The sequence below is a fragment of the Paramagnetospirillum kuznetsovii genome (assembly GCF_003284725.1).
Lineage (GTDB): Bacteria > Pseudomonadota > Alphaproteobacteria > Rhodospirillales > Magnetospirillaceae > Phaeospirillum > Phaeospirillum kuznetsovii.
Genome location: NZ_PGTO01000006.1, coordinates 55,702 through 110,859 on the forward strand (window position 1 = coordinate 55,702; position 55,158 = coordinate 110,859).

Consider the following 55,158-nt stretch of genomic DNA (forward strand, 5'->3'; position numbering starts at 1 on the left):
ACCAGCTTGCCGCGCTGGCGCGCCGCCATCTTGGCCCATTCCTTCTGGGCCGCCTTGGCCGAGGCGACGGCGTCCATGACGTCTTCCCTGGTGCCGAAGGCGGCGGTGGCCACGACCTCGCCGGTGGCCGGATTGTCCACGTCGAAGGTCTTGCCTGACCTGGCGGCGACGAACTTGCCGCCGATGAGATGCTTTGCCGAAAGGGTCTTGGCCAGCTTGAAGGGATCGAGCTCGGGGGTCAGGGTCATGATGGTCAGGCTCTCTTGTCTTGGATGACGATGCCGTCGTTGGGAAGGCTGCCGGGGGCGTGGAACGCCACCTCGGCCTTCAGCTTGCACAGGGACTGGAAACTGTCGCGGATGGCGGCGGCCAGGGCCGGATCGGAAGACGCACATTCCACGTTCAAGGTGATCAGGTCGGCTTCGCCCGCCTTGTCTACCACCAGGCGGGCACGGAGAACTTCCGGATGACGCTTGGCCACGTCGGCCACCTGACGGGGATGGACGAACATGCCCTTGATCTTGGTGGTCTGGTCGGCGCGGCCCATCCAGCCCTTCAGGCGCATATTGGTGCGGCCGCAGGGGGAGGCGCCCTCCAGCGCCGCCGACAGATCGCCGGTGGCGAAGCGGATCAGGGGATAGTCGGCGTTGAAACTGGTGACCACCACCTCGCCCACCTCGCCGGGGGCGACGGGATCGCCGGTTCCCGGCCGCACGATCTCGACGATGACCGCCTCGTCCACCACCAGACCGGCGCGGGCGGCGGTCTCATAGGCGATCAGGCCCAGATCTGCGGTGGCGTAGCACTGGGTCGTCTCGACCCCCAGATCCTTCAAGCCCTGCCGCAGCGGCGGCAGCAAGGCCTCGCCCGAGACGCAGGCCTTGGTCAGCGAGGAATGGTCCAGGCCCATCTCCTCGGCCTTTTCCAGGATGATCTTGAGGAAGGACGGCGTGCCGCCATAGCAGGTGGGGCGCAGATCGGCGATGGCCTTGGCTTGGCTTTCGGTGTTGCCGACACCGGCCGGGAACACCGGGCAGCCCAGGGCGTGGGCGCCGGTCTCGAACATCACGCCGCCGGGGGTGAAGTGGTAGGAGAAGCAGTTGTGCATCAGCTCACCCCGGCGGAAACCGGCGGCGAACAGGGCGCGGGCGATACGCCACCAGTCATTGTCCCAGCCTTCCGGGTCGTAGATGGGGCCGGGCGAGGCGAAGACCCGGCGAAGCTCGCCCTTGGGCGTGGAAATCAGCGAGGCGAAGGGCGGGTCGGCCTGTTGCAGGTCGATCAGCTCGGACTTGCGCAGCACCGGCAGTTTCGCCAGGGCGGCGCGGTCGGTGACGGCGGCCGGGTCCACCTCGGCCAGCGAACGGCCGAACGCCCCGGCATCGGCCTTGGCCAGGGCGATCTGATCGGGCAGCGCCTCGAACAGGGCCGATTCCCGCTCGTCGGTGGAGCGGGTTTCCAGGGCGTCGTAGAATTCGGTCATCACAGCCACCGCTTCCGGCGCTTGTAGGATTTCAGGTTCTTGAAGGATTTGCGTTCCTTGTCGCCGCCCAGATAGAACTCCTTGACGTCCTCGTTGTTGACAAGGTCGTCCTTGGGTCCGTCCAGCACGATCTTACCGGATTCCATGATATAGCCGAATTCGGCGATCTTCAGCGCCATGCGGGCGTTCTGCTCCACCAGCAAGATGGTGACGCCGGTCTCGGCGCACAGCTTCTCGATGATGCCGAACACCTCCTTGACCAAAAGCGGCGACAGGCCCATGGAGGGCTCGTCCAGCAGGATCATCTTGGGCCGGGCCATCATGGCGCGGCCGATGGCCAGCATCTGCTGCTCGCCGCCCGACAGATAGCCGGCAAGGCCGGTGCGCTCCTTCAGGCGGGGGAAATAGTTGAACACCAGATCGATGTCGTTGCGGATGGCGGCGCCACCGTCCTTGCGGGTGAAGGCGCCCAGCCGCAGATTCTCGGTGACCGTCATGTCCTCGATGATGCGGCGGCCTTCCATGACCTGGAAGATGCCGCGCCGCACGATCTCTTCCGGGGCGCGGTTGGCGATGTCCTCGCCCATGAAGGTGATATTGCCGCGCGTGACCTCGCCGTCCTCGGTGCCCAGCAGGCCGGAAATGGCCTTCAGCGTGGTGGACTTGCCCGCGCCGTTGGGCCCCAGCAGGGTGACGATCTTGCCCTTGGGCACGTCCAGGCTGACGCCGCGCAGCACTAAGATGACGTCGTCGTAGACCACTTCGATATTGTTGACCGAGAGAAGGATCTCGGACGGGTCGAGCTTCAATGCGGGTTCGGCCATGTTCGGTTCCTGTCCGGAAAAAGCGGGCAGGATGCCCGCGCTCCATGTATCGCTTCGGAGCGCGGGCGTCCCGCCCGCAATCGCTTACCAGCCCAGCCATTCCTTGCGGCGGGGGATTTCGGCGGTATAGATCTGCTTCATGCCGATGTTTCCGCCCTTGGTGGAGGCCTGATAGACCTTGACGGCGGTGGTGCCGCGATGGTCCTCGGCGGTCCAGGTGGACGGCAGGCAGACGCCTTCCAGACCGGCGGGCACCCAATCCTTCTTGCCATACATGGCCTTCTTGATGTTGGGGCCGGTGATGCCGCCCGACTTGGCGGCGGCTTCCATGGCTTCCTTCATATAGTAGACCGAGCAGATGGCGCGGATGTAGTGCACCGGCCGGGCCTCGGCGCCGCTGGCGTCGGAGACCTTGGAGATGTCCTTGACCAGCTTCATGCCGGGCACGTCGTCGGCCCAGGTGGCGGCGCCGACCACCCAGGTCAGCTTGTCGGCGGCTTCGCCCGCGGTCTTCAGCGAGCCTTCGTCGGTTCCCCAGATATTGGCGAGGAACTGAACATTGACGCCCACCGTCTCGCACGACTTCAGCAAGGAGATGGTCGAGCCCGAGGTATTGGCTAGATAGGCGTAGTTCGCCCCGGATTCCTTCAGCGACAGGCACTGGGCCTTGAAGTCGCCGGGCTTGAGCGAATACTGGATTTCATTCAGCACGTCGAAGCCCAGTTCCTTGGCATAGGCGCCGCAGGCCTGCTTGGGCGAGTTGGGGTAGGGGTGGTTGTCGCCCATATGGACGAACTTGGCCTTGCCCGTTCCGCCCTTCTTCTTCCAGTCCTCGTGCGCCCACTGGACCAGACCGCGACAGCCGTCGGAATAGCTGGGGCCGTAGAAGAAGTTGTAGGGCGCGCCCTTCACCGAGGTCTTGCCCTGGGGATCGGTCAGATGGCCGGAATAGGAGGCCGAGAAATACGGGATCTCGTCCTTGGCCACGTTGGTGACCAAGGCTTCGGTGTCGCCGGTGCCCCAGCCCTGGATGGCGACCGCCTTCTCGGAACCGGTCAGCTTCTTGTAGGCGGCCATGGCGCGCGGCACTTCATAGGCGTAATCCACGGTCTCGAAGATGATCTTCTGACCATTGATGCCGCCATGGGCGTTGATGTAGTTCATGGCGTCGGCGATGCCCTGGCCATAGGGCTTGCCCACGGACGAGGTGGCGCCGGTGATGTCGGCGATGTGGCCGACCAGGATGCCGTCGGCGGCATTGGCGCCGCCGGTGGTTACGGCCAAGGCGGCCAGCGCCGCTCCGGTGAACAGAATCCGCTTCATTCGAGTGTTCCTCCCATGGGTTGATTCGCGATTTTGCGTATTGTTGTTTTTGGTTTTGTCAGTACGAGAACGGATACAGCTTCCAATAAGACTTGATCAGACGCCAGCGGTGAACGAGGCCGTCGGGCTCGAAAATCAAAAACAGCACGATGGCGAGGCCGATGGCCGCTTCCTTGATATAGGCCAGCGCGCTGGTCAGCGCCGGAATATCGCCGGTGAAATGCTTGATGGTGCTGACGGCGGCCTCGGTGCCCTCGGGCAGCAGGACCATGAAGGCGGTGCCCATCAGGGTGCCCATCACCGAGCCCATGCCGCCGATGATGATCATGCCGAGGAATTGGATGGACAGCAGGATGGTGAAGCCTTCCGCCGAGACGAAGCCCAGATAGTGGCCATAGAGCGCGCCGCCGACACCAGCGTAGAACGACGAGATGCCGAAGGACAGGATGCGGTACTTGGTCAGGTTGATGCCCATGACCTCGGCCGACAGGTAGTGGTCGCGCACGGCGACGAAGGCGCGGCCGTCGCGGGTGCGCAGCAGGTTGGCGCCCAGCAGATACATGACCAGGACGAAGAACAACACCACGTAGAAGAAGCCCTTGTCGCCGCCGATCTCATAGCCGAACACGTTGATGGGGTTCGCCTGGGCGCCGCTCGAGCCGCCGGTGAACCAGTTGGCCCGCGAGAAGAAGTCTTCCAGGATGAACTGCGAGGCGAAGGTGGCGATGGCCAGATACAGACCCTTCAGCCGCCCGGCGGGAATGCCGAACAGCAGGCCCAAAAGCGTGGTCAGCACACCGGCCAGCGGGATCGCGGCCAGCACCGGCACCCCGAAGCTGTTGTTCAGCCACGCCGAGGCGAAGGCGCCGAAGCCGAAGAAGGCGGCATGACCCAGGCTGATCTGACCGGTGGAGCCGACCAGGATGTTCAGCCCCAGGGCGGCGATGCCGTAATAGCCGATCTGGATCAACAGGGCCAAAAGGTAGTTGGACAAAACCAGCGGCGCCGCCAGGGCGACCGCGATGCCGAACAGGCACCAGTTCCGCGACGCGGGCGTCAGGAACAAGGTGGTGTCGGCCGCGTAGCTGGTCTTGAACTGGCCGCAGGGAATGAGGCTGCTACTGATCATGACGCGTCCCTTTTACCGTCGTGCGAATCACCCCGCCCCCAACCCCTCCCCATCAAGGGGAGGGGAGCTGGAGCGTCAAGCCCCTCCCCCCCGTGGGGAGGGGTTGGGGTGGGGGACAAAGGCGCAAACCGCATGATCACACCCTCTCGATCGTCTTGGTACCGAACAGGCCGTAGGGCTTGATCATCAGGATGATGACCAGCACGTAGAACGGCGCCACGGTGTAGAGATTGCCCAGGTGCAGGTACTGGCCGTCGGCGTATTCCGCCAGATTTTCCAACAGGCCGATGATCAGGCCGCCGATGATGGCGCCGACGATGGAATCCAGCCCGCCGACGATCACCGCCGGGAACACCTTGATGCCGAAGAAGGACAGGGCCGAGGACACGCCGTTGACCATGCCCACCACCACCCCGGCCAGGGCCGACACCATGGCCGAGATGGCCCAGGCCATGGCGAACACGTTCTTGACCGAGATGCCCAGGCTTTGCGCCACCTGCTGGTTGAAGGCGGTGGCCCGCATGGCGAGGCCCATGCGCGAATACTTAAAGAACCAGGCGAACAGTCCCATGATGACCACGGACACCACCAGGCTCATCAGATAGGCGGGCTGGACCTGCAGGCCCAGCACATTGACCGATTTCACCGGGAAGATTTCGGGAAAGGGCTGGGCCCAGACACCGAAGATGGACTTCATCACCGCCTGGAAGAAGATGGACAGGCCGATGGTGACCATGATCACCGAGATGACCGGCTCGCCGATCAGCGGGCGCAGCACCACCATCTGCAGCACGATGCCGAACACCAACATGAAGACGAAGGTCAGCGGGAAGGCGATCCAGAACGGCAGCGCCATGCTGGTGACCAGCCACCAGCAAGTCCAGGCGCCGATCAGCAGGAACTCGCCCTGGGCGAAGTTCACCACCTGGGTGGACTTGTAGATCAGCACGAAGCACATGGCGACGACGCCATACAGCGTGCCGACGATGACGCCGTTGACGATCAACTGGAACAGCAGATTGGATTCCATGGCGGCTTATCCTACTCGGTCCAAGGACGGTGCGGCGGCGCATCCCACCCCCGACCCCTCCCCATCAAGGGGAGGGGAGCGAGAGAATGGGGCCCCCTCCCCATCAAGGGGAGGGGAGCGAGAGAATGGGGCCCCCTCCCCATCAAGGGGAGGGGAGCGTTGGCGTCAAGCCCCTCCCCCTCGTGGGGAGGGGTTGGGGTGGGGGGCGACAGGTACTGCGCGCGTCTCATCGGCGGTCTCCTATTCGGCGGCCATCTGGGCGGCAGGCGGCGGCAGCAGGGTCACCACCTTCAAATCGGTCTTGATGCGGGACTTGGTGCCGTCCTGGAAGGTGATCAGCGCGTCCACCGGCACCATCTCGCGGTCGGCATAGACCGAATCGATGATGTCGCCGTATTTGTCGTTGATGACGCCGCGCCGGACCTTCCGCGTGCGGGTCAACTCGCCGTCATCGGCGTCCAGCTCCTTGTAGAGCAGCAGGAATTTGCGGATGCGCTGCGGCTCGGGCAGGGTCTGGTTGACCTTTTCCACCTCGGCGGTCAGCAGCTCGTAGACCGCCGCTTGCGCCGACAGGTTGGTGTAGTTGGTGAAGCTGATGGCCTTGCTCTCCGCCCATTTCGCCACGATGGAGAAGCGAATGCAGATGAGGGCCGACAGATAGGGCTTGGCGTCGCCCAGGATCACCGCCTCGGCGATGAAGGGCGAGAATTTCAGCTTGTTCTCGATGAATTGCGGCGAGAAGCGCACGGCGGCGGAAGTGGTCGCCAGATCCTTGATGCGGTCGATCACCACCAGATGGCCGTTCTCTTTCTTGATGTAACCGGCGTCGCCGGTCTTCAGCCAGTTGCCGTCGACGATGTCGGCAGTGCTGCTTTCCGGGCTCTTGTAATAGCCGGTGAACATGCCGTCGGTGGTGGCCACGATCTCGCCGACGCCATTGGCGTCCGGGTTGGCGATGCGCAACTGGGCGTCGTCGAAGGGAATGCCGACCGAATCGAAGTCGATGTCGCCCTCGCGATGCACCGTATAGGCCCCGGCCAGCTCGGTCTGGCCGTAGATCTGGCGCAGCGGCACCCCCATGGCCAGGAAGAAGCGGAAGGTATCCGGGCCGAGCGCCGCGCCGCCGGTGGCGGCCGAGCGCAGGAACGAGAATCCGATGCGGTCCCTCAGGGCGGAAAACAGGATGATGTCGGCCAGCTTGGAACGCTTCCCCGCGTCCAGCGCCTTCATGCCCAGCTTCATGCCCAGATTGAACATCCATTGCTTGAACTTGGTGGAATCCATCATGCGGGCGCGCATATCGGCGGCGATGCCTTCCCACATGCGGGGCGCCAGCAGGACGAAATTGGGGCCGATCTCGCGCATGTCGGCCATCATGGTTTCCGGCTCTTCGACGAAATTCACGATGTTGCGGCAGACCAGCGGCTGGGCCACGGCGTAGATCTGCTCCATGATCCAGGGCAGCGGCAGCACCGAGACGTAGTCATCGCCCGCTTCCTTTGGATCGGCCCGCAGATACGCGGCGGAATGGCGCAGGAAGGGACCGGCCTGCAGCATGGCCAGCTTAGGGTTCGAGGTGGTGCCGGAGGTGGTGCACAGAATAGCGACGTCGTCGCCCTTGCCCTTGGCCACCTCGTCCTCGAACAGGCCGGGCTTGGCCTGCAGCAGGTCTTCGGCCTTCAAGCGCAGATCAGTGGCTGAAATCAGCCTTTCGTCCCTGTATTTGCGCATGCCGCGCGGATCGAAATAGACGATGTATTTCAGGCAGGGAACCTCGGCGGAGATTTCCAGCAGCTTGTCCACCTGCTCCTCGTCCTCGGCCAGCACCGTGGTGGCGCCGGTATAGGTCAGCAGATAGGCCACCTCGGCATTCATGGAATCGTGATAGATGCCCATGGACATGGCGCCGATGGCATGGGCGGCAACCTCGCCCCAGATGCTTTCGGGCCGGTTCTTGCCCAGGATGGCGACCACGTCGCCCCGCTGCACGCCCAGCGCATGCAGGCCCAGCGCGATCATCTTCACCCGTTCCAGGTAATCGGCCCAGGTGAAGGCGTTCCAGATGCCGAACTCCTTCTCGCGCATGGCGGTGTCGTTCGGCCAGCGCGACGCGTTATGGATCAGCGCCTTGGGGAAGGTGTCGTGGGCGGCGGTATCGAGATGGCTGGTCACGCTGCGCTCTCCCCGGCGGCTTCCTCATCGTCGTCGATGCCCAGATAGGCGACCTTCACCCGCTCGTTGGCCATGACCTCGTCGGGCAGCCCCTCGGCGATCTTGCGGCCGAATTCCAGCACCATGACCCGCTGGGAGATGTCCATCACCACGCCCATGTCGTGCTCGATCATCACCACCGTCATGCCCCATTCCTCGTTGAGATCGACGATGTAGCGGGCCATGTCCTCCTTCTCTTCCAGGTTCATGCCCGCCATGGGCTCGTCCAGCAGGATGATGGAAGGCTCGACCGCCATGGCGCGGGCCAACTCCACCCGCTTGCGCAGACCATAGGGCAGGGTGCCCGCCACCGCTTTGCGGATATGGGCGATTTCCAGGAAATCGATGATGTCTTCCACCTTGCGGCGGTGTGCCAGTTCCTCGCGCCGCGCGCCGCTGCCCCAGTAGAGCGCGCCCGTCACGGCATTGTTGCGCAGCAGGTGATGGCGGCCGACCATGATGTTGTCCAATACGCTCATATGGCCGAACAGCGCCAGATTCTGGAAGGTGCGGCCCAGTCCCAGGGTGGCGCGCACATTGGGGGTCAGGTCGGTGACGTCGCGGCCGTTGAGCAGGACGCGCCCCGAGGTCGGGTGGTAGCGGCCCGAGATGCAGTTGAGCATGGAGGTCTTGCCAGCGCCGTTGGGGCCGATGATGGAGAACAGCTCACCTTTGTTGACCTCGAAGCTGACCTCGGTCAGGGCGCGCACGCCGCCGAAGCCCAACGACACGTCGCGTACTTGGAGTACGGGGCGCACCTCGAGCACCGGGCGGCCTTCGGCTTCCCGGCGCGCCACGGGCGCTGCGTTCTTATCTGCGGACATGATCCTGGCTCCCGGACCGGATCGGCATTGTCGGCCGACCATGAAGTTCCACCCTGGTTGGGCCCGCCTTGGTGGTGGGCTCCATCTTGAAAACGAGCATACGTTTTTTTAATCGCGGTGCAAGTCGCTTATTTCATTTCGCCTCAGACGTCGGCGGGCACCTCCGTGCCCTTGGCTTTCCTCGCTTTTGCCTTCGCTTCGCTTCCGGCAACGCTGCGGCGGCCTCAACGGCCTAGTCGCTGCGCTCCAGCTCACGCTTTTCCCCGCAACATGTGGATGATGCCGGAGAAATCGAGACCGGCATCGCCGCCGTTCACCATCATGGCGTAGAGCTGCGCCGCCTCGGCACCCAGCGGAATGGTCGCGCCCGCCACCTGGGCGGCTTCCACCGCCAGCTTCAGATCCTTCAGCATCATGGCGGCGGCGAAACCCGCCTTGTAATCGCGATTGGCGGGCGAGGTGGGGACGGGGCCCGGCACCGGACAATAGGTGGTCATGGACCAGTTCTGGCCCGACGACTTGGAGGCGATGTCGAACAGCTTCTGGTGATCCAGGCCCAGCTTCTCGGCCAGGGCGAAGGCCTCGCAGGTGCCGATCATGGAAATGCCCAGCAGCATGTTGTTGCAGATCTTGGCGGCCTGACCGTTGCCGGGGCCACCGGCATGGACGATGGTCTTGCCCATGATTTCAAGGAAGGGCTTGGCGCGTTCGAAGGCGGCGTCGGGGCCGCCGACCATGAAGGTCAGCGTTCCGGCCTCGGCGCCGCCGACGCCGCCCGATACCGGGGCATCGACGAAGGCGTGGCCGGATTTGGCCGCGTCCTCGCCCACCAGCCGGGCCGTCGCCACGTCGATGGTGGAGGAATCGATGAACAGGGTGCCCGGCTTGGCGGCGGCGAACAGACCGTCGTCGCCCAGCATCACCGATTTCACATGGGCTCCGGCGGGCAGCATGGTGACCACCACATCGACGCCCATGGCGGCCTCGCGGGCCGAGGATACCGCGTTGGCGCCCGCATCGGTGGCGGCCTTGCGCGCCGGTTCGGACAGATCGAAGGCCTTGACCGCGTGTCCGGCCTTCAAAAGGTTGCGCATCATCGGCGCACCCATATTGCCCAGACCGATGAAACCGACGCTCGCCATTGCTTTGCCTCCCTTAAGTTATTTTCGTTTCCACCCCACCCCCAGCCCCTCCCCATCAAGGGGAGGGGAGGATGGTTGTGGCCCCTCCCCATCGAGGGGAGGGGAGGATGGTCGTGGCCCCTCCCCATCAAGAGGAAGGGAGGTTGGTTCTAGCCCCTCCCCCTCGTGGGGAGGGGTTGGGGTGGGGGCTCTCGCCTAACCCGTCAGCGCCCGCCCGACGATCACCCGCATGATCTCGTTGGACCCTTCGAGAATCTGGTGGACCCGAAGGTCGCGCAGATAGCGTTCGATGGGATATTCCTTGATGTAGCCATAGCCGCCGTGCAGTTGCAGCGCCGCGTCCACCACGGCGAACCCCGTATCGGTGGCCATGCGCTTTGCCATGGCGCAATGAACAGTGGCCTCGGGCGAGGCGCGGTCCAGCGAATCGGCGGCGCGGTGGATCATCAGCCGGGCCGCGTGCAGTTCCGTCGCCATGTCGGCCAGTTTGAACTGGGTCGCCTGGAAGGACGCGATGGCTTGGCCGAACTGCTGGCGCTGCTTGGTGTAGTCGATGGCCAGGTCCAGGCAGCGCCGGGCTCCCCCTAAGGAACAGGCGCCGATATTGATGCGGCCGCCGTCCAGTCCCTTCATGGCGATCTTGAAGCCGTCGCCCTCGGCGCCGATGCGGTTGGCCACCGGCACCCGGCAATCCTCGAAGATGACCGAGGCGGTGGGTTGGCTCTTCCAGCCCAGCTTCTTCTCCTGCTTGCCGAAGGACAGGCCGGGGGTTCCGGCCTCCACCACCAGACAGGAAATCCCCTTGGGGCCGGGGCCGCCGGTGCGGACCATCACCACATAGACGTCCGAGCGGCCGCCACCGGAGATGAAGGCCTTGGTGCCGTTCAGCACATAATGCCCGCCAACGCGTTCGGCCCTGGTCCGCAAGCTGGCGGCGTCCGATCCCGCGTTGGGCTCGGTCAGGCAATAGCTGGCGAAGGTGGTCATGGCGGCCAGATCGGGCAGCCAGCGGCGCCGCTGCTCCTCGGTGCCGAAGGTGTCGATCATCCACGACGCCATGTTGTGGATGGAGATATAGGCGGCGGTGGACGGACAGGCGGCGGCCAGTTCCTCGAAGATCAGGGCGGCGTCGAGCCGCGACAATTGCGAGCCGCCCACATCCTCCTTCACATAGATTCCGGCGAAGCCCAATTCGGCGGCCTTGCGCAGGCAATCTTCCGGGAAGATGGAGTCCTCGTCCCAGGCCGCGGCATGGGGCGCCATCTCGCCCTGGGCGAAATCCTGCGCGGCGCGGCGAAAGGCTTCCTGATCCTCGGTGAGGCCGAAATTCATGAGTCGTCCATCCCTGATCCGAACTCTTCTGGTCCGGTTGTTTGCCGAAAAAGCGTAGCGATCATGATGATCGATGGCTAGGGAATTAGCACAGGGGATGCGAAAGGTCCATATCCTGTATACGTAAAAGGCAAAATTTGTGTGCAAGATGCCGAAGGGGCTTAGACATATTTCGGCAATTATGTATATTGATGCCGCCAGACATCCGGGATGCGGTGGGCGAGATGAGCGAACAGAAACGGCCTGCGACGAGGGCGGATGAAATCCGCCAAGTCATCGAGAAAGAGATTTTCCAGGGCAATCTGCGGCCCGGCACCCGCCTGGACGAGGAAAGCCTGGCCGCCCGCTTCGGTCTGTCGCGCACCCCGGTGCGCGAGGCCATCCTGCAACTGGTGTTCTCGGGGCTGGTGGTCAAGAAGCCGCGCCAGGGCGCGGTGGTGGCGCCGCTGGACCTGCATCGCATGGTGCAGATGTTCGAGGTGATGAGCGAGGTTGAGGGGCTGTGCGCCCGCTATGCCGCCCGCCGCATGTCGCCTGACGAAAAGACCAATCTGGCCGATCTGCACGGCAAGGCGGCCCGCATGTGCGAGGCCCGCGACCTCGACGAGTATTACGCCGTCAACCGCGCCTTCCACGACGCCATCTATGACGGCAGCCACAACGAGGTGCTCCAGGAAATGGCGCGCTCGCTGTTCGCCCGGCTAGCGCCCTATCGGCGCTATCAGTTGAACCACCCCCATCGGGTCGACGGCAGTTTCGCCGAACATGGCGAGGTGGTGGCCGCCATCGCCGCCGCCGATCCCGACCGCGCCCAAGCCGCCATGCGCAAGCATGTGACCATCCAGGCCGACATCTTCGCCGAGTTCGTGTCCATTATGTCGTAGCCTTGTATCCAGAAGATGCGGTTTCTGGATACAATGCACTGGCGCGATGGCTTTGGGTGTGCTATCGGCTGGAGCCAATCAATAACCTGCCGGGGAGACACCGCATGTTGGGCAATCTGTTCGAGCTGTTCCGCTCGCGCTTTCCCGCCGACCGGTCCCGTCCGTTCATTCAGGTTCCGGATGGCGCCACCTTGAGTTATGGCGATCTGGAAGCGATCTCGGCGCGCTTCGCCAATCTGCTGGTGTCGGTGGGGGTAAAGCCGGGCGACCGGGTGGCGGTGCAGGTGGACAAGTCGCCGGAAGCCGTCGCCCTGGTGGTGGCTTGTCTGCGTTCGGGGGCCATTCTGCTGCCGCTGAATACCGCCTATCAGTCCGACGAGCTGGAATACTTCCTGACCGACGCGGCGCCCGCCGCCGTGGTGTGCCAGCCCAGCCGCCTCGCCGAGTTGGAGGCGCTGGCGGCCAAGTCCGGCATCAAGACCTGCGTGCTGACCCTTGGCATGAAGGGCGACGGCAGCCTGATGGAGCGGTCCAAGGCGCAGGCCTCCGACATCGCCACCTCGACCCGTGGCGGCGACGATATCGCCGCCATCTTGTATTCCTCGGGCACCACCGGGCGGCCCAAGGGCGCCATGCTCAGCCACGACAATCTGGCCGCCAACGCGGCAACCCTGCACAAGCTTTGGGGCTTCCGGCCCGACGACGTGCTGCTGCACTGCCTGCCCATCTTCCATACCCATGGGCTGTTCGTCGCCATCAACTGCGTGCTGCTCAACGGCACGCCCATGATCTTCTGCCCCAAATTCGACGCGGAGCAGGCAATCGGGCTGCTGGCCAAGGCCACCGTGTTCATGGGGGTTCCCACCTTCTACACCCGTCTGGTGTCCAGCCCCAACCTGACGCCCGAGGCCTGCCGGAATATGCGGCTATTCATCTCGGGCTCGGCGCCGCTGCTGGAAGAGACCTTCAACACCTTCAAATCCATGACCGGCTTCACCATCCTGGAACGCTACGGCATGACCGAGGGCGGTATGTTCACCTCCAATCCGCTGGATGGCGAACGCCGGGCGGGCACGGTGGGCTTTCCGCTGCCCGATGTCGCGCTCCGCATCACCGGCGAGGACGGCAAGGTGCTGGCCCAGGGCGAGGTCGGCATCATCGAGGTCAAGGGGCCGAACATCTTCAAGGGCTATTGGAACATGCCGGAGAAGACCAAGGCCGACTTCACCGAGGACGGCTTCTTCAAGTCGGGCGATGTGGGCGTGGTGGACGCGCGGGGCTATGTCTCCATCGTCGGCCGCGCCAAGGATCTGATCATCTCGGGCGGCTACAACGTCTATCCCAAGGAGGTGGAGGACGCCATCGACCGCATGGAGGGCGTGGTGGAATCCGCCGTGGTGGGCATGCCCCATCCCGATTTCGGCGAGGCGGGCCTGGCCCTGGTGGTCACCCCGGCCCAGACCGCCCTGACCCCCGACGGCATCATCGCGGACCTGCGCGGTCGGCTGGCCAATTACAAGGTGCCCAAGCAGGTGGTGCTGGTGCGCGAACTGCCGCGCAACGCCATGGGCAAGGTGCAAAAGAACGTGCTGCGGGATTCCTACGCCGCCCAGTGGAAGGCGGGGATCTAGGTTTCCTTGTCTCGTCACCCCCGCGAAAGCGGGGGTCCATGTTGGCTACGGTCTCCGATCGCGTGGCGGAAGATTGAGCGGGTGGACAGATGGATTCCCGCTTTCGCGGGAATGACGATTGTGAGTGTGATTAGGGAAGGTGCCATGACCTCTGAGATTCATTTCGAACGGCTGGGCAATCTCGGCCAGATCGTGCTCGACCGGCCCAAGGCGCTGAACGCCCTGACGCTGGACCAGATCCATCTGATGCATCCGCAATTGGAAGCCTGGGCCAAGGACGACGGAATCGCCGCCGTGGTGATCGAGGGCGCGGGGGAAAAGGCATTCTGCGCCGGTGGCGACATCAAGCTGCTGCACGAGGCCTGCAAGGCCGGTGAATTGGAGTTCGTCGCCGCCTTCTACCGCGACGAATACCGCCTCAACCGCCGCATCAAGACAATGCCCAAGCCCTATATCGCCTTCATCGACGGCATCGTCATGGGCGGCGGCGTCGGGGTTTCGGTGCACGGCAAATACCGAATCGCCACCGAGCGCACCCTGTTCGCCATGCCGGAGACCGGCATCGGCTTCTTCCCCGATGTGGGCGGCAGCCATTTCCTGCCCCATCTGCCCGGTGCCATCGGCCAGTATCTCGGCCTGACCGGCACCCGGCTGAAGGCGGCCGATACGCTCCATGTGGGCGTCGCCACCCATTATGTGAACAGCGAGCGCATGCCCGCTTTGCGCGAGGCACTGTCGGAAGCCCGTGACGCAGCCGAGGTGGAGGCGATACTGAGCGGCTTCGCCTCCGATCCCGGCCCGGCGCCCCTGGACGACAAGCGTGCCCTGATCGACCGTTGCTTCGGCCAGGACAGTCTGGACGCGGTCTTCGCGGCGCTGGAAGCCGAATCCGATCCCTTCGCCGCCGAGACCTTGGCGGCGTTGCGCGCCAAGTCGCCCCATCTGGTGGCGGTCAGCTTCGAGATGATCAAGCGCGGGCGGACCATGGGCTTCGACGAGTGCATGCGCATGGAATTCCGCCTCGCCCTGGCCCTGGCGCCCGCCCACGACTTCGTCGAGGGCATCCGCGCCCTGCTGATCGACCGCGACAACGCCCCGAAATGGCGGGAGAGGGGAAGCGCCGCCGAGGTGCTGGCGGCTTTCGATGCGGTGCCGGGTTGTGGCGATTTGAGTTTCTAAGAGATCCCTCCATTTCCCGTCAATCCCGCGAAAGCGGGAATCCATGTCTCCGGCGATGATGAGGCTGCCGCCATGGACCCCCGCTTTCGCGGGGGTGACGAGCCAGCAGAAGGAAGCTGTCCCATGAACATTAAAGCATTGGCCGCCATCGTGACCGGCGGCGGCTCCGGGCTGGGCCAAGCCACCGCCCGCGCCCTGGCGGCCCAGGGCGCCAAGGTGGCGGTGTTCGACATCGACGCCGCCCGCGCCGAAGCGACCGCCAAGGAAATCGGCGGTGTCTTCGCGGCTTGCGACGTCACCGACGAGGCCTCCACCATCGCCGCCCTGGCGAAGGCGCGGGCCGCCCATGGCCCCGCCCGCATCGCGGTCAGCTGCGCCGGGGTTGTGACGCCGGGCAAGGTGGTGGGGCGCAAGGGGCCGATGCCGCTGGAAACCTTCGCCCGCGTCATCCAGGTCAATCTGGTGGGAACCTTCAACGTCATGCGCCTGGCCGCCGCCGACATGGCGGCGCTGGAGCCGCTGGACGGGGCTGAGCGCGGCGTCATCGTCAACACCGCCTCCATCGCCGCCTGGGACGGTCAGATCGGCCAATGCGCCTATGCCTCGTCCAAGGGCGGCGTCGCCGCCCTGTCGCTGCCCGCCGCCCGCGAACTGGCGCCGCTGGGCATCCGGGTCATGGCGGTGGCCCCCGGCTATATGGAGACTCCCATGCTGGCGGGCATGCCCGAAGAGGTGATGGAAGGGCTGGTGGCCTCCACCTTGTTCCCGCACCGCCTGGGACGGCCGGAGGAATTCGCCAAGATGGTTCTGGCGATCATCGACAATCCCATGCTCAACGGCAGCGCCATCCGTCTGGATGGTGCCGTTCGGATGCCCGTGCAGTAGTGCTTAAACCGCTCGGCCGATGAGACGACTCTTGGGGAAAGCGGCCGGGACGGCCGCGCTCCATGAATGGCGCGCCGTTCGGAGCGCGGGCGTCTCGCCCGCCCGACAAAGGCAAAACCCGGTCTAGGATCTTGGGCCGCAGCGATGCGAGCGCAGCCGGTGGTGTTCCTCCTCGGCGGCGCAGCAAGCGCACAGCTTCGCCTTGGGATTGGCCCTGAGGCGTTCGGCCTCGATGGTGTCGGTGCAGGACCGGCAGACGCCGGTGGACGGGGGACCGGCCATGCGGCCCAGTACGGATTGCAAGGCGGCCTCGGTGAAAACCTGGGCCCGTTCAGCGGCATAATCGAGATCGTCCAAGCCAACCCTCCTCGTTTTGGTGGTGGGTGGGAGCTTGGCAGGCTTGGGCCAAAGGAAAAAATGAAGAGTTCGTTGCGGTCCGCCATTCTCTTGCCGCAATTGCCCGGAAAATAGGCCGTCACGTGATGGCGCGTTCCGCGTCATGGAACCTTCGCTTGCCGAAATCCTCCGCAAGCCTTATGTCAGCACCAACTTTAAATCAGGCGACGCACTTCCATGATCCCCGCTAAGGACGAATATTGTCATTGCCCCCATTGTAACCGGGAAACCCGCCACTCCATTATCCGCGAGCGGGTGCTCGCGCCGGTGCTGTGGTGCCTGTCTTGCTACCGCACCCGCGTGGGCTTTGATGTCCAACCCTCCGCTTCGGGCAAGCAGAGGCGAGCCGCGGAGTCCGAACGCGCAGGGCAGCCCTTCCGCATGGCGGGTTGAGGCGGGGCTTCGGTGGCACTACACTCGCGGTGCCGCCACCGCCCATGTTTCAGGATGCCAGCATATGAGCGACGTTGACGCGATCAAGGCCGAGGTGAAGAAGCTGAACGCCCAGGCGACCCAGGCCAAGATGGATCTGCACGACCTGTCCGAGGAACTGCCCATCGGCTGGGAGAAGATTCCCGAGGTGGCCAAGAACTGCCATGACCTCTACCAGCGCCTGACCGAGGCGCGCGGCCGCCTGAAGCAGGCTGGCGGCTAAAGGTCGATGCTTTCGATCTCCGAGGCTTCCATGGGCCAGGGAACGAAGACGCGGGCCACCCGGGCGAACCGCTCGGGCGCGTCGGTGGCCAGATAGCGGATGGCGCCCGGACCACGTCCGGGCGTCTTCAGCCGCCGCAAGGCCAACAGATCCTCGATCACCATGGCGGTGGTCGAGGCCGAATCCACCACCGCCACGTCGGGCCCCAGCAAGCGCCGGAATAGCGGCGCCAGGGCGGGGAAATGGGTGCAGCCCAGCAGCAGGCAATCGGCGGCCTCGGGCCCGCTGAACAGCGGTTCCAGATAGTGGCGGGCGATCTGCTCGGCGATGGGGCCGTCCACCAGGCCTTCTTCCACCATGGACACGAACAGCGGACAGGGCAACTGGGTGACCTGGGCGTTGGGGCGGGAATGCAGGATGGCGCGGGGATAGGTTCCGGCCTGGACGGTGCTTTCCGTCGCCACCACCACGATGCGGCCGCGGGCCGAGGCGGCGGCGGCGGCGGCGGCGCCCGGTTCCACCACCCCGATCACCGGCAGGCCGGGGAATTCGGCCCGTAGCGCATCCAGGGCATGGGCCGACGAGGTGTTGTCGGCCACCAGCAACGCCTTGATCCCGTAGGAGACCAAGCGGCGCGACGCCTCCAGGGCATAGGCGGCCACGGTCTGGGCGCTTTTGGTGCCGTAAGGCAGGCGGGCGGTGTCGCCCAGATAGATCAGCGATTCGGTGCCCAGGCGTTCACGCACCGCCTTCAGCACGGTCAGACCTCCGACGCCGGAGTCGAAAATTCCAATGGGCAGCGCCGCGATGTCGCTCATTACCTGATCCCTAAATGACCGAACTTGTTTTAGCCGTGTCCGCGAGGCGGGAGCAACCCATTAAACCGGGCGGGCGGGACGCCCGCGCTCCGCTGGGTTGGGAGCGCGGGCGTCTCGCTCGCGTTCCGCTGGGTTGGGAGCGCGGGCGTCCCGCCCGCAACCCATTAAACCACTGGAACGCTTTGCGCCTTCGTCGTAGGGTTCGTCGCTCAACGTATAAGGATGGGATCCAAGCCATGGCGCTGGAGCTGGACCGGGAAGTCCTGCTGCAATTGCAATTCGCCCCCTTGTTCACCGGGCTGGCGGAAAAGGACGTGCGCGGCCTGCTGGACGGCGCCGAGGTTCTCGTCCTCACTCACGAACATGATCTTTACCGGGAAGGCCAGCCGGTCGACCGCTTCTTCGTGGTCCTGGACGGCCATGTGGAATTGTCGCTGGAGGTGGATGGCCGCAAAAGCGTGGTGGAAGTGGCGCGCCGCCCCACCGTGCTGGGCGATGCCGCCATGTTCGGGTCGGGGCGCTATATCATGAGCGCCAGGGTGCTGACCCAGGCGCGACTGCTGGCGATCCCGGCGCAGGCTTTCCGGGCGCGCCTGGAAGAGCGCATGGACATCTTGCTGCACATGCTGACCACCATGTCGCTGCGGCTGCGCATGCTGGTCCGCCAGATCGCCGAGTTGAAGCTGAAAACCACCGCCCAGCGCCTGGGCAGTTTCCTGCTGACCATGACCGAGGCCGAGGACGGCCGGGTCGAGCTGCGCTTTCCCTACGACAAGCGTCTAGTGGCCGACCAGTTGGGCATGAAGCCGGAAAGTCTGTCGCGGGCGTTGGGCAAGCTGGCCCGGGTCGGCGTCGAGTCCCGGCCCGATAATCTGGTGGTTATCGCCGATGTGGAACGACTGCGCGATTTCTGCGCCGAAGACGAGGTCGGATGATCCCATGAGCGCGTTGACCCCCGCCGATTTCGCCGTCATCGCCCGCGCTCCGCTGCTGGCCGGTTTAAAGTCCGAGGAACTGGCGCTGCTGCTGGACGGCGCCCATGTGGCTTCCTACCCCGAGACGGAATTGCTGTTCAGCCAAGGCGACCGGGCGGATCGCTTCTTCGTGGTGATGGAAGGCCGCGTCAATCTGTTCGCCCTGACCGAGACCGGCGACCAGTCTATCATCGAGGTGTTCGATTCCGTCTGCACCTTCGCCGAGGCCGCCATCTTCTCGTCGGGCGTCTTTCCGTTGAACTGCGAGGTGTCGGCGGGTTCACGGCTGGCCCATGTCCCGGCCCAGCAGTTCTTGAAGCGCCTCGCCGACCGGCCCGCCATGGGGCTGACCCTGTTGTCGGGGCTGTCGCGCTGGCAGACACGGCTGATCCATGAAATCAGCGAATTGAAAAGCAAGTCGCCCAGCCAGCGGCTGGCGACCTTTCTGCTCGCCCTGGCGGCGAAGACGGCGGCGGACGGCAATTCCGACCGGGTGCGGCTGCCCATCACCAAGTCCGTTTTGGCCAGCCGAATCGGCATCGCGCCGGAAAGCCTGTCGCGGGCGCTGAATCGGTTGAAGACGGTGGGGGTCGAAACCCATGGTCGCGAGGTGGAAATCACCGATATCGAGGCGCTTCGCCGTCTCGTCCGCGAGGGCGGCGGCGAGTGAATTTCTTCGATTTGCATTACAAATAAGCAATCCGCCAAAGCTGCTTAACAAACGTCAAGGCGGCGGTTTTGCTGGACCGGCACGGTTGGGCCAAGCTTCCAGAAGGCATGTCATGGCCCATACCGAGCCGAAAGCAATCGACAGCACCCCCAGTGGCCCGCCGGAATGGCTGGCGCCCGCGTTGGATGTGGCGGCCATGGATGTGCGCGGCTTCCTGGCCGAGGGCGTCGATCCCTTCGCCGCCATCATGGAGGCCGCCGCCGGGATCGAGTTCGGCGGATTTCTGGTGATCGACGCGCCGTTCAATCCGTCGCCGCTGCGCCGGGTTCTGGCGGGTCGGGGGTTTTCCTCCTATGGCCGCAAACTGTCCGAGGGACATTGGCGGGTCTTCTTTCATCTGGACGGCGGAGCCGACTGGGAAAGCGGCGCCGATGTGAAGGTTTCGCCGGAAGGCGCCATGACCTGGCGCGAGGATGACGGCATCCATATCGACGTGCGCAAGCTGGCGCCGCCCAATCCCATGCTGGCGATCATCCGCCTGATCGAGACTCTGACCGGCAACGAGACCGTGGTGGTCCATCACGAGCGCGAGCCCCATTTCCTCGCCCCCGAATTGGCCGAGCGCGGCTGGCGTATCGCCAGGATCGCCAACGAGGTGGTGAATGTCCGCCTCTGGCTGGAGCGCGACGCCTGATGTTTCCCGGCAGTTTCATGATGGGGGCGAAGGACCGCCTGTTGCCGCCCTCGGTTCCCTACCGCTTTTTCGTGGCCGCCGTCGTCTTCCATCTGGCCGCGTGGTCGGTGCTGGCCTGGGCGGGGGCTGACGCGGGCCTCGGCTTCGTGGGCGGGCAGGGGCCGGTGCTGGCTGCTCTGCACCTCATCACCTTGGGGACTTTGGCGACGACCGCCATGGGCGCCGCCATCCAATTGTTGCCGGTGGCGACCCGTCGGCCGTTGGGGCCGGTTTGGGCCTGCAAGGCCATGTTCGTCGCGTATGTGCCGGGGGTAGCGGTGTTCGCCGCCGGTTTGGCGAGTGGAACCCTGGTTTTCCAGCATCTGGGCGCTGGGCTTTGCTCCATTGGTCTTGGCACTTTCGGCTGGCTGGTGGCGCGCAATCTGCGCAAGGTCGATGATCTGCCGGGTGTTACCCGCCATGCCTGGCTGGCGGTGGCCAGCTTGTTGCTGCTGGTGGGACTGGGTTTCGCCCTGGTGATCGATTTCACCAGGGGCATTCTGGCCGATCACGGCGGCATCGCCGCCGCCCATGCCGTCCTGGCCGCCTATGGCTTCATGGGGATGCTGGCCCTGGGATTCTCCTACGTGCTGATTCCCATGTTCATTCTGGGCTCGGCCGTTCCCGATGCGGTGGGGCGGCGCACCGCCCTGCTGTCGGCCATCGGTCTTGCCCTGGGCGCGGGAGGAGCGGCGTTCGGCCTGGGACCGCTGGCGGCGCTGGGGGCTTTGGCGGGGCTGGCGGCCACCTTCGTTTATCTGCGCGGCATGCGCGACACCCTGAAAAGCCGTATGAAAAAGCGGCTGGAGCCGTTCTTCCGCATGGTGTGGGTCGCCTGGGCCTTGCTGCCGCTCAGCCTGCTGGCTGCCCTGGCACCGGCCCTGGGGGCGCCGCTGGACCCGTGGGGAACCCTGTGGGGCTTCCTGCTGGTATTCGGCTGGCTGCTGTCCTTCGTCACCGCCATCTTGCAGCGGATCATGCCGTTCCTTGCCTCCATGCATTCCTCGGCCTTGGGCGGCAAGCCCGCCCTGCTGTCCCATCTGTCGCCCAAGCTGCCGGTGGATATTCACCTCGCCTGCCACGGGGCGGCACTGGTCCTGATCATTGCCGCCATCCTCGGCGGCTGGGTCTGGCCCATGCGCCTCGGCGTCCTGGCCGGTCTGGCCGGAGCGGTTTCCTTCGGCGTCTACACAATCGAGGTGTTGCGCCGCTATCTCTCCCATATGGCGGCCGCGGCCGCCGCCCATCACGAAGGATAAAGGTCCATGAACACCCAAACCGGCGCTCTGCTGCATCAGGCCCACATGACCACCATCGAGGCGTTGCAGTCGCTGGACGAGCTTCTGAGCGCCAATAAGAAGGCGCCAGCCATGGACGATCTGCTGGGGCGCAAGCTGAAGCAGTTGTCCCGGGTGCTGCGTTCCGAGGTGGAAAGCCATTTCGGCTTCGAGGAGAACCACCTGTTCAAGGTGTTCGTCGAGCAGGGCGAGACCGGCATCGTCACCATGCTGACCCACGAGCATCGCTCGATCCTGCCGCTGGCGCTGCAGGTGGCCGATCTGGCGGTGGCCGCCGCCGGGAGCGCCTTCACCGACGTCACCTGGACCGAATTCAAGGATGCTGGGGCCGAGCTGGTGGAACGGGAAATCTTCCACATCCAGAAGGAAGAGATGGGCCTGCTGGCCGCCATTTCCGCCCTGGTCGATCCCGAAACCGACGAGGCCCTGGCCGACACCTATCGCCGCGAAGTGGGGTGAGTCGGACGTTCGGAAACAACCCCTCTCCCCTGGCGGGAGAGGGTGGCCGCAAGGCCGGGTGAGGGGGCGCGTGTCGACGCGCCACATGATTCCTTATTCGCGCTTGCAGCGCATAAGTCCCCTCACCCCGGCCCTCTCCCACAAGGGGAGAGGGAGCTTCTCCTACTCGTCTTCGTCGATGGCCGAGGCGGGGAAGACGCTGACGCCCGATCCGTCGTCTTCCTCGATCAGGACGATGTCGCCCTCGATGCGGTCGTCACCCTCGGCGATATGATTGAAGTAGTGCCACAGGAACGCCACCGCGATGGTCTGGTCGATCTCGTCTTCCTCGTCCATCTCGTCTTCGTCCATGGCCGAGATGTCGCGCAGGATTTCCAGCGAGTCGTCGAACATCTCGGTCAGGTCCGGGCTGTCTTCCAGCACGTTCTTGATGATGTAGTCGTGCTCGGCGTCTTCCAGCTCGTATTTCCACTGGGCGGTGCCCGACTTGTAATAGACGGTGATCATCGGGCCTCTCCTTGACCGCATGGAGTTCGGCGGGACCATCGGCGATTTGCGCAAAAAAGGCAAGGGGGCGATTGCCGACTTGGCGCATGTCGCATCCTCGGTTAGACCTGTGGCACGGCATCCTTCGGAGAACTCCCCATGGCGGATAAGCAAGCCTGGATTTTGACCATCACCTGCCCCGACACGGTGGGCATCGTGGCGGCGGTTTCCGGATTTCTTTCGCAGCACGACTGCTTCATCACCGAGGCGGCCCAATACGGCGATCCGCTGTCGTCGCGATTCTTCATGCGCATCGTGTTCGGCCCCGGCGCCATGACGCCCGCCAAGGCCGAGTTCGAGAAGCTGTTCACCCAGGTGGCGGCCCGCTTCCAGATGATCTGGCGGCTGCACGATGCCAGCCGCAAGGCCCGGGTGGTGATCCTGGTGTCCAAGTTCGGCCATTGCCTCAACGACCTTTTGCACCGCTACCACACCGGTTCGCTGGGGGTGGAGATTCCGGCGGTGATCTCCAATCACCAGGACATGCGCTCCATCGTCGAATGGCACGGCATTCCCTACCACTACGTTGCGGTGGACAAGCACGACAAATCGGCCCAGGAGGCCCGGGTGCTGGACGTCATCGAGCGTGCCGACGCCGATCTGGTGGTGCTGGCCCGCTACATGCAGATTCTGTCGCAGGACATGTGCGCGCGGCTGCAGGGCAAGGCCATCAACATCCACCACTCGTTCCTGCCCAGCTTCAAGGGCGCCAAGCCCTATCATCAGGCCCATGCCCGCGGCGTGAAGATCATCGGCGCCACCGCCCATTACGTGACGCCGGACCTGGACGAAGGCCCCATCATCGAGCAAGGGGTCGAGCGGGTGGACCACACCCATACCCCCGAGGATCTGGTGGCCATCGGCCGCGACATCGAGAACGTGGTGCTGGCCCGCGCCGTGCGCTGGCACACCGAGCAGCGGGTGCTGCTCAACGGTTCCAAGACGGTGGTGTTCCGGTAGGGGGGGCGCGGAAAGGCTATTTTCTTATCGTCATTCCCGCGAAGGCGGGAATCCATGCGTCGGATCCCGATATCCCCTGCCATGACGTCGCCCTGCCGTACCATGGACCCCCGCTTTCGCGGGGGTGACGGTAAATAAAGGCAAGCCTTTCCGGGTCTTGGGCCTACTTGCCGAAGGTGACGGTGGCGAAGGCCTTCTGGATGCGCTCCTCGCCCCAGAAGGACGGTGCGGCCGGGGCGCCGCCCGCCGCATCGATGGAGGTTCCGGCGCCGGGTTCGTTCAGCTCGACGCTGCCCGCCCGATTGGTCACGATGATGCCGCCTTCCAGCAGCAGGATGGACATGGGGGCGTCCAGCGGACCGCCCCAGAACTTGGTGCCGCGAATGCCCACCGAGGCCAGCGGCGTCTTCACCAACAGGGGATGGTCGGGCAGCTTGCCCACCTTGCCGCTTTCCAGCAGGAACGAGCCCTGGGCCAGCGCCAGTTCCGCCTTGCCTTGCGACATGGCCGGGGCCCAGTCGAATTCGCTGACCACCATCTCGGCGCCGTCGCTCAGCGTCAGATCCATTCCATCGGCGAAGCGGACCTCCAGCCTTGCGCCGCCGCCGGTGCGCAGCCGATCGCCGCGCCGGATGGGATCGCCGACGGAAAGCGGCCTGCTGCCGGCCGCTTCCACCGCTTCCGCCTTGCCTTGGACGCGGGTGACGATGGCGGCGTTTTCCGCCAGAACCACGCGAGGAAAGGCGAGCAAGGCGACGATGACGAAGGCGAGGGCATGGCGGAGGCGCATTGTTCTCTCTCGTCCTGGTGGCGTGTTGTCGTCATTATCTCGGCGCGTCCTGCTTTCGGGTCAAGGAGTATCCCCATGCGGCCATGGATTTTGCTGGCGGGCATCAACGGAGCGCTGGCCATCGGGCTGGCAGCCTATGGCGCCCATGGCGTCGATGCCGCCGCCGTTCCACTGATGGAAAAGGCCAGTCTGTTTCAATTGATCCATGCCGCCGCGCTGGCGTCGCTGGATCGGTGGGATCGGCCTGGAACCGTATCGGCCCGCGCCGCCGGAATGCTGTGGGTCATCGGGGTGGCGCTGTTTTCCGGCTCTCTTTATGCCAAGGCCATGATGGTCCCGCTGCCGCTGCCCATGGTCACCCCGGCGGGGGGAGTCTCGTTGCTGCTGGGCTGGGTTGCGCTGGCGGCATCCGCAATCGGCAAACGAAGCGATCCCACGGTTTGACTTAAGCCAATGAATTGGTGATGATGCGTCTTGGATACACCCAAGAACATGGGTTGCCACGGCTTCGTCCGTGGAGAGAGTTTCGAGGAAAGAAATGGCAAAGTCGGTCCTGATCGTCGAAGACAACGACCTGAATATGAAGTTGTTCAATGACTTGCTTCAGGCGAACGGCTATACGACCCTGCAAACCAAGGATGGCCGCGAAGTCCTTGATATTGCGCGTAAGAATCGTCCAGACTTGATTCTGATGGACATCCAGCTCCCCGAGATTTCCGGCCTGGAAATCACCAAGATGCTGAAAGACGATGCCGATCTGAAGGGGATCCCCGTCATCGCGGTGACGGCTTTCGCCATGAAGGGCGACGAGGAAAAAATCCGCGAGGGTGGTTGCGAGGGCTATATCGCCAAGCCGATCTCGGTCTCCAACTTCCTGCAAACCGTTTCCCGCTTTCTTGCCTGAAGGCGGCTGAATGCGCACGGTCGGGTCTATCGGACTGGCCGTTATCGCGCTCACCGCGAGTCTGCTGTTCGCCGACCACGCCATCCTGGGCCGAGTGATTGCTGAATTGGACGAACGCCCCGCTGCGTCGCAGTCGCCGGGGCGTGTTTTGTCTCGCATCCAGGCGGATTTGGAGCGGGTGGCGGTGGGCAAGGCGCGGTGGCCCTTGCCGCCGGGGGCCATGCGCGATCCCTTGGAACGCCTGGTGGACGCCGAGGATGCCTTCCTGCGCGGTCGCATGCGGGAATTCGCCGATCATGCGAACGCCATCCGGGCCGAGGCCGGGGGCCGTCTGGCTCATCAGGATGAACTGGCCCGCGCCCAGCGCGACCGATCCGACCTGGACAAGGTCATGCTGCCCAGCGCCTATGCCGAGGCCTTGGCCGATCAGGCCCATGCGCCGCCGCTGCGGAGCTTGGTCCAGGCCATGCGTCTCGTGGACGCGGTTCTGGTTCTGGAAGCGGCCGAGGCGGTCCTTCGGCCCATGCGCTACGATCCGAGGGCGCGGCGCAATATCCGTCGGCTTACCATGGGCGACACGGTCTTGGACGATGTCTGGCTGCGCCTGCCTTGTCCCCTTGTGGCCGGGCGTAAGACGGCGTTCGAGCTTGTCGCGGCGGCTCTGGGTGATTTGGCGGGGCCTCTGCTGTCTTGCCCCGTGCCAGAGGCATCGGAGCGTGATTTCGCCTTGATGGAACGGCTGGTGAAGCGCCCGGGGGATTTCGCCGGGGCCGCGCTGACGCCGGTGACGTCGCCCCCCAATTGGGACCATCATCCGCCATCGCCGCCCTGGGATGCGGCCGCCGCCATCCGTTTCATGGACGTCAATCCGGACGGCGCCGAGCCGCCGCTGAGGCTGGCCGCCATGAACGGCGTGGCCGGCAAGCTGGACCTCGCCCTGTTCCTGCATGCCTTCCGCGACCCTTCCGCCGAGCGCAACGAGGATATTCGAACCCTGATGGCGTCGGTGGACCGGGCGTCCTTGGCCAAGGCGAGCCCCGCCATTCTGCGCTTTTCCGGCACGCCAACCGGCTATGACGGCTCCGACATGTCGTTGGTGCCCAGCATCCGTCTGGCCGCACTCGCTCGGGCCGCCGATGTGTCGGCGGGATCCCATGCCTACCCCTATGTCATTCCCTGTTCCGTGCTGGCACGCCATCCGGCTCTGCTGGCCTCCCGCGACGTGGTCGTTCAGCCCACCGAGGACGACGGGAAGGTCGACGTGACGCCGCCGGTTTCCGGCTGCCTCGTCGGTCGCGGCCGGATCACCGGATTCCCCGAGGCCGATCTGGCCGCCTTCCTGGACGCGACCTCCGCCGCCGATGGCGGCGGAAATTCGCCGCGTTATCCGGTGCGCTACCGGGACACCGGCAAGATGCACGACATCGTGTCGCAGCCGGGCGCCGTTCTATCCTGGCCCGAGCCGGTGCTTGACCAGCCTTACCAAACCTGGAGCTACGGCTCGCTGGGCGCCAAGGCGGTGGCTGATCGGCTGAATGGCTTATACCAGCGGTCCAGGACCGGCCTTGCCGCCTATTTCCAGGCCAGGGGACTGAGCGAGGCCGAGTCGGCCGATGCCGCCCGCAAGGCTCTGTTCTCCCTCGCCTACGGCTCCCAGTGCGGCAACGGGCCGCCGCCCAAGTCGCTGCGTCGTCTGATCATGGATGGGTCCGGGGTGGAGGCCATGGCCGAGGCCATGGCCGGTGTCTCCGCCGATGACCTGAAGCCCTTCGCCGAATGCGCCGCTTTCGCGCCCTTCGATCCGCTGCTGCATGTGGCGGTGGCCCATCCGGCGCTGCCGCTGTTGTGGGAGGTGGCGGGGGGCGTGACCGCGGAGACCGATCCCGAGGGACTTCGGTTCATGCGCGACGTCAACGCCCGCAATCATTTCGGCAAGACGGCGTTGATGGTGGCGGCACAGCTTGGACGATCCGACGCGGCCCAGTTCCTGCTGGATAAGGGGGCGCGGGTCAATGCCGATACATGGCAGACGGGCAAGGTCCGGACCCTGGCCCACGATTCGCGAACGGCGCTGATGTATGCCGCCTCGCAAGGTTCCGCCGCCACCATTCGATTGCTGGTGGAGGCCGGGGCCGATCGCTATCAGTCCGACACGACGGGGCGTCGGGCGATCCACTATCTGCTGGGGCAAGGGCCGCTTCCGCCCAATCCGTCGCTGACGCCGACCGAGCGGGCGGAAATGGCGCGCCTGCTTTTCTAGAAACCGGCTGCTGACTCCCCCGACGACCTCCGCTATTCTCCCGCGCCGATGTGAATAAAGGGTCTGCGGAATGTCGAGGAAAACGGTTTTGGCGGGGGCGGCGGCGCTGCTGGTGGCGACGGGCGCTGCGGCCTGGTGGCTGGGCAGCAACCTGCCTCAGACCGGCGGCGACGAGTTGTCGGCCCTGCCGGGCGACGGGCTCGTCACCTTCGCCCGCATCCAGACCGAGATGAACAGGGCCGCCGCGGGCCGGACCGCGCTGGCGGACGATCCCAATGCCGACCCCTTGGAAGCGGTGGCGCGAGCCTTGCGTGAATTCCTGTCCGGCAATACGGTCAAGGCGGCCAATCTGCTCGACGACGTGGAAACCGAGATCGAAAATCGGGTGCCCACCGATGATCAGGTTGCCGCCGACCCCCTGCTGGCGGAAAAAGAGGAATGGCTGGTCAGCTATTTCGAGCTGCTGCCGGAACCGCCATCGGGCAAGGGGATCAAGGCCGACGCCTACGTGTTCAACCGCCTCGCGGTGACCCTTCGCAAGGTGGACGCCATCCTGCTGGCCGAGACCCTGCCCACCCTCAAGGGGTACGATCTGGTGGCGCGCAAGGCGGAACCGGAGCCCTCGGTGTTCGGCGGCATGGTGCTGCGGTTTCCCTGCCGTCTGGTGGCCAGTCATCGGGCTTTGCTGGAGGAGACGTCACGGCTGATGGGGCCGCTGGCGGTGGCTCCGACCGACTGCCCGACGCCCAAGGGGCGCGAGTCCGACTTCAACCTGCTGGAACGCATCGCCCGCGATCCCGCCACCGCCCTGTTGGGGGTGGTTGACGGCAGCGCTCCCTTGCCCCGCGACCTGCGGACCAGCCTGATGACCGCCGCCGCCAAGGGCGGCGCGAACGATATCGCACGGGCCTTATCCGCCGGGGCCGATCCCCAGCGGGCGGATGCGCGCGGGCGGACGGCCTTGCACTACCTGCTGGGCAATTCCGCCATTTCCGGCCATGACCGTGGACAGGCCATCAAGCAGCTGTTTTGACCCCATGCTGATGATCAGCCCCCCTTGAACGGCCAGGTATTCCCACCCTTATCTAAGATACGGAGAAGAATAATCAGCCCAGGGAGGCCGCGATGATCGTCAAGACCATATTGAAGGCAAAGGCTCGTGGCGCGGGCGTCGTGACGATATCTCCCGATGCCTCGGTGGGCGAAGCGGCCAAATTGCTTGCCGAGCATCGCATCGGCGCCCTGATGGCCATGAATGGCGACAAGGTCGCGGGAATTCTGTCGGAGCGCGACATCGTGCGCGGCCTGTCCCAGGCCGTGGATGTCTGCTCCACCGCCAAGGTCCGCGATCTGATGACCGCCGAGGTCTTCGTCTGTCACGAGGACGATACCGTCGAGCGTTTGATGGAGATCATGACCGGCAAGCGCATTCGACATCTGCCCGTCATCGGCGCCGACGGCAAGGTCGCGGGAATCGTCACCATCGGCGACGTGGTCAAGTCGCGCCTGGACGAGACCAAGATGGAAGCGGAGTCGCTACGCGATTACGTGATGGCGGGGCGCTAGTGTATCCGTCGTGATCGCCAGTCGGAGCGCGGGCGTCTCGCCCGCCTTGGCGGCTACTCCACCACGATGTCGTGGGTGTATTCAAAGACGGCGCCCGCTTCGTCCCACCATGTCAGCTTGATCTTGCCGCTGGCCGAGGCCACCGCGAAGAAGCCGCTCAGCGGATTGGCCGAAACCGCCTGATGCCAGTCGGCGCTGATCACCGGTTCGTTGTTCCAGGTGCAGGTGAACTTGTTGACGATGCGGCGCGGGATGGATTTTCCGTCGGCATCCTTGCGCTGGCCGCTTTCCATGTCATGGCTGAGCTGGGCCTTGATCTCGATGATCTCGCCCTTCTTGGCCTTGGCGGGGATGCGCACCTTGACGCGGTCGGAGTTCGCCATCTCAGCCTCCACATCCGCCGAGGGTGACCTTGACTTCCTGCTTGTCCATCCAGACGGTGCCGTCGCTGGTCACCGCATAGGCGCGGACCACCTGGGTCTTGGCCAGCCGCATGCGGAAATTGACCTCGGCCCGGCCCGACCTGGGCGTCAGATACCACGACGCCACCACCGGATAGGGATTGCCCTCGGCCAGGATATGGATGGCCTTGACGTGATCGGCGGGTGTCATGGGGCTGTCGACCACCACGCCCACCGGCTCGTTGGCGCCGCTTTCGGCGGTTTCCTTGATCTTGAGGCGGACCTTGCCTTCCTTGGCGGTGAAGCGGCCCATCAACTGGCGGGCAAGCTCGTCGGTTTCCATGGAGTCGGCGCGGGCCGAAGCAAAGGGCGCCAAGGCGATGGCGGTGGCACCGGCCGCGCCGGCCGCCAGAATGCGACGACGACTAAGGGCTGCTTGCGTGCTCACCAAGGCCACTCCCCAGCTTGATTTTTTGTGTTGGGCAATGCTAGCGGAGGGCGGCTGCTTGACGCAACACTTATATAAAGGTTTGATGATATTAGGGGGCTGTGACGGGCTGAAACATTAGTGTAAGCTCATTAACAAAGAGGGAATCATGACCGCTGCCGGAAAATCCATGTCGCTGATCGTCACCAAGGGAAGCCTGGATTGGGCCTATCCCCCGTTCGTGCTGGCGACCACTGCGGCCAGCATGGGCCTCGACGTCACCATGTTCTTTACCTTCTACGGCCTGACCCTGCTGAAGAAGACGTTGGATTTGAAGGTCACGACCTTGGGGAATGCCGCCATGGAGATGCCCATGATGGGCATGCACATGGTCATGCCCAATCTGATGGGCGCCCTGCCCGGCATGGATGGCATGGCGACCTCCATGATGAAGGATCTGATCAAGAAGAAGGGCGTCGCCTCCATCGAGGAACTGCGCGAAGCGGCGGTGGAGGCCGAGGTGCGCATGATCGCCTGCCAGATGACCATGGACCTGTTCGAATACAAGCAAGCCGACCTGATCGACGGACTCGAGTTCGCGGGCGCGGCCACCTATATCGAAACCGCGACCAACTGCCATATCAATCTGTTCATTTGAGGGAGGATCATCCATGTCGAAGACCGTTCTGGACGTGAAGGGACTCAACTGCCCGCTGCCCATCCTGCGCGCCAAGAAAGCCATCAAGGATCTTGCCCCCGGCGGCATGCTGGAAGTGGTCGCCACCGATCCCGGCTCGGTGAAGGATTTCGACGCCTTCTGCCGCCAGACCGGCAACGTTCTGGTCAGCCAGAAGGAAGACGGCGGCGTCTACACGTTCGAGATCCAGAAGGGGGCCTGATCCCGCTTCCATGGCGCGGCCGGGACGGCCGCGCTCCGAATGCCGGGAGCGCGGGCATCCTGCCCGCTTTTCGCGTTACCGCAAGATCCGCATCAAGCCCCGCAGGCGGCCGATGGTTTCGGCATCCAGATGGCCGTCCACCTTCCAGGGCCTGAAATGGCGCTGGAAGGCGGTCAGCGCCGCCTTTGGGTCGTGGATGTCGTAGCCCACATGGGCAAGACCGGCCAGCACCACATGCTCGGGCGGCAGTTCCGTGGGCTCGCCGCAGGGCCAGACTCCGATGCCGTGGGTCTCTGCCAGCACCTGCCAGGGAAACAATTCGCCAGGATCCTGCTTGCGGGGCGGCGCGATGTCGGAATGTCCCACCACGTTGCGGGCGGGAATGGGATGCCGCCCGACAATGCCCTTGCTCAGGTCCACCAAGGCGGCGATCTGGGCATCCGGGAAGGCGCGATAGCCGAATTCATGGCCGGGATTGACCAACTCGATGCCGATGGAGCGGGAATTGATATCGGTTTCGCCCCGCCAGTGGGACGCCCCCGCATGCCATGCCCGTAGATCCTCGGACACCAGCGAGAACACCCGTCCATCCTCCTCGATCAGGTAATGGGCGCTGACCTTGGCCTCGGCGTCGCAGAGCCGCGCCAGGGCGGCCGGCCCGTCTGGCATGCCGGTGTAATGGATCACCAGCATGTCGACGATCGCCGAGCGGCGCGGCTCGAAATTGGGCGAGGGATGGGAGATCACGGTCATGTGGTCGTCCTGCCGGGCCAAAGTTGAATCACCGCCACTCCCGCCACCGTCAGGGCGCCGCCCAGCAGCTTGTGCCAGGTCAGCGGCTCGTCCAGCAGCAGCACGCCGCCCAGTAGCCCGACCGCCGGTCCCAGCAAGGTGAAGGGCACGATCCGGTTCAGCGAATGGCGCGCCACCAGCTTATACCACAACGTATAGGCAATGAGGGTCGAGCCGATGGTGGTATAGGCCAGACCGGCCCAGCCGGCGGCGGTGGTCGTCTGGATGCGGTTCCAGTGATCGGTCTCGAACGCGAACGAGATGGCCAGCAGCATGGGAAAGGAGAACAGCGCCACCCAGCCGTTGATGGCCAGGGGATCCACCGGCCCGATGCGCTTGATCATGACGTTGGAAATGGCCCAGGACAGGGCGCTGGCCGACATGATCACCAGCGGGACCGGACTATCGAGATGGGGCTCTCCCGCCAGGACGACGACGCCCGCGAAGGCCACCGTCATGCCGACCCCTCTCGCCCAGCCCAGGGCCTCGCGATAGGCGAGCCAGGCGATCACGGCGCTGAACGGGGTGGCCAGTTGGATGGCGATTCCGGCGCTGGCGGCATCCATGCCGTTGATGGCGGCGAACAGCAGGCCGAAATGGCCGATCCCCAGAACCACCGACAGGCCGAGGATGCCGCGCAACTGGTCCAGGCGGGGACGGAACAGCGGCGCCAGCACCAGGGCAACCAGGGCGAAGCGCATTCCGGTCAGCAGGAAGGGCGGAAGCGACAGGGTGGCCGCCTTGACCGCCACCACATTGCCGCCCCACAACAGCGATACCGCCAGGGCGGCCGTCCAGTCGGCGGGCGTGAAGCGGTTCACTTGCCCGCCGCCTCCTCGCGCTTGGCTTCCAGTTCCAGCCAGCGTTCCTCGGCGGCTTCCAATTCGGCACGGGCCACATCGACGCGGGCGGCGATCTTCTGGAATTTGGCGGGGTCGCGGGAATACAACGCCGGGTCGGCCAGATCCGCTTCCAGCTTGGCCAGTTCGGTCGCCAGGGCTTCCATGCGGGCGGGCAGCAGGTCCAACTCGCGCGCCTCGTTATAGGACAGCTTGGTGCGCGGGCTTTGCGGCTTGGGGTTGGCCTGGGGCTTGGGGGTTGGGCGCGGCGCCGCCTTGTCGTCCTTGACCGGCCGCTGGTCGAGATAGTCACTATAGCCGCCGACATATTCCATGACCTCGCCGTCGCCTTCCACCGCGATGACGCTGGTCACCAGCCGGTCGAGGAAGTCGCGGTCGTGACTGACCACCAGCAAGGTGCCGTCGTAATCGGCCAGCACTTCCTCCAGCAGGTCGAGCGTGTCCATGTCCAGATCGTTGGTGGGCTCGTCCAGGATCAGCAGGTTGGACGGCTTGGCCAGCAGCTTGGCCAGCAGCAGGCGGTTGCGCTCGCCGCCCGACAGCGCCTTGACCGGAGTGCGGGCCTGGGCTTCCGAGAACAGGAAGTCCTTCATGTAGCCCACCACATGCTGAGGCTTGCCGCGCACCCAGACATTGTCGCCGCGCCCGTCGGTCAGGGTGTCCCAGACGCTGCGCTCGGGGTCGAGGGCGGCGCGGCGCTGGTCGAAATAGGCGGCTTCCAGATTGGTGCCCAGCCGGATCGTGCCGGAATCCGGCTCCAACTCGCCGGTCAGCATCTTCAGCAGGGTGGTCTTGCCCGCCCCGTTGGGACCGATCAGCCCGACCCGGTCTCCGCGCAGCACGCGGGTGGAAAAGCCGTCGCAGATCATCTTGTCCGCGAACCGCTTGCCCACGTCCTTGGCCTCGATCACCAGACGGCCGGACAGATCGCCGGATTCGGCGGCCAGGGCCGCCTGGCGGCCGGTGGCCAGCACCGCCGACTTGGTCTCGGCGCGTTCCTTGCGCAGCGCTTGGAGCGAGCGCATGCGGCCCATATTGCGCTTGCGCCGCCCGGTGACGCCGCGCGACAGCCAATGCAGCTCCTGGCGCATATGGGTGTTCATGCGGGCCAGTTCGGCTTCCTCGGCGGCATAGACCTCTTCCTGCCAAGCGGGAAAGCGGGCAAAGCCCCATTCGGCGCGGCGGACCACGCCGCGTTCCAGCCACAGGGTCTGCTTGGAGACGGTTTCGAGAAAGCGGCGGTCGTGGCTGATCACCACCAGGGCGCCGCCATAGCTTTTCAGCCAGTCTTCCAGCCACAAGATGGTGGGCAGGTCGAGATGGTTGGTCGGCTCGTCCAGCAGCAGGGCGTCGGGCTGGCCCACCAGGGCGCGGGCCAGGGCGGCGCGGCGGCCTTCGCCGCCCGACAGGGCCACCGGGTCGCGGCTGCCGTCGACGCCGACCGCTTCCAGGACGGTATCCACCCTGAACAACTGGTCGCGCTCGTCGGGCGGCAGGCCTTCCGCCACATACGCGGCGACGGTGGGCGCGATGATGATGGGATCCTGGGGCAGCACCGCGATGCGGGCGCCGGGCTGGACGAAACGCTCGCCGGAATCCGGGGCGATCTCGCCCGCCAGAACCTTCAGCAGGGTGGACTTGCCCGAGCCGTTGCGGCCGACCAGGCAGGTCTTGTCGCCCTTGGCGATCCAGGTGGTGACGCCCTCGAACAGCGGTTTGCCGCCGAAGGTCAGCCGAACGTCTCTGAGGGCGAGGAGGGGAGGGGAAGCCATGAAGGATGGCTACACCGAGCGGGGCCGAGAGTCAAACCATGGACCCATCACGGGTTCGGAGATAAAGTCCGTGGCGAACCGTGTCGGGAGAGAGCGCCATGCCCTATGTCAGCCGTGATATCGCAGGCAAGGTGATCGGCCTTTCCGAGGATTCGGCCGATGGCGCTTCGGAAAACCTGCCCGCCAGCCATCCCGACGTACTGGACTTCCTGTTTCGCGATACCGCGGGCGACCGCGCCTCGTCGCGGTTCCTTGCCTCCGATCTCGGCTTCATCCGCGTGGTGGAGGATCTGGTGGCGGTGCTGATCGAAAAGCGGGTGATCACCTTCACCGACCTGCCCGCCCCGGCCCAGGACAAGCTGTTGGGCCGCCGCTCGTTGCGCTCCTACCTGTCGGACGTGTCCGGAGTCTTCGAGAACGGCGAGGGCAAGATCATCTGATATCCGTTTTCCGTCATTCCCGCGAAAGCGGGAATGACGATTATAGTGATGATCTTCCGGGATTTCTGTCGCACGCGTGGGCGCTTAACCCGCCCTTAAACTCGCGCCTGTTATGGAGAAAGGTCGTTCTTCGTTCGCGCGAGTGCTGATTCCGTGGTTTCGCCCATTTCCTATCTCAGCACGACCCAGATCTCCCACCTGACCACCACGGCGGTGCAGGGGCTGTCGTCCACTGACTTCGCCGCGCTGACCACCAATCAGGTGGGGGCCTTCACCGTCACCGCCATCGGGGCCATGACCGGCACCCAGTTGGCAACTCTGTCCACGACGCAGATGGCGGGGTTGACCACCAGCCAGATCGCCGCCCTCACCCCCGGGCAGATGAATTTCAGCGCCGCCCAGATGGCGGTGCTCAGCGTCGCCCAGTTGGACGCCGTGGGCGTGGCCGAGATTTCGGTGCTGAGCACCCAGCAGGTCAAGGGGCTGACCACCACCGAGCTTGCAGGCTTGACCGCCCCGCAACTGGCCACCTTCAGTTCCACCCAATTGGGGGCATTGACCGCGACCCAGGTGCCGGGATTGACCATCAGCCAGTTGGCGTCCCTGACCACCACGCAATTGGGCGGCATTGGCGCGGCGCAGGTCGGCTATTTGTCCACCTCCCAGCTCAATGGCTTGACCAGCACGGCGCTGGGCGCCCTGACCTCCACCCAGACCACCGGCCTGACCTCGACCCAATTGGCGGCCATCTCCGCCACCCAACTGGGCGGATTGACGGCGACCCAACTGTCGAGCGTGTCGGCGGCCGGCATCGCCAAGCTCAGCGTCACCAATCTGGCGGGTTTGACCACGACGCAAATGGGCGGCCTGACCAGGACGCAACTGGGAAGCCTGGCCACCACAGCCATTGCCGCCATGACCACCAGCCAGGTCGCGTCCTTGACCACCACGCAGCTTGGCGGCCTGAGTTCGACCCAGCTGGCCGCCATGACGTCGACGGAATTCGCGGCGCTGACCACCACCGATATCGGGGCGCTGACCACGTCGCAAATGGCCGGTCTGACCTTGACCGAGATGCTACAGATGACGGTGGGGCAAATCGCCACGCTGAGTTCGACCCAGTTCGCCGCCATGTCCACCACCACCTTGGCCGGGCTGACCTCCACGGGCATGAACCAGCTGACCACGACGCAATTGAGCGGCCTGTCCTCGACCCAGATCACCGCTCTGACGGCCACCGCCATGCAGGGGGCGAGCACCACCAAGCTGACCGCCTTGACCACGACCCAGATCGCCGGTCTGTCGGGCTCGGCACTGCCGAGCTTGACCACCACGCAGTTGGGAGCCTTGTCCTCGACCCAGATCGGCGCGGTGACCAGCAGCCAGATCAAGTCCCTGACCTCGTCGCAGGTGGCGGCACTGACCACCACCCAGATCACCGGCATCAGCACCACCGCCCTGGCCGCCATGACGACGACCCATCTGGCGGCGGCAAGTCCCACCCAAGTGGCGGCGCTGACCGGGGCGCAGATCGCCGTGCTGACCAGCGCCAACTTGGCTTCCATGAGCCTGACCCTGTTGGGCGGGCTGACCCCCACGCAGATGGGAGCCTTGACCACCACCCAGATGAAGGCCTTCACCGCCGCCGAGATGACGGCGCTATCAACCACCCAACTGGGCGGCCTGTCCTCGACGCAATTGGGGGTCTTGAGCAATCCACAAATTGCCGGGCTGACCACCACCCAGTTGTCGGCTCTGACCACCACCCAGGCCAAGGGGCTGACGACGACCCAGTTGGCGGGCCTGAGTTCGACGCAACTCGGCGGCCTGACCGCGACCCAGATCGGGGTATTGACCAACACCCAGATCGGCGGGATGACATCGACGCAACTGGCGGGGTTGAGCACCACCCAACTCGGTGGCCTGACCCAAACGCAACTGGGCGTCCTGACCGCGACCCAGGTCAAGGGTCTGACCGTCACCGAGCTGGCCGCCCTGACCACCACGCAATTGGGCGGCTTGGCGCCGACCCAGGCGGCGGCGCTGACCTCCACCCAGATCGGCGGATTGGACGCGACTACCCTGGGGGCTTTGACCACCACCCAGCTTGGCGGCTTGACCTCCACCGGCGTGGCCAGCCTGACCGTCGGCCAGATGGGGGCTTTGTCCTCGACTCAATTGGGCGGGTTGTCCACCACCGGGGCGGTGGGGCTAAGCTCCACCGATCTGGCGGCGCTGACCACCACCCAGTTGGGCGGATTGAGCATCGCGCAAATGGCGGTGCTGACGTCGAGCGCGGTGGCGGCCCTGAGTTCCACGCAGCTCGGAAGTTTGAGCACGACCCAGCTGGGCGGCCTGACCGCCACCCAGGGGGCGATCCTGACCGCGACCCAACTGGCAGGCCTGACCTCGACCCAACTGGGCGGCCTGAGTGCGGCGGCGCTGGGCGGCCTGACCAGCGTCGGCCTGCTGGCTCTGACCACCACCCAACTCGGCGGCCTGACCTCGACTCAAGTGGCTCGGCTGAGCACCACCGGCATCGCCGCCCTGCCTGCGATGCAGGTGGGAAGCCTGACCACCACCCAGGCCGCCGGACTGACCTCGACGCAGTTGGGGGCGCTTACGGTGACCGGTCTCGGCGGTTTGACCACGACCCAGTTGGGTGCATTGACCACCACCCAGCTCGGCGGCTTGAATTCCACCCAGCTTAAAGCCTTCACCACCACGCAGCTGGGCGGGTTGGCCGCCACGCAGATCGGCGGGCTGACCACCACTCAGGTGGGGTATCTGAGCACCACCGAACTGGCGGCGCTGACCACGACTCAGTTGGGCGGCCTCAGCTCCAAGCAGGTGGGCGGCTTGACCACGACCCAGTTGGCGGGGCTGACCACCACCACCCTTGCCGGGCTGGCCCCCACCCAGATTTCCGGGCTATCGGCGGCGGCGCTGACCTCCCTGACCACCACCTTGCTGGCGGGGCTGACCACCACCCAGGCGGCCAATCTGACCACCACCCAGATCAAGGCGTTCAGCGTCACCGGCATCGGCGCTCTGACCTCCACCCAGTTGGGAAGCCTGAGTCCGACCCAGCTCTCGGTCCTCTCGACGCCCCAACTCGCCGGACTGATGCCCTCCGGTCTGGCATCGCTGAGCACTACCCAGTTGGGCGGACTGACCTCGACCCAGCTCGGCGCCCTGACCTCGACGCAACTGGGCGGCTTGACCACCACCGGGCTTTCCGGCCTGTCGAACACCCAGATCAAGGGGATGAGTACCACGGCTCTGGCCGCCTTGGCGCCGACCCAACTGACCAGCCTGACCCCCACCCAGATCGGGGGAATGTCCACCGCCCAGGTCGCCGGTCTGTCCACCACCGTCCTGGCGGGGCTGACCACCACCCAGGTCGGCGGTCTGGCGGTGACCGAGCTGGCCAGCCTGGGCACCGCCCAGGTGGCGGGGCTGACCGCGACCCTGTTGGGGGCGCTGAGTTCGACCCAGATGTCCGGCTTCACCTCCACCGCCGTGGCGGCGCTGACGGCGACGCAGATGGGAGGCCTCAGCTCCACCCAGCTTCGCGGCATCGCGGCGGCCAGTATCGGCGGGCTGTCCACCACCTCGATCGCGGGGCTGAGCACCACCCAGTTGGGAGGCTTGACGGCCACCCAGTCCCTGGGCCTGACCACCACCCAGGTCAAGGCGCTGACGCCGACGCAAATGTCCGGTTTGACGGCGACCCAGGTCGCCAGCCTGACCTCGGCCCAGGTGGGCGCGTTGAGCACGACCCAGTTCTCCGCCTTGACCACCACCGGGATCGCGGCGCTGTCGGCCAATCAGATCAAGGGGCTTGGCGCCACCACCCTGGCCGCCCTGGCCGCGCCCCTGGTGGCGACATTCACCTCGACGCAAGTGGGCGGCCTCGCCACCACCCAGGTGCAGTCGCTGACCACCTCACAGCTTACCGGCCTGTCCACCACCCAGATTTCCGGCCTGACGGTGACCCAAATGGGAAGCATCATCGGCACCACCGTGGCGGCACTGACCACCACCCAGTTGGGAAGCCTGACCACCACCCAGGCGGCGGGCTTGAGCTCCACCGGCATGGCGGGGCTGACCTCCACCCAAATCCCGGCCTTCACCACCACCCAGCTCGGCGCCATGACCGCCACCCAATTGAAGGGATTGACCACGTCCAGCCTCGGCGCCCTGACGGTGACGCAGTTGGGCGGACTCAGTTCCACCCAGATGGGGGCCTTCAATGCCGCCCAGGTGCCGGGCCTCACCACCACCCAGTTGGCCGGTCTTGCCACCACCCAGGCCAAGGGACTGAGCACCACCGCCATCGCCACCCTATCCACCGTGCAGCTAGGTGCCCTGACCACCACCACCATTGCGGCGCTGAGCGCGGCCCAGGCGGGCGCCTTCACCCAGATCCAAGTGGCGGCCATGACCGACCCCCAGGTCGAAGCCATGCTGTCGGCACTGGGATAAGCCATGGCCAGCGAGACCTTCTCTTCGGCCATCAACCGGGCGGTGGGGCGCGATCTCAGCGTCCTCGACCTGATCACCGCCGCCGAAGCCATCGCCCGCAGCGACGGCGGCCAATGCGCCGCCACCCTCTACGAGGCCTGGGTCCGGCACAATCAGGACAATCCGCTGCTTTACGCCGTCCTGTTCAATTTCGGCGTCGTCCAGATGGACTCGGGCGATCTGGCGGGGGCCAAGGACAGCTTTGAGAAGGCCATCGCGCTCAATCCCGATTTCCTGTCGGCCTATGTGAATCTGGGGCGGGTCCACGAACGGCTGGGCGTTTCGGGCGACGCGGTGGCCTGCTGGTCGGCCATGCTGGACCGGCTGGCTCCGGTGACCGGCACGGCCATCAGCCACAAGACCACGGCGCTGAACCAGATCGCCCGCGTCACCGAGACGGCCAACCAGGACGAGACCGCCGAAGCCATGCTGCGCCAGAGCCTGGACCTGGACCCCAGCCAGCGCGAAGTGGTCCAGCACCTGTTGGCCCTGCGCCAGCGCCAATGCGAATGGCCGGTGGTGGAACCGTGGGAGCGGGTCGGCCGCGAGACCCTGATGACCGGCATGTCGCCGCTGTCCATGGCGGCTTATGGCGACGACCCCATGCTGCAACTGGCGGCGGCGTGGAACTACAACCGCCTCGACGTGGGCCGTCCCGCCACCGAACCCGCCACCCCGAAGCCGACGCCAGGCCAGCGGCTGCGGGTCGGCTATCTGTCGTCGGATCTGCGCGAGCACGCGGTGGGCCACCTGACCGCCGAACTGTTCGAGGCCCACGACAAGGATAAGGTGGAGCTGTTCGCCTATTACTGCGGCGTCGCCGCCGACGATCCGCTGCACCATCGCATCAAGGGCGCATTCGAGCACTGGCGCGATATCTCCAACGTCAGCGACACGGATGCCGCCCGGCTCATGGCGGAAGACGGCATCCAGATCCTGGTGGACCTCAACGGCTACACCCGGGACGGCCGCACCAAGCTGGTGGCGCTGCGCCCGGCGCCGGTGATCGTCAACTGGCTGGGCTTTCCCGGCAGCATGGGCAGCCCCTATCACCACTACATCATCGCCGACGACTGGATCATCCCGCCCGAATCCGAGATCTATTACTCCGAGACGGTGCTGCGGCTGCCCTGCTATCAGCCCAACGACCGCCAGCGGATCGTCGCCCCCCAGCGCCCGACCCGGGCCGAGGCGGGACTGCCCGAGACCGCCATGGTCTATTGTTGCTTCAACGGGCTGCACAAGATCAACCGCTTCACCTTCGCGCGCTGGCTGAGCATCCTGGAACAGGTGCCCGACAGTGTGCTGTGGCTGCTGAGCGGAGCCGAGGGGGCGCAAAGCCGCCTGCGCGATCTCGCCGCCGGGCGCGGGCTGGACCCCGCCCGCCTGATCTTCGCCGACAAGCTGGCCAACCCCTATCATCTGGCCCGCTATCCCCTGGCCGATCTGTTCCTCGACACCGCGCCTTACGGCGCCCACACCACCGCGTCGGACGCCTTGTGGATGGGGGTGCCGGTCCTGACGCTCAGCGGCCGCTCCTTCGCGTCCAGGGTGTGCGGCAGCCTGGCGCGGGCAGCGGGACTGGCCGATCTGGTCTGCCTGGACCCGGCCGACTATGTGGACCGAGCCGTGGCCCTGGGCCACGACCGGGCAGGACTGGCCCAGTATCGCCAGCGTCTGGACGCAAACCGCCAGACCTGCACCCTGTTCGACACCCATGGACTGGCCCGGAGCCTGGAAGAGCTGTTCGCCCAAATGTGGCGGACCGCCGAAGCCGGTCACCTACCGCTCCCCGACCTGACCAACCTAGACGCCTGCCTGGAGGTCGGAATCGAGCCCGACCAGGACCAGACGGAAACCCTGGCCATGCCGGATTACGAAGATTGGTGGAGCGAACGGCTGGCCCGACGGCACGCCTATCGGCCGATGGCGTGTGATGGGCGGCTGTGGAGGCGGCGATTGGAGCGGGTGAAGGGAATCGAACCCTCGTCGTAAGCTTGGGAAGCTTCTGCTCTACCATTGAGCTACACCCGCACCGCAGCGGATTTTATAGGGGGCGGCGGGCCTGCTGGCAAGGCCCGTCGTGCCCCATGGTCCGGCTTTGCTATCCCATCATGCCGATCAGGGTCTTGACGGTGTTGTCGGCGCCCTCGGCGATCTGGCTGATGGAGGCGTCCAGCATGTAGCAGGGCGAGGTCGCCAGTTTGTGCTTGGCGTCCACCACCACCTGGCCGTGGCCGGCGGTCTTGTGCTTGGCGCCCATCTTCTCGATGGCCTCGGCGGTGCCGGGATCGTTGCCGATGGTGACGTCGACGCCGTCGCCCATGATTTTCGCCATCAGGGCGGGGGCGATGCACAAGGCGCCGATGGGCTTTTTCGCCGCCGCCATGGCCTTGACCGCCGTCTCGGTGGCGGGATCGACCGAACAGTCGGGGCCATCGACGGCGAAGCTGCACAGGTTCTTGGCGGCTCCGAAGCCGCCGGGGAAGATCATGGCGTCGAAATCGGCAGGGTTGAACTGGGCGACGTCCTTGATCTGGCCCCGCGCGATGCGGGCGGATTCCACCAGGACGTTGCGGCTTTCCTCGGCGGGTTGGCCGGTCAGGTGATTGACCACATGCATCTGGGGGCGGTCGGGGGCGAAGCACTGATAGCTGCCGCCGTGGCGGTCGATGGCCAACAGGGTCAGTACCGCTTCGTGGATCTCGGCGCCGTCATAGACGCCGCAGCCGGACAGAACCACGGCGAATTTCGGTTTGGCGGACATGGTCGGATTTCCTCGTCATGCAGGAAGAGACCATAGAATAGCCCATTCCCTCCCGCCTCGACCATGGTCTATCGTTCGTGGCCGCCCGCATCCCGTTCCTAGGATACTCCATGACCGCATATTCCCGCCTCGAAGCCGTGTTTCGCAAATCCGCCGCCATCGGCGACGCCCTGGGGGTGCTGCAATGGGACATGGCGACCATGATGCCCGATGGCGGCGCCGAGGGGCGCGCCGAGCAGATGGCGACCCTGAAGGGCATCGCCCACGAGACGGTGACCGCGCCCGACATGGCCGACCTGCTGGCCCAGGCCGAGGGTGAGACGCTGGACGGGTGGGAGCGGGCCAATCTGCGGGAGATGCGCCGCGAATGGGTTCATGCCGCTGCCGTGCCGGGCGATCTGGTGGATGCCCTGGCGCGGGCGGAATCGGCCTGCGAGATGGCGTGGCGCGAGGCGCGGCCCGCCGCCGATTTCAAGCGGGTGCTGCCCGCGCTGTCCGATCTGCTGGGGCTGGTCCGGCAAGTGGGCGCCATCAAGGCGGAAAAGCTGGGGGTGGGTATCTACGACGCGCTGCTGGACCAGTACGAGCCCGAAGGCCGCTCGGCCGAGATCGACGCCGTGTTCGATCCCCTGGAAGCCTTCCTGCCCGGCTTCATCGAAGAAGCTTTGGCCGCCCAGGCCCGACGGCCAGCGTCGGTCGCGCCGTCCGGTCCGTTCCCCACCGGCCAGCAGAAGGCGCTGGGCCTGAAACTGATGGAGATGGCGGGCTTCGATTTTCATCACGGCCGCCTGGACGTGTCGCGCCATCCCTTCTGCGGCGGCTCGCCCGAGGATACCCGCATCACCACCCGCTATAACGAGGACGACTTCGCCTCGGCCATGATGGGGGTGCTGCACGAGACCGGGCACGCGCTCTACGAGTTCGGTCTGCCCAAGGGGCGGTGGCGGAGCCAGCCGGTGGGCCGCGCCCGAGGCATGGTGGTGCACGAATCCCAGTCGCTGCTGATGGAGATGCAGGCCTGCCGGTCGCGGGAGTTCATGACCTTCGCCGCGCCGCTGATCCGCGACGCCTTCGGCGGCCAGGGCGCGGCCTGGGAGGCCGACAATCTGTATCGCCGGGGCATCCGGGTCGAGCGCGGCTTCATCCGGGTCGAGGCCGACGAATGCACCTATCCCGCCCATGTCATCATCCGCTACCGCCTGGAAAAGGCGTTGATCGAGGGCCGCATGGAGCTTGCCGACCTGCCGGGGGCCTGGAACGAGGGCTATAAGCGCCTGCTGGGCATCACGCCGCCCGACGACCGGCTGGGCTGCCTGCAGGATATCCACTGGTACGGCGGCTCCTGGGGCTATTTCCCCACTTATACACTGGGCGCCATGACGGCGGCCCAGTTGTTCGCCGCCGCCCAAGCCGCCGATGCCGAGGTTTTGCCCGCCATGGGAAAGGGAGACTTCAAGCCGCTGCTGGCCTGGCTGCGGGCCAATGTGCACGGCCACGGCTCGTCGCTGTCCACCCGCGACCTGGTGACCCGGGCCACCGGGCGGCCGCTGGACCCGGCGGTGTTCGAGGCCCATCTGCGGCGGCGCTATTTGGATTGAGCGGTTTGAGGTAAGCTTGTCCGATGATCGGTTGGCTGCAGAGTTTGTTCTTGGACAAGCGGGCGAGGGAGGCCCTGCAGGGGCGTGCGCCGTTGCCGCCCCGACCGCGTCTCCATGTCGTGACGGTGCCGCCCAGGGAGCGTGACGTTCATGCCGCCCTGGCCGAGGCGGAGGAGCGCATGCGCCGCCTGCCGCCGGAAAAGGCTCAGTTGATCCGCACCGCCATGGCGGTGCGCCGGGCCAGCCAGTCGGCCTTGGCCCATCTCAGCGACGACGAGATGGACAAGCTGCGCTCGGTGGCGGAAAAAGCCCTGCTGGGTGGGGGGCGTTGATCCATGGTCGGATTTTTCAAGAACCTGTTCGGCGCCAAGCCTCCGGTTAAAGCCCCGGCAAAACCGACTCCCAAGCCCATCGCAAAAGCCGCCGCCGCCATGGGCGAAGATCGCGCCGCCCTGCTGAAGCAGGCCCAGCAGGTGCACCGGGCCAAGCGCAAGATTCTCGACCACCTGTCCGACGAGGACCGCGCCAAGCTGGTGGGCATGGCCATCCTCACCTTCCTGAACGATGGGCGCGAGCCCGACAGCAAGAAGTAGAGCCCATACCGTGAGTGTTTCCCCCTCCGATCCTTCTGCCCTGGCCAAAGGTGTTCTGGCCGGTGAGCGCCGCGCCCTGGCCCGCGCCATCACCTTGATCGAATCCACCCGGCCCGACCACCGCGAGGCGGCCGAGGCGCTGATGCACGACCTGCTGCCCCACACCGGGCGCTCGGTGCGCATCGGCATCACCGGGGTACCCGGCGCGGGAAAAAGCACCTTCATCGAAAGCTTCGGCCTGCATGTGCTGGCCGAGGGCAAACGTCCGGCGGTCTTGGCGGTCGACCCGTCCAGCCCGCGCTCCGGCGGCTCCATCCTGGGCGACAAGACCCGGATGGAAGAGCTGTCCCGCGATGCCCGCGCTTTCATCCGGCCCAGTCCCTCGGGCTGCACCCTGGGCGGCGTCGCGCGCCGCACCCGCGAGGCCATGCTGGTCTGCGAGGCGGCCGGCTTCGACGTCATCGTGGTGGAAACGGTCGGCGTCGGTCAAAGCGAGACGGCGGTGGCCGACATGGTGGACATGTTCCTGCTGGTTCTGGTGCCCGGCGGCGGCGACGAATTGCAGGGCATCAAGAAGGGTATCGTCGAACTGGCCGACGCCATCGTGGTCAACAAGGCCGACGGCGACCTGGCCAAGGCGGCCGCCAGGGCGGCGCGGGACTACAAGAACGCCCTGCATCTGCTGGCGCCCTCGTCACCGCACTGGACGGTGCCGGTCCTGACCTGCTCGGCCATGGAGCGCAGCGGCATCGACGATGTCTGGACCATGGTGGCGGGCTATCGCGATACCATGGACAAGGCGGGAGCCCTGGCCGAACGCCGCTCGGCGCAGGCCCATGCCTGGATGTGGAGCGAGGTCTCCGAGACAATGTTGCAGGCGCTGCGCGACGACCCGAGAGTGGAGAGGCTGCTGCCCGACATGGAACGCGCCGTGGCCGAGGGCCGCATGGCGCCGGGGGCGGCGGCACGCCAATTGGTCGAAACCTTCCGACTTCCCTTGGCGCGGCCGTGATAATCAGGCTATCCTTTGCCGCAATGCACCCTTGTCTGGATTAGAAATGTCGCAGCCGCTCAATGATACCCAGATCCTGAAGCGGGAGCTGGTCGGCCTGTTCGGCCATATGCAAAAGATCCGCAAGGAGCTGGCGGCCTTGAATCCGCCAGGTTCTGCCGATCACTTCGGCGGCATGTCCGAGCAGCTCGACGCCATCGTCGACGCCACCGAAGGCGCGACCAACACCATCATGGAAAGCATGGAATCCATCGACACGCTGATGGGCGAGGCTCGCGCCCTGGCGGTGGAGAATCCGGCCCTTGGCGAGGTGTTCGACAAGGTCACCGACAAGGTCAACATGGTGTTCGAGGCCTGCTCGTTCCAAGACATCACCGGCCAGCGCATTTCCAAGGTGGTCAACATCCTCAAATTCGTCGAGGAGCGCGTCAACGCCATCATCCTGACCTGGGGCCGCGATGAACTGACCAAGGTGGTGGTGGAGATCAAGGAAGAGGATCCCGACAAGAAGCTGCTGCACGGGCCGCAACTCAAAGGCCAGGGCGTCACCCAGGCCGATGTGGACAAAATGCTGGGCCAGGACGCCATCGACAAGCTGTTCGGGTAGTCTTTTCATTTGCCTCAAGCGCCGACGAGGGCGCCCGCCTTCTTGGCTCTCCTCGCTTATGCTTTCGCTCCATATGAATGAGCCATCGCAGAGATTCCTGCTTGACGGCGGGGCTTCGGCCCCTTAAAAACGCGGCTTCCTCCGGCACCCGTCCGGCCTCCTGGGCCGTCGATGAGCCGGCGAACGATATGAAGTGAGGATTTTCAAAATGGCACGTCGCTGCGCCATCACCGGCAAGGGCGTTTTGACCGGCAACAACGTCAGTCACGCTAACAACAGAACCCGTCGTCGTTTTCTGCCCAATTTGCAGGAAGCCTCGCTGGTGTCCGACGCGCTGGGTCATGCCGTGCGCATGCGTCTGTCCACCAATGGACTGAAGACCGTCGAGCACAATGGCGGCATCGACGCCTATCTGCTTTCGGTCTCCGACAGCAAGCTGTCCGCCGAGGCGCGCCGCCTGAAGAAGAGCATTCTGCGCGCCCTGGCCAGCAAGCAGGCCAACGCCGCCTGATTTCAGGCTCGGTCGACGAGATTTAAGGGCCTGCGGTTTTCCGCAGGCCCTTTTGTCGTTGCGGAATCTGAGAAATAGAGCGGGCAGGATGCCCGCGAAAAGCGTCCTAGATCAGCTTTTCCGCCTTCAGCGCCGCCTGTACGCCGGGTCGTGCCTTGACGCGGGCGGAATGGGCGACAAGGTTCGGCCAGGCGCTCACATCCATGCCGATGCGGGGCAGCCACGAAAACACCGTGAACAGATAGCCGTCGGCGACGGTGAAGGTCTCGCCCATGACGAAGGGGCCGTTGCCCACCGCCTTGTCGGCATAGTCCAGGCGGCGGACCAGAACCGTCTTCAGCGCCGCCTTGCCCTCGTCGGGCATGGCCGGATTGAACTGGGCGCCGGTGGTCTTGTGCAGTTCGGTGGCGATGAAGATCATCCATTCCACCAGCTTCAGGTATTGCGGCGTGCTGGCGGCGGGGGCCAGATTCTTGTTGGGCGCCATGGCGGCGATGGCCAGGGCGATGGCGACGCCCTCGGTCAAGGTGGTGCCGTCGTCCAGGACCAGGGCGGGGATATAGCCCTTGGGGTTGATGGCGAGGAAGTCGGCGCCGGACTCCGTCTTCTTGGCCACCAGATCCACCGCCTCGATGTCGAAGGCGAGGCCGGACTCATGGAGGGCGATATGGGTGGAGAGCGAACAGGCGCCTTGCTTGTAATAGAGCTTCATGGGGGGTCTCCGATCACGAATCCGTGGGAACTTCGTTCAGCGCGCCGCAGCTGCACCGATAGAGCAGCTTCACCGCCATGGTCCTGATGGGAACCATGTGCATCATCTCGCGGCCGCAATTGCCGCAAAAGGCGTTGTCGCCTTCCAGGCCCATCATGGCGACGCCGGTATCCATGATTTCGCGGCCCTGGGCGAAGACGTCGGCCACGACCTTGAGGGTGATATCAGCCAATTCAGCGGTCCTTTCTTGCTTACCTAATATCCTGCCACCGATCCGTCGGAGCGGGGGTCGGCGGCGCCCTCGATCATCCCGTCCGCCCGGCGGCACAGGGCGCCCGCATGACCCAGCAGTGAATCCCAGTCGCCCACCACCTGTATATCATGACCGGCTTGGCGCAGGCATTGGACCAGGGCCGGGTCGAGACGGGCCTCGACCTGAATCCCCGATCCGGGCGTGCCGTCCAGGGCGCGGCCCAGCGCCCAGCGCGGCGCCGAGACCGCTTGTTGCAGGCCTTGGCCGAACAAGGCGGCGCGGGTGAAGACTTCCGCCTGGACGATGGGCTGCGAATCGCCGCCCATGGTGCCATAGACCATGGTGCGTCCGTCGCGCAGCCGCGCCAGGCCGGGCGACAGGGTGTGGAACGGCCGACGGCGCGGTTCCAGGACATTGCGATGATTGGGGTCCAGGCTGAACGAGGAGCCTCGGCATTGCCAGACGATGCCGGTGTCTGGCAGGGTCACACCAGAGCCGAAGGCGTGGAACAGGCTTTGGATATAGCTGACCGAGCGGCCTTGGCCATCCACGACCCCCAGCCAGACGGTATCGCCGTCGGTTCCATCGCCAACGGTCGGACTTGCGCGCTGGCGGTCAATCCCGGCGGCCATGTGGTTCAACACGCCATCGGTCAGATAGGTCGCGGCATGCACCGACATGCGTGCCGGGTCGGTCACATGGGCGTCGCGCACGCCGTGGGCCAGCTTGGCGGCCTCGATCAGGCCGTGGATATGGTCGAAGCCCTCGGCCTCGGTGACGTTCAGGCGCTGGAACAGGCCCAGCAGGATCAGCGAGGCCAGACCCTGGGTGGGCGGCGCGGTGTTGAACAAAGTGCCACTGGGGATGCCCAGCGACAGCGGCCTGCGCCGCATACCCCGGTGGCGGGCTAAGTCCTCGGCCCGCAGGGGGCTGCCCGCGGCTGCCAGCCCGGCGGCGTTGGCGCGCCCGATCTCGCCCCGATAGAAGTCGTCCAAGCCGACCGCGGCCAATCGCCTGAAGGTTTCGGCCAGGGCGGGTAGGCGCAGGAGTGTTCCGGCGGGCGGCGGCTTGCGCTTGACCAGGAACTGGTCGGCGAATCCCGGCTGATCCTTCAAGGCAGCCATGTTGCGCAAGCTCGCCGCCGACTGGTGGGCGCTGACCGCGAAGCCGTTCAAGGCGGTGTCCATGGCGTCTTCGAACAAGCGCGACAGCGGCAGGGTGCCTCTCCAATGGGCCGACACATCCAGCGCCAACTGCCAGCTAGAAACGGCGCCCGCCACCGTGTTGGCGGACAGGGGGCCGCGTGTCGGCACCGCGCCGAGCCCTCGGCGGCGATACAGATCGACGTCGACCTTGGCCCCCGAGGCCCCGGATCCGTCGATGGAGACGGGCGGCTTGCCCGGCTCGGCGATCAGCCAGAAGGCATCACCGCCCAGTCCGGTCATGTGGGGATAGACCACGCACAGCATGGCGGCGGTGGCGATGGCCGCCTCGATGGCGGTGCCGCCGTCGCGCAGAACCGCCAATCCCGCCTGCGAGGCCAGATGGTGGGGCGAGGTGACCATGCCGCGATGGGCCATGGGTGACTGCAACATTTCGGGGGGCTGTCCTTCGGCGCCGATTGCGGGCGATTGTTGCGAAAATGACCGTCGCCGTCCAGAGTGGTCGTAGCGACCGTCCTTCCACCCGAGAGAATTCATGGAACTCGATCCCGCCTTCCAATCCACGCGCGCCATCGGCTGGGAGGAAATCCATCATGATGCCAGAGCCCTGGCCCGGATGCTCAAGTCGAAAGGCCCTTTCCTGGGGATCGTGGCGGTGGCGCGCGGTGGTCTGGTTCCGGCGGCCGTGCTGGCCCGCGAGTTGGAACTTCGCCATGTGGACACCATCTGCATCGCCAGCTATGGCGACGGCACCCGCCAGCAGATGTCGATTCTGAAGCGGATCGAGGGCAGCGGCGCCGGATGGTTGGTGGTGGATGACCTCGTCGATACCGGGGCGACGGCGCGGGCGGTCCGCGCCATGCTTCCCGCCGCCCACTATGCCACCTTGTACGCCAAACCGGCCGGGCGACGGCTTGTGGATTCCTATGTATCGGAAATGGACCAGGACGTCTGGCTCATCTTTCCATGGGATGCGCCGGATCGCGTCTGAGCCTATATACGGAAGTCGAAGCTTCTATTCCTTACATTTTCAGGCATTATTGCACTTCCAAATTCGAACAGCTCTATGATAGCGTTGAGATAGATCAATTAGAGTCTTCACTGATAAAGGGTCGCCACCCATGACGATGATCACCGTCCGTCCCTACAGTCAGGCGCTTGACCGGCTTCGCGCCGTGGGGCTGCGTCCGACTCGCCAGCGTCTGGCGCTGGCCCGTCTTCTGTTCGACGGCTGTGATCGCCATATCTCGGCGGAGCAACTGCACACCGAGGCGCTGTCCAGCAATATCCGGGTGTCGCTGGCCACCGTGTACAACACGCTGCATCAGTTCACCGATGCCGGTCTGCTGCGCGAGATCGTGGTGGATGCCGGGCGGTCCTATTTCGACACCAATACCAGCGATCACCACCACTTCTTCTACGAGAAGAGTGGCAAGCTGTGCGATATCCCGGCCGAGCTGATCGCCGTGTCCAAGATTCCAGATGCCCCCGCCGGTCTGAATATCAGCCGGGTCGAGGTCATCGTCCGGGTGGACGGCTGAACCGCCCACCTCTCTTGTGAGCGAACCGGAACGGGGCGTCCCTTGGGGCGCCCTTTTTCGTTCAGGACAATGGATGTTGCCGTCCGTGGCGCACTCGAAGTATCTGCACCGTCGCTTCCTTGATGCGGTAACGGATCACATACGGCCAGATCACAGGCAATTCCCGTCGGCCTTGGGCGATTGGGCGGCCTCGCTCCGGAAAATCCCGAAGGGAATCGGCGGCATCGCGCAAGCGCTCCGCCATCTCGCAAGCGGCCATGGGATTGAAGGCTGAGATATAATCGTAAATTCGTGCGAAATCGCGAAGCGCCGACGGTGACCAGGCTATTCGCATGTGGGCGGTGGCAGTTTGTTGCCCTTCGCCAGTTCGGTAAGCCAAGAGGTTACACGGACATGGGATATGCCGTGACCACTGTCCAATTGCGCTTCCGCTTCACGCAGCGCCTGTTCTTCAACTGCCGCGTCGTCGACGTCGAATATTGAGGCTGGCTCGGCCAAGGTCGTATCCTCGGAATGGAATGCACCCATATCATATCAGCAGCGGGTCTCCGCCCGCCAGATATTCCGCTATTCCAGTTCCAACGCCGCTTCCACCACGTCGGGATCGTCGGACTTCTGGCGCAGGAAACCGCATTTGAGGGCGAGGCGGACCATGGCGCTGTTCTCGGCCATGATCTGGGCGTAGATGGCCTTGGTGCCCCGGCTTTTCTGATAGCGGATGATCTTGTCCATCAGCATGGAGCCCAGGCCGGTTCCCTTCATGTCGGAGCGCACCAGCACCGCCAGTTCGGCCCGTTGGTTGTCGGGGTCGGTGACCGTGCGCACCACGCCCAGGGTTTCCGGCTGGCCGTCCTTGCCCAGGCGGCTGGCGATGAAGGCCATTTCCCGCTCGTAGTCGATCTGGGTGAGGCGCGCCATCTGGTGATGGTGGATCTGGCGCACCTGGCCGAAGAAGCGCAGCCGCAGATCCTGGGGCGTCATGCGGCCCATCAGGTCGGCATGGGCGGGCTGATCCTCGGGGCGGATGGGGCGCAGGGTCACGTTCGATCCGTCGTGCAGCCGCGCCGGTTCCTCCAATTCCGCCGGATAGGGCAGGACGGAGAAGTGGCGCAGATCGGTGTCTTCCCATGGGGCGACCCGGATGCGGGCGTCCAGCGCCAGCACCCCGTTCTCGTCGGCGAACAGCGGATTGATGTCGCAGGCGACGATTTCCGGGTTGTCCACCAGCATGGAGGACAACCGCACCAGCACCTCGGCGATGGCGTCGCGGTTGGCGGCCGGGCGGGCGCCGGTGGCGTTCAGCAGGCGCGACACCCTGGTCCGGGCGATCACACCCCTGGCCAGCGGCAGGTTCAGGGGCGGCAGACCGACGGTGTGGTCGCGGACCACCTCGACGGCGCGGCCGCCTTCGCCGAACACCAGGACGGGTCCGAACAGCGGATCGCAGGCGATACCGGCCACCAACTGGCGGGCATGGGGGCGAAACACCATGGTCTGGACGGTGAAGCCCTCGACCTTGGTGCCGGGGCGCTGCGTCTTGACCCGCCGCAGGATGCCCTCGGCCGACTGGCGCACCGCCTCGGCGGTTTCCAGATTTAGGGCGACGCCGCCGATATCCCATTTGCGCGCCAGATCGGCCGCCGCCAGGGTCAGCGCCACCGGATAGCCCAGGGTCTCGGCGGCCTTGACGGCATCGTCCACGGTCTTGGCCAGGAGGGAGGGCTGCACCGGAATGCCATAGGCGCTCAGCATGGCCTTGGCGTCGGGCTCGTTCAGCAGGCCGCCCGGCGTGGTCAGGCCGCGCTCGACGATCAGCCGCGCCGTTCCCTTGGCGGCGGCGACACCGGCCAAATGGGCGGGCGGCGTTTCCATCAGCATGTCCTGATTGCGCTGATAGTTGACCTGATGGCGGAAGGCGCGGACGGCGCGGCCGGGAGTGTCATAGGTGGGCAGGCCCGCCTCGGCGAACAGCTTGCGGGCGGGCGCCACCGCTTCCTCGCCGACCCAGGAGGTCAGCACGGCGCCGCCGAAGCGGCGCTGGGTATCGATCACCGACTGGGCGGCCTCGACCGGGTCGGACATGGCATTGGGGGCATGGACCACCAGGATGGCGTCCACCTCTTCGGCCTCGATCAGGACGCGCAGGGTCTCGGCGTAACGCTTGCCAAGGGCGTCGACGCCGAGATCGACCGGATCGTCTGCGGTCCAGCCGCGCGGCATCAGGGCGGCCAGCTTGCGCAGGGTTTCTTCCGAAAGCTCGGCGATCTGGCCGCCGTCGGGATCGCCCATCTCGGCCTTGGCCATCATGGCGGTGCCGCCGCCGTTGGACAGGATGGCCAGCCGGTTGCCCTTCATGGGCTTGGCCCGCGCCAGGGTCTCCACCGCGCCGAACAACTCGTTGATGTCGTTCACCCTGAGCGCGCCCGCCCTTCGGATGGCGGCGTTGAAGGCGTCCTCCGGCCGCGCCAGGGCTTCCGACAGGAAGGTTCCCAACTGGTGGTCGTCGGGAACCCCTCCGGCGCGCACCAGCAGCACCGGCTTGTTGCGGGCGGCGGCACGGGCGGCGGCCATGAAGTTGCGCCGGGCTCCGATGGATTCGATGTAGAGCAGGATGGCCCGTGTCTGATCGTCGTTGGCCAGATAATCCATGACATCGGCGAAGTCGATGTCGTCGCTTTCGCCCAGGCTGACGAAATGGGAAAAGCCGATGCCGCGCGGCCGCGCCCAGTCCAGCACGGCGCTGCACAGCGCGCCCGACTGGGACACCAGCGCCACTTTTCCCGGCAGCGCCGAGATATGGGAGAAGCTGGCGTCCAGTCCGATACGTGGCACCAGCACGCCCAAGCTGCCGCGCCCCAGCAGCCGCAGGTGATGCGGGGCGGCGGCGGCTTTCATGGCATCCTTGTCGGCGTCGGCGGCGATGACCACGGCGGCGCGGGTTCCGATGCGCCCCAGCGACTCCAGCATGGCGGGAACCACCGCGCCCGGCGCGCACAGCACCGCCAGATCGGGCGGCAGCGGCAAGGAATCCACGTTGGGATAGGCCAGCACGCCGGCCACGGCGCGATGGCGGGGATGCACCGGCATGATGGGCCCCTTGAAGCCGCCCGCCAGCAGGTTGCGCATGACCACCGCTCCCGCCGAGCGGGGCCGGTCCGAGGCGCCGATGACGGCCACGGAGGTGGGTTCGAAAAGATAGGAGAGATTGCGAATGCTCATGGTGCTTCCGGTCTGGCCTCGGGCGGCGAAAAATGCAAGGAGGAAGTGCGGGCGCGGGCCTTTAAGTCCGCTCCGCCATGGTCTATGGTTCGGCGGCGATGGTCCTGTCTGATTTGAAATGCGGTGGTTTCATGCGGTACGCGGCTTTTTATCTGGTGGCGATGTTCCTGGGCTTCGCGGCTCCGGCCAAGGCGGCCGACGAAGCCCCGCCGCCCGCCTTGGCGCAGCCGCTGCCCGCCGCCGCCGTAGCGTCGCCCGTCGAGGAGACTCCCGGGTTCCAGGCCGTGCGGACCATGGAGGCCCCGCCGCCGGTCGCGGCTCCCGTCGTGATTTCAGAGCCGCCGCCCGCACCGGCGGTTCCCGTGGTGGCGGCCCCGCCGCCGCCGCCACCACCACCGCCACTGGCCGCTCCGACTCCCGCCATGTCCATGGATGCCTTCAGCATGCCAGCCGGTTGGCTGTCGGCGCTGATGCTGGTGCTGGGCGCCGCCATTGCCGGCTGGACCGGCACCGTGGTGGCCAAATCGCTCTATCAGCGCGACGAGGACCGCCGTCTGGCGGCGGTGCGTTCAATTCTGGGGGTGGAATTGGAAGCTCGGCGTCAGGCCTTCGAGGCGGTGCCGGTCCCCCCCAATGCCGAAGCCGGTGTTTCCTTCGTCTCGGCCGTGGCGGCGCTGGCCGACATGGATACGGGCTGGCGCGCTGCCCAGGCATCGCTGCATCTGCTCAACGACAAGCAGGCGAGCCATCTTTCGGTCCATTACAGTGCGGTGCGCTATGTGGCCAATTTCGTCAAGGGCCAGTCCTTCGCCGCCGCGCTGCGCATGCTTCAGGCCAACCGCATCGGCGGCAATCCGTGCCCCGACCCGGCGGCCATGCGCGAGGCCCATGTGGAACTGGCCGCCGCCTTTCGGGGCGTCGACAAGATCATCCAGGGCCTGAAGGGCTGATTTGCGGCCGGGACGGCCGCGCCCCCAGTATGACTTGGAGCGCGGGCTTCCAGACCGCTCCCGCTCTACCGTTCCCGGAACGCCTCGTGCCGCAGCTTCAACACCGGCTTGACCAGGAATTCCATCACCGATCGGGTGCCGGTATGGATTTCCACCGTGGCCTGCATGCCGGGGCTGATCAGGCGCTTGGCCGATTCCTCGCCGATATAGGCCCGGTCGGTCTGTACCACCACCCGGTAATAGGGCTGGGCGTTGGGCGTCTGGGGGATGGTGGTGTCGGGCGCGACTAGGATCACGTCGCCTTCCAATCCGCCATAGGTGGTGTAGTCATAGGCGCTGATCTTGACGGTTGCCCGTTGGCCCAACTGGACATAGCCGCGATCCATGGGGCTGAGCCGCGCATCCATCTGCAGCCGTTCGTGCAGCGGCACGATTTCCATGATGGGGTCGCCCGGCTTGACCACGCCGCCGATGGTGTTGGAGCGCATGTTCTTGACGATGCCGTCGATGGGGCTGAGCACGGCGGTGCGCCGCTGCTGGTCGGTGGCCTGGGTCAGCAGTTCCTTGTGACGGGCGATATTCAGCTCGGCTTCCGACATCTCGCCCTGGGCGGTGCGCTGGAAGCGGGCCTGTTCCTCCTCCAAGCGCGACTTGGCTTCCTGCTGGGAGGCCTGGGCGCGGGGAATGGAAGCGTGGATGGATTCCAACTGCCCCTTGAGGTCTTCCACCTGGCTTTCCATCTGGACGTGGTCCATGCGCGACGCCAGCCCGGATTTGACCAGATCCTTGGACATGGTGAAGCGTTCCTGGGCCAGCCGCAGGCTGGTGGTGATGGAGCGCTGCTTGGTCTCGTATTCCAGCACTTCCAGACCCTTGCCGCGCACTTGGTCCTGGAGCACCGACTGCGAGGCCTTCAGGGCCTGTTTGCGGGCCTCGTAGGAGCGGCGCTCGGATTCCACCAGGGCGGGCTGGCGCTTGGCCTCGGCCTCGGGAAAGACCAGCGCCTCGCCGGTCAATTCCGCCTGGAGCCGGGCGCGCTGGAGGATATAGCCGTCCAGGCGAACCTGGAGCTCATCCTTGTTGAGCGAACTGACGGGCAGTTCGATCTGCATCAGCGGCGTGCCCTCCTTGACCTCGTCGCCGTCGGAGACGTGGATCTCGCGGATGGTGCCGCCTTCCAGGTGCTGGATGACCTTGACCTTGCCCTC

General features: G+C 65.5%; 57 protein-coding genes and 1 tRNA gene (2 of these 58 cut by a window edge). 30 read left to right on the forward strand and 28 right to left on the reverse strand.

From position 1 onward, the window contains the following. From CU669_RS09890 to CU669_RS09935, 10 genes are all read right to left on the reverse strand, one after another. Window positions 1-248, reverse strand: partial view of an aldehyde dehydrogenase family protein gene (locus tag CU669_RS09890; RefSeq protein ID WP_112144199.1) — the 5' portion only. 1,243 nt of this gene lie to the left of the window's left edge; the window shows 248 of its 1,491 coding nt (coding positions 1-248); its start codon is at window positions 246-248; its stop codon lies off the left edge, out of view. A gap of 5 nt (window positions 249-253) precedes the next feature. Next, the gene (locus tag CU669_RS09895) at window positions 254-1,483 is read right to left on the reverse strand and encodes a phenylacetate--CoA ligase family protein (RefSeq protein WP_112144201.1); all 1,230 of its coding nucleotides are present in this window, start codon (window positions 1,481-1,483) and stop codon (window positions 254-256) included. Next, a complete protein-coding gene (locus tag CU669_RS09900) occupies window positions 1,483-2,307 on the reverse strand; it encodes an ABC transporter ATP-binding protein (protein WP_112144202.1) in 825 nt (274 codons plus the stop codon). Before CU669_RS09900 ends, CU669_RS09895 begins: the two co-directional genes overlap by 1 nt. Before the next feature lie 84 nt (window positions 2,308-2,391). Next, window positions 2,392-3,630 carry an ABC transporter substrate-binding protein gene (locus tag CU669_RS09905; RefSeq protein ID WP_112144204.1) on the reverse strand — a complete coding sequence of 413 codons (1,239 nt, stop codon included), beginning with the start codon at window positions 3,628-3,630 and terminating at the stop codon, window positions 2,392-2,394. A gap of 58 nt (window positions 3,631-3,688) precedes the next feature. Next, window positions 3,689-4,759 (reverse strand): branched-chain amino acid ABC transporter permease, encoded by a 1,071-nt coding sequence (locus tag CU669_RS09910; protein WP_112144206.1) that lies wholly within the window; start codon window positions 4,757-4,759, stop codon window positions 3,689-3,691. A 136-nt stretch (window positions 4,760-4,895) separates the two neighbouring features. Continuing rightward, a complete protein-coding gene (locus tag CU669_RS09915) occupies window positions 4,896-5,789 on the reverse strand; it encodes a branched-chain amino acid ABC transporter permease (protein WP_112144208.1) in 894 nt (297 codons plus the stop codon). Between the two features lie 240 nt (window positions 5,790-6,029). Further along, window positions 6,030-7,961 carry a long-chain fatty acid--CoA ligase gene (locus CU669_RS09920; RefSeq protein ID WP_112144210.1) on the reverse strand — a complete coding sequence of 644 codons (1,932 nt, stop codon included), beginning with the start codon at window positions 7,959-7,961 and terminating at the stop codon, window positions 6,030-6,032. After that, window positions 7,958-8,824, reverse strand: a complete 867-nt coding sequence (locus CU669_RS09925) for an ABC transporter ATP-binding protein (protein ID WP_239988652.1) — start codon at window positions 8,822-8,824, stop codon at window positions 7,958-7,960. Before CU669_RS09925 ends, CU669_RS09920 begins: the two co-directional genes overlap by 4 nt. A 251-nt stretch (window positions 8,825-9,075) precedes the next feature. Next, on the reverse strand, window positions 9,076-9,966 hold the full coding sequence (mmsB, locus tag CU669_RS09930) for a 3-hydroxyisobutyrate dehydrogenase (RefSeq protein WP_112144212.1): 891 nt from the start codon (window positions 9,964-9,966) through the stop codon (window positions 9,076-9,078). Between the two features lie 195 nt (window positions 9,967-10,161). Then, window positions 10,162-11,298, reverse strand: coding sequence for an isobutyryl-CoA dehydrogenase (locus CU669_RS09935; RefSeq protein ID WP_112144214.1), 1,137 nt, complete (start codon window positions 11,296-11,298; stop codon window positions 10,162-10,164). 224 nt (window positions 11,299-11,522) lie between these two features. Between CU669_RS09935 and CU669_RS09940 the strand changes: the two genes are divergently transcribed. The 4 genes from CU669_RS09940 to CU669_RS09955 all read left to right on the forward strand — a co-directional run bounded on the left by CU669_RS09940 (window position 11,523) and on the right by CU669_RS09955 (window position 15,877). After that, a complete protein-coding gene (locus CU669_RS09940; protein WP_112144450.1) occupies window positions 11,523-12,182 on the forward strand; it encodes a GntR family transcriptional regulator in 660 nt (219 codons plus the stop codon). A 104-nt stretch (window positions 12,183-12,286) separates the two neighbouring features. Then, window positions 12,287-13,813, forward strand: a complete 1,527-nt coding sequence (locus CU669_RS09945; RefSeq protein ID WP_112144216.1) for a malonate--CoA ligase — start codon at window positions 12,287-12,289, stop codon at window positions 13,811-13,813. 144 nt (window positions 13,814-13,957) lie between these two features. Further along, entirely contained in the window at window positions 13,958-14,992 is a 1,035-nt protein-coding gene (locus CU669_RS09950) for an enoyl-CoA hydratase/isomerase family protein (protein WP_112144218.1), read from the forward strand. A 123-nt stretch (window positions 14,993-15,115) separates the two neighbouring features. Continuing rightward, window positions 15,116-15,877: an SDR family NAD(P)-dependent oxidoreductase gene (locus tag CU669_RS09955; protein WP_112144220.1), complete on the forward strand. Its 762-nt coding sequence runs from the start codon at window positions 15,116-15,118 to the stop codon at window positions 15,875-15,877. Window positions 15,878-16,000: 123 nt separating this feature from the next. Here the strand turns inward: CU669_RS09955 and CU669_RS09960 are convergent, their stop codons facing one another. Then, window positions 16,001-16,234, reverse strand: coding sequence for a TraR/DksA C4-type zinc finger protein (locus CU669_RS09960; protein WP_112144222.1), 234 nt, complete (start codon window positions 16,232-16,234; stop codon window positions 16,001-16,003). A gap of 496 nt (window positions 16,235-16,730) precedes the next feature. Here CU669_RS09960 and CU669_RS09970 point away from each other — a divergent pair, with 496 nt between their 5' ends. Beyond that, window positions 16,731-16,928, forward strand: a complete 198-nt coding sequence (locus CU669_RS09970; protein ID WP_112144225.1) for a CCE_0567 family metalloprotein — start codon at window positions 16,731-16,733, stop codon at window positions 16,926-16,928. Here the strand turns inward: CU669_RS09970 and murI are convergent. Beyond that, complete coding sequence (gene murI, locus CU669_RS09975) at window positions 16,925-17,746, reverse strand: glutamate racemase (RefSeq protein WP_112144227.1); 822 nt, start codon at window positions 17,744-17,746, stop codon at window positions 16,925-16,927. The genes CU669_RS09970 and murI overlap by 4 nt on opposite strands. Before the next feature lie 236 nt (window positions 17,747-17,982). On the opposite strand from murI, the gene CU669_RS09980 reads away from it, so the two are divergent. The 5 genes from CU669_RS09980 to CU669_RS10000 all read left to right on the forward strand — a co-directional run bounded on the left by CU669_RS09980 (window position 17,983) and on the right by CU669_RS10000 (window position 21,880). Then, complete coding sequence (locus tag CU669_RS09980) at window positions 17,983-18,681, forward strand: cyclic nucleotide-binding domain-containing protein (RefSeq protein WP_112144228.1); 699 nt, start codon at window positions 17,983-17,985, stop codon at window positions 18,679-18,681. A gap of 4 nt (window positions 18,682-18,685) precedes the next feature. Further along, window positions 18,686-19,390 (forward strand): helix-turn-helix domain-containing protein, encoded by a 705-nt coding sequence (locus tag CU669_RS09985; RefSeq protein ID WP_112144237.1) that lies wholly within the window; start codon window positions 18,686-18,688, stop codon window positions 19,388-19,390. Window positions 19,391-19,502: 112 nt separating this feature from the next. Beyond that, window positions 19,503-20,084, forward strand: a complete 582-nt coding sequence (locus CU669_RS09990) for a DUF2249 domain-containing protein (RefSeq protein ID WP_112144239.1) — start codon at window positions 19,503-19,505, stop codon at window positions 20,082-20,084. Further along, on the forward strand, window positions 20,084-21,382 hold the full coding sequence (locus CU669_RS09995; protein ID WP_112144240.1) for a hypothetical protein: 1,299 nt from the start codon (window positions 20,084-20,086) through the stop codon (window positions 21,380-21,382). The genes CU669_RS09990 and CU669_RS09995 overlap by 1 nt, the downstream gene beginning before the upstream one ends. A 6-nt stretch (window positions 21,383-21,388) precedes the next feature. Beyond that, window positions 21,389-21,880 carry a hemerythrin domain-containing protein gene (locus CU669_RS10000; RefSeq protein WP_112144242.1) on the forward strand — a complete coding sequence of 164 codons (492 nt, stop codon included), beginning with the start codon at window positions 21,389-21,391 and terminating at the stop codon, window positions 21,878-21,880. 162 nt (window positions 21,881-22,042) lie between these two features. Here the strand turns inward: CU669_RS10000 and CU669_RS10005 are convergent, their stop codons facing one another. Beyond that, a complete protein-coding gene (locus CU669_RS10005; protein ID WP_112144244.1) occupies window positions 22,043-22,387 on the reverse strand; it encodes a hypothetical protein in 345 nt (114 codons plus the stop codon). Between the two features lie 138 nt (window positions 22,388-22,525). Between CU669_RS10005 and purU the strand changes: the two genes are divergently transcribed. Continuing rightward, complete coding sequence (gene purU / locus CU669_RS10010) at window positions 22,526-23,386, forward strand: formyltetrahydrofolate deformylase (protein WP_112144246.1); 861 nt, start codon at window positions 22,526-22,528, stop codon at window positions 23,384-23,386. A gap of 163 nt (window positions 23,387-23,549) precedes the next feature. Here purU and CU669_RS10015 read toward each other — a convergent pair whose 3' ends face one another. Further along, complete coding sequence (locus CU669_RS10015; protein WP_112144248.1) at window positions 23,550-24,176, reverse strand: FecR family protein; 627 nt, start codon at window positions 24,174-24,176, stop codon at window positions 23,550-23,552. A gap of 75 nt (window positions 24,177-24,251) precedes the next feature. On the opposite strand from CU669_RS10015, the gene CU669_RS10020 reads away from it, so the two are divergent. The 5 genes from CU669_RS10020 (at window position 24,252) to CU669_RS10040 (ending at window position 28,906) form a co-directional block, all read left to right on the forward strand. Beyond that, entirely contained in the window at window positions 24,252-24,620 is a 369-nt protein-coding gene (locus CU669_RS10020) for a DUF423 domain-containing protein (RefSeq protein ID WP_161539632.1), read from the forward strand. A gap of 94 nt (window positions 24,621-24,714) precedes the next feature. After that, on the forward strand, window positions 24,715-25,080 hold the full coding sequence (locus CU669_RS10025; RefSeq protein ID WP_112144252.1) for a response regulator: 366 nt from the start codon (window positions 24,715-24,717) through the stop codon (window positions 25,078-25,080). A 10-nt stretch (window positions 25,081-25,090) separates the two neighbouring features. Then, on the forward strand, window positions 25,091-27,340 hold the full coding sequence (locus CU669_RS10030) for an ankyrin repeat domain-containing protein (RefSeq protein WP_112144253.1): 2,250 nt from the start codon (window positions 25,091-25,093) through the stop codon (window positions 27,338-27,340). Between the two features lie 70 nt (window positions 27,341-27,410). Next, entirely contained in the window at window positions 27,411-28,373 is a 963-nt protein-coding gene (locus tag CU669_RS10035; RefSeq protein ID WP_112144255.1) for an ankyrin repeat domain-containing protein, read from the forward strand. A gap of 92 nt (window positions 28,374-28,465) precedes the next feature. Then, a complete protein-coding gene (locus CU669_RS10040) occupies window positions 28,466-28,906 on the forward strand; it encodes a CBS domain-containing protein (RefSeq protein ID WP_112144257.1) in 441 nt (146 codons plus the stop codon). Between the two features lie 53 nt (window positions 28,907-28,959). On the opposite strand, the gene soxZ is transcribed toward CU669_RS10040, so the two are convergent. Beyond that, window positions 28,960-29,289, reverse strand: a complete 330-nt coding sequence (gene soxZ, locus CU669_RS10045) for a thiosulfate oxidation carrier complex protein SoxZ (protein WP_112144259.1) — start codon at window positions 29,287-29,289, stop codon at window positions 28,960-28,962. 1 nt (window position 29,290) lies between these two features. Further along, entirely contained in the window at window positions 29,291-29,755 is a 465-nt protein-coding gene (locus CU669_RS10050; protein WP_239988653.1) for a thiosulfate oxidation carrier protein SoxY, read from the reverse strand. A gap of 148 nt (window positions 29,756-29,903) precedes the next feature. On the opposite strand from CU669_RS10050, the gene dsrE2 reads away from it, so the two are divergent. After that, complete coding sequence (gene dsrE2 / locus CU669_RS10055; RefSeq protein WP_112144261.1) at window positions 29,904-30,392, forward strand: sulfur carrier protein DsrE2; 489 nt, start codon at window positions 29,904-29,906, stop codon at window positions 30,390-30,392. Window positions 30,393-30,405: 13 nt separating this feature from the next. Further along, entirely contained in the window at window positions 30,406-30,633 is a 228-nt protein-coding gene (locus CU669_RS10060; RefSeq protein WP_112144263.1) for a sulfurtransferase TusA family protein, read from the forward strand. A 75-nt stretch (window positions 30,634-30,708) separates the two neighbouring features. Here CU669_RS10060 and CU669_RS10065 read toward each other — a convergent pair whose 3' ends face one another. The 3 genes from CU669_RS10065 to CU669_RS10075 are packed head-to-tail and all read right to left on the reverse strand — an operon-like array spanning window position 30,709 to window position 34,057. Continuing rightward, on the reverse strand, window positions 30,709-31,386 hold the full coding sequence (locus tag CU669_RS10065) for an N-acetylmuramoyl-L-alanine amidase (protein WP_112144454.1): 678 nt from the start codon (window positions 31,384-31,386) through the stop codon (window positions 30,709-30,711). Continuing rightward, window positions 31,383-32,246, reverse strand: a complete 864-nt coding sequence (locus CU669_RS10070) for a DMT family transporter (protein WP_112144265.1) — start codon at window positions 32,244-32,246, stop codon at window positions 31,383-31,385. The genes CU669_RS10065 and CU669_RS10070 overlap by 4 nt, the downstream gene beginning before the upstream one ends. Next, window positions 32,243-34,057 (reverse strand): ATP-binding cassette domain-containing protein, encoded by a 1,815-nt coding sequence (locus CU669_RS10075; RefSeq protein WP_112144267.1) that lies wholly within the window; start codon window positions 34,055-34,057, stop codon window positions 32,243-32,245. Before CU669_RS10075 ends, CU669_RS10070 begins: the two co-directional genes overlap by 4 nt. 98 nt (window positions 34,058-34,155) lie before the next feature. On the opposite strand from CU669_RS10075, the gene CU669_RS10080 reads away from it, so the two are divergent. The 3 genes from CU669_RS10080 (at window position 34,156) to CU669_RS10090 (ending at window position 41,019) form a co-directional block, all read left to right on the forward strand. Continuing rightward, window positions 34,156-34,497, forward strand: a complete 342-nt coding sequence (locus CU669_RS10080; RefSeq protein WP_112144456.1) for a hypothetical protein — start codon at window positions 34,156-34,158, stop codon at window positions 34,495-34,497. Window positions 34,498-34,650: 153 nt separating this feature from the next. Beyond that, window positions 34,651-38,985 (forward strand): beta strand repeat-containing protein, encoded by a 4,335-nt coding sequence (locus tag CU669_RS21805; protein ID WP_112144269.1) that lies wholly within the window; start codon window positions 34,651-34,653, stop codon window positions 38,983-38,985. 3 nt (window positions 38,986-38,988) lie between these two features. Further along, window positions 38,989-41,019, forward strand: coding sequence for an O-linked N-acetylglucosamine transferase, SPINDLY family protein (locus CU669_RS10090; RefSeq protein WP_112144271.1), 2,031 nt, complete (start codon window positions 38,989-38,991; stop codon window positions 41,017-41,019). Here CU669_RS10090 and CU669_RS10095 read toward each other — a convergent pair. Next, a tRNA-Gly gene (locus CU669_RS10095) sits at window positions 40,985-41,058 on the reverse strand. The genes CU669_RS10090 and CU669_RS10095 overlap by 35 nt on opposite strands. 70 nt (window positions 41,059-41,128) lie before the next feature. After that, on the reverse strand, window positions 41,129-41,791 hold the full coding sequence (elbB, locus tag CU669_RS10100) for an isoprenoid biosynthesis glyoxalase ElbB (RefSeq protein ID WP_112144273.1): 663 nt from the start codon (window positions 41,789-41,791) through the stop codon (window positions 41,129-41,131). A gap of 110 nt (window positions 41,792-41,901) precedes the next feature. Between elbB and CU669_RS10105 the strand changes: the two genes are divergently transcribed. The 6 genes from CU669_RS10105 (at window position 41,902) to rpmB (ending at window position 46,112) form a co-directional block, all read left to right on the forward strand. After that, complete coding sequence (locus CU669_RS10105) at window positions 41,902-43,389, forward strand: carboxypeptidase M32 (protein WP_112144274.1); 1,488 nt, start codon at window positions 41,902-41,904, stop codon at window positions 43,387-43,389. A 23-nt stretch (window positions 43,390-43,412) separates the two neighbouring features. Continuing rightward, window positions 43,413-43,721 carry a hypothetical protein gene (locus CU669_RS10110; protein ID WP_112144276.1) on the forward strand — a complete coding sequence of 103 codons (309 nt, stop codon included), beginning with the start codon at window positions 43,413-43,415 and terminating at the stop codon, window positions 43,719-43,721. A 3-nt stretch (window positions 43,722-43,724) separates the two neighbouring features. Further along, a complete protein-coding gene (locus CU669_RS10115; RefSeq protein WP_112144278.1) occupies window positions 43,725-43,982 on the forward strand; it encodes a hypothetical protein in 258 nt (85 codons plus the stop codon). Window positions 43,983-43,992: 10 nt separating this feature from the next. Beyond that, entirely contained in the window at window positions 43,993-44,994 is a 1,002-nt protein-coding gene (gene meaB, locus CU669_RS10120; protein WP_112144279.1) for a methylmalonyl Co-A mutase-associated GTPase MeaB, read from the forward strand. A 46-nt stretch (window positions 44,995-45,040) separates the two neighbouring features. After that, entirely contained in the window at window positions 45,041-45,601 is a 561-nt protein-coding gene (locus CU669_RS10125; RefSeq protein ID WP_112144281.1) for a protein phosphatase CheZ, read from the forward strand. A 208-nt stretch (window positions 45,602-45,809) separates the two neighbouring features. Next, entirely contained in the window at window positions 45,810-46,112 is a 303-nt protein-coding gene (gene rpmB, locus CU669_RS10130) for a 50S ribosomal protein L28 (RefSeq protein ID WP_112144282.1), read from the forward strand. A gap of 106 nt (window positions 46,113-46,218) precedes the next feature. Here rpmB and gstA read toward each other — a convergent pair whose 3' ends face one another. From gstA to CU669_RS10145, 3 genes are read right to left on the reverse strand one after another with little or no spacing between them, the layout of a single operon-like run. Then, window positions 46,219-46,824 (reverse strand): glutathione transferase GstA, encoded by a 606-nt coding sequence (gene gstA / locus CU669_RS10135; protein ID WP_112144284.1) that lies wholly within the window; start codon window positions 46,822-46,824, stop codon window positions 46,219-46,221. 13 nt (window positions 46,825-46,837) lie between these two features. Next, window positions 46,838-47,056: a hypothetical protein gene (locus tag CU669_RS10140; protein WP_112144286.1), complete on the reverse strand. Its 219-nt coding sequence runs from the start codon at window positions 47,054-47,056 to the stop codon at window positions 46,838-46,840. Between the two features lie 23 nt (window positions 47,057-47,079). Then, complete coding sequence (locus tag CU669_RS10145) at window positions 47,080-48,672, reverse strand: gamma-glutamyltransferase family protein (protein ID WP_112144287.1); 1,593 nt, start codon at window positions 48,670-48,672, stop codon at window positions 47,080-47,082. A gap of 103 nt (window positions 48,673-48,775) precedes the next feature. Here CU669_RS10145 and gpt point away from each other — a divergent pair, with 103 nt between their 5' ends. Beyond that, window positions 48,776-49,231, forward strand: coding sequence for a xanthine phosphoribosyltransferase (gene gpt, locus CU669_RS10150; protein ID WP_112144289.1), 456 nt, complete (start codon window positions 48,776-48,778; stop codon window positions 49,229-49,231). A 130-nt stretch (window positions 49,232-49,361) separates the two neighbouring features. Continuing rightward, a complete protein-coding gene (irrA, locus tag CU669_RS10155; protein ID WP_112144290.1) occupies window positions 49,362-49,781 on the forward strand; it encodes an iron response transcriptional regulator IrrA in 420 nt (139 codons plus the stop codon). A 61-nt stretch (window positions 49,782-49,842) separates the two neighbouring features. Here irrA and CU669_RS10160 read toward each other — a convergent pair whose 3' ends face one another. The 3 genes from CU669_RS10160 to CU669_RS10165 all read right to left on the reverse strand — a co-directional run bounded on the left by CU669_RS10160 (window position 49,843) and on the right by CU669_RS10165 (window position 53,000). Next, the gene (locus tag CU669_RS10160) at window positions 49,843-50,115 is read right to left on the reverse strand and encodes a type II toxin-antitoxin system RelE/ParE family toxin (protein ID WP_112144458.1); all 273 of its coding nucleotides are present in this window, start codon (window positions 50,113-50,115) and stop codon (window positions 49,843-49,845) included. Further along, complete coding sequence (locus tag CU669_RS21100) at window positions 50,106-50,279, reverse strand: antitoxin (RefSeq protein WP_146747715.1); 174 nt, start codon at window positions 50,277-50,279, stop codon at window positions 50,106-50,108. The genes CU669_RS10160 and CU669_RS21100 overlap by 10 nt, the downstream gene beginning before the upstream one ends. Before the next feature lie 69 nt (window positions 50,280-50,348). After that, window positions 50,349-53,000, reverse strand: a complete 2,652-nt coding sequence (locus CU669_RS10165) for a bifunctional acetate--CoA ligase family protein/GNAT family N-acetyltransferase (RefSeq protein WP_112144292.1) — start codon at window positions 52,998-53,000, stop codon at window positions 50,349-50,351. Window positions 53,001-53,131: 131 nt separating this feature from the next. On the opposite strand from CU669_RS10165, the gene CU669_RS10170 reads away from it, so the two are divergent. Beyond that, on the forward strand, window positions 53,132-53,950 hold the full coding sequence (locus CU669_RS10170) for a hypothetical protein (protein ID WP_239988654.1): 819 nt from the start codon (window positions 53,132-53,134) through the stop codon (window positions 53,948-53,950). A 65-nt stretch (window positions 53,951-54,015) separates the two neighbouring features. Here CU669_RS10170 and CU669_RS10175 read toward each other — a convergent pair whose 3' ends face one another. Further along, window positions 54,016-55,158, reverse strand: the 3' portion of a protein-coding gene (locus CU669_RS10175; RefSeq protein WP_112144294.1) for an HlyD family type I secretion periplasmic adaptor subunit. Its footprint extends 453 nt past the window's final position; only the last 1,143 of its 1,596 coding nucleotides appear in the window; its start codon lies off the right edge, out of view; the stop codon is at window positions 54,016-54,018.

Excerpts from the sequence above, each read along its gene's own strand:
- CU669_RS09895 (WP_112144201.1), bottom strand. The coding sequence starts at position 1,483 with ATGACCGAATTCTACGACGCCCTGGAAACCCGCTCCACCGACGAGCGG.
- CU669_RS09900 (WP_112144202.1), bottom strand. The coding sequence starts at position 2,307 with ATGGCCGAACCCGCATTGAAGCTCGACCCGTCCGAGATCCTTCTCTCG.
- CU669_RS09905 (WP_112144204.1), bottom strand. The coding sequence starts at position 3,630 with ATGAAGCGGATTCTGTTCACCGGAGCGGCGCTGGCCGCCTTGGCCGTA.
- CU669_RS09910 (WP_112144206.1), bottom strand. The coding sequence starts at position 4,759 with ATGATCAGTAGCAGCCTCATTCCCTGCGGCCAGTTCAAGACCAGCTAC.
- CU669_RS09915 (WP_112144208.1), bottom strand. The coding sequence starts at position 5,789 with ATGGAATCCAATCTGCTGTTCCAGTTGATCGTCAACGGCGTCATCGTC.
- CU669_RS09925 (WP_239988652.1), bottom strand. The coding sequence starts at position 8,824 with ATGTCCGCAGATAAGAACGCAGCGCCCGTGGCGCGCCGGGAAGCCGAA.
- mmsB (WP_112144212.1), bottom strand. The coding sequence starts at position 9,966 with ATGGCGAGCGTCGGTTTCATCGGTCTGGGCAATATGGGTGCGCCGATG.
- CU669_RS09935 (WP_112144214.1), bottom strand. The coding sequence starts at position 11,298 with ATGAATTTCGGCCTCACCGAGGATCAGGAAGCCTTTCGCCGCGCCGCG.
- CU669_RS09940 (WP_112144450.1), top strand. The coding sequence starts at position 11,523 with ATGAGCGAACAGAAACGGCCTGCGACGAGGGCGGATGAAATCCGCCAA.
- CU669_RS09945 (WP_112144216.1), top strand. The coding sequence starts at position 12,287 with ATGTTGGGCAATCTGTTCGAGCTGTTCCGCTCGCGCTTTCCCGCCGAC.
- CU669_RS09950 (WP_112144218.1), top strand. The coding sequence starts at position 13,958 with ATGACCTCTGAGATTCATTTCGAACGGCTGGGCAATCTCGGCCAGATC.
- CU669_RS09955 (WP_112144220.1), top strand. The coding sequence starts at position 15,116 with ATGAACATTAAAGCATTGGCCGCCATCGTGACCGGCGGCGGCTCCGGG.
- CU669_RS09970 (WP_112144225.1), top strand. The coding sequence starts at position 16,731 with ATGAGCGACGTTGACGCGATCAAGGCCGAGGTGAAGAAGCTGAACGCC.
- murI (WP_112144227.1), bottom strand. The coding sequence starts at position 17,746 with ATGAGCGACATCGCGGCGCTGCCCATTGGAATTTTCGACTCCGGCGTC.
- CU669_RS09980 (WP_112144228.1), top strand. The coding sequence starts at position 17,983 with ATGGCGCTGGAGCTGGACCGGGAAGTCCTGCTGCAATTGCAATTCGCC.
- CU669_RS09985 (WP_112144237.1), top strand. The coding sequence starts at position 18,686 with ATGAGCGCGTTGACCCCCGCCGATTTCGCCGTCATCGCCCGCGCTCCG.
- CU669_RS09990 (WP_112144239.1), top strand. The coding sequence starts at position 19,503 with ATGGCCCATACCGAGCCGAAAGCAATCGACAGCACCCCCAGTGGCCCG.
- CU669_RS09995 (WP_112144240.1), top strand. The coding sequence starts at position 20,084 with ATGTTTCCCGGCAGTTTCATGATGGGGGCGAAGGACCGCCTGTTGCCG.
- CU669_RS10000 (WP_112144242.1), top strand. The coding sequence starts at position 21,389 with ATGAACACCCAAACCGGCGCTCTGCTGCATCAGGCCCACATGACCACC.
- CU669_RS10005 (WP_112144244.1), bottom strand. The coding sequence starts at position 22,387 with ATGATCACCGTCTATTACAAGTCGGGCACCGCCCAGTGGAAATACGAG.
- purU (WP_112144246.1), top strand. The coding sequence starts at position 22,526 with ATGGCGGATAAGCAAGCCTGGATTTTGACCATCACCTGCCCCGACACG.
- CU669_RS10015 (WP_112144248.1), bottom strand. The coding sequence starts at position 24,176 with ATGCGCCTCCGCCATGCCCTCGCCTTCGTCATCGTCGCCTTGCTCGCC.
- CU669_RS10020 (WP_161539632.1), top strand. The coding sequence starts at position 24,252 with ATGCGGCCATGGATTTTGCTGGCGGGCATCAACGGAGCGCTGGCCATC.
- CU669_RS10025 (WP_112144252.1), top strand. The coding sequence starts at position 24,715 with ATGGCAAAGTCGGTCCTGATCGTCGAAGACAACGACCTGAATATGAAG.
- CU669_RS10030 (WP_112144253.1), top strand. The coding sequence starts at position 25,091 with ATGCGCACGGTCGGGTCTATCGGACTGGCCGTTATCGCGCTCACCGCG.
- CU669_RS10035 (WP_112144255.1), top strand. The coding sequence starts at position 27,411 with ATGTCGAGGAAAACGGTTTTGGCGGGGGCGGCGGCGCTGCTGGTGGCG.
- CU669_RS10040 (WP_112144257.1), top strand. The coding sequence starts at position 28,466 with ATGATCGTCAAGACCATATTGAAGGCAAAGGCTCGTGGCGCGGGCGTC.
- soxZ (WP_112144259.1), bottom strand. The coding sequence starts at position 29,289 with ATGGCGAACTCCGACCGCGTCAAGGTGCGCATCCCCGCCAAGGCCAAG.
- dsrE2 (WP_112144261.1), top strand. The coding sequence starts at position 29,904 with ATGACCGCTGCCGGAAAATCCATGTCGCTGATCGTCACCAAGGGAAGC.
- CU669_RS10060 (WP_112144263.1), top strand. The coding sequence starts at position 30,406 with ATGTCGAAGACCGTTCTGGACGTGAAGGGACTCAACTGCCCGCTGCCC.
- CU669_RS10065 (WP_112144454.1), bottom strand. The coding sequence starts at position 31,386 with ATGACCGTGATCTCCCATCCCTCGCCCAATTTCGAGCCGCGCCGCTCG.
- CU669_RS10075 (WP_112144267.1), bottom strand. The coding sequence starts at position 34,057 with ATGGCTTCCCCTCCCCTCCTCGCCCTCAGAGACGTTCGGCTGACCTTC.
- CU669_RS10080 (WP_112144456.1), top strand. The coding sequence starts at position 34,156 with ATGCCCTATGTCAGCCGTGATATCGCAGGCAAGGTGATCGGCCTTTCC.
- CU669_RS10090 (WP_112144271.1), top strand. The coding sequence starts at position 38,989 with ATGGCCAGCGAGACCTTCTCTTCGGCCATCAACCGGGCGGTGGGGCGC.
- elbB (WP_112144273.1), bottom strand. The coding sequence starts at position 41,791 with ATGTCCGCCAAACCGAAATTCGCCGTGGTTCTGTCCGGCTGCGGCGTC.
- CU669_RS10105 (WP_112144274.1), top strand. The coding sequence starts at position 41,902 with ATGACCGCATATTCCCGCCTCGAAGCCGTGTTTCGCAAATCCGCCGCC.
- CU669_RS10110 (WP_112144276.1), top strand. The coding sequence starts at position 43,413 with ATGATCGGTTGGCTGCAGAGTTTGTTCTTGGACAAGCGGGCGAGGGAG.
- CU669_RS10115 (WP_112144278.1), top strand. The coding sequence starts at position 43,725 with ATGGTCGGATTTTTCAAGAACCTGTTCGGCGCCAAGCCTCCGGTTAAA.
- CU669_RS10125 (WP_112144281.1), top strand. The coding sequence starts at position 45,041 with ATGTCGCAGCCGCTCAATGATACCCAGATCCTGAAGCGGGAGCTGGTC.
- rpmB (WP_112144282.1), top strand. The coding sequence starts at position 45,810 with ATGGCACGTCGCTGCGCCATCACCGGCAAGGGCGTTTTGACCGGCAAC.
- gstA (WP_112144284.1), bottom strand. The coding sequence starts at position 46,824 with ATGAAGCTCTATTACAAGCAAGGCGCCTGTTCGCTCTCCACCCATATC.
- CU669_RS10145 (WP_112144287.1), bottom strand. The coding sequence starts at position 48,672 with ATGTTGCAGTCACCCATGGCCCATCGCGGCATGGTCACCTCGCCCCAC.
- gpt (WP_112144289.1), top strand. The coding sequence starts at position 48,776 with ATGGAACTCGATCCCGCCTTCCAATCCACGCGCGCCATCGGCTGGGAG.
- irrA (WP_112144290.1), top strand. The coding sequence starts at position 49,362 with ATGACGATGATCACCGTCCGTCCCTACAGTCAGGCGCTTGACCGGCTT.
- CU669_RS10160 (WP_112144458.1), bottom strand. The coding sequence starts at position 50,115 with ATGCGAATAGCCTGGTCACCGTCGGCGCTTCGCGATTTCGCACGAATT.
- CU669_RS10165 (WP_112144292.1), bottom strand. The coding sequence starts at position 53,000 with ATGAGCATTCGCAATCTCTCCTATCTTTTCGAACCCACCTCCGTGGCC.
- CU669_RS10170 (WP_239988654.1), top strand. The coding sequence starts at position 53,132 with ATGCGGTACGCGGCTTTTTATCTGGTGGCGATGTTCCTGGGCTTCGCG.